The sequence below is a fragment of the Prevotella sp. oral taxon 313 genome, assembly GCF_003043935.1.
GTDB lineage: Bacteria > Bacteroidota > Bacteroidia > Bacteroidales > Bacteroidaceae > Prevotella > Prevotella jejuni.
The window spans coordinates 1-57,671 of sequence record NZ_PYXE01000002.1 but is presented as its reverse complement, the minus strand read 5'-3'; the positions used below and the strand labels follow the sequence as shown (position 1 = coordinate 57,671).

Below are 57,671 nucleotides of genomic sequence, written 5' to 3'. Positions count from 1 at the left end.
CAGAACATATTTCTGCCCTTCGAACTCAAGAGTGTGCCCTGCATTTGGACCTCCTTGGAAACGAGCCACTACATCGTAACGTGGTGTGAGCACGTCTACGACCTTACCTTTTCCTTCATCACCCCATTGGAGACCCAACAGGACGTCTACTTTACCTGTGTTCATTTACTTTTATGTGAGTTTTTAACTTGTTTCTGTGTTAGAAACTTGCTTCTCTGACGCGATAAGGTTGCTTGACAGCGTGAACATATACCATATATATATAATGAGAAGCCATCTCTGCGGAAACGATGAAATTTCGTATTCTTTATTGCATCTACTATCTCTGGAGAATCAACTTCGGTCACTGTACCGCATAGAGTACAAATTTGATGAATATGATCTTCATTGTTGTAGCAACCTTCATACTTGGTTTGTCCTATGAAACGATGTCTGACAACAAGGCGCAACTCTATGAAAAGACGCATTGCATTATAAAGTGTAGCACGCGAAACTCGAAAGTTCTTCTCTTCAAGTGCTACACCTAACTCGTCTAAGGAGAAATGCCCCTTCATATCATACACCGCATCGAGAATGGCATAACGTTCCGATGTCTTGCGATGATTGTTAGCTTCGAGATATTCATCCAGAATATCGCGAACTCTTTTTTTGACTATATCTCGAGTCACAACTTACTGATTAAATTCGCACAAAGTTACCATTTTAAAATGATATAACTACTATATTACAATAAAAAAAAGTTAAAATCAGGGTGTTTGAAAAATGGATGATATTACTTCTCACATGGCTTCTCCGAAGCTTATCAAGTCTTTTTGTTAACCTTTATACAATTACTTTATATCATCAACTTTATGAAGAGAATATGACGTAACACAATAAAAATATATTAGATTTAGTCTAAATCATAATTAATAATGATTTTTTCTTATTTCTTTACATGCTGATAAAAAAATAAGACCTATATTTGTGGACGAAACAAGATATAACTCTTATGACACTAAAAACCATATCTACCAAATTGAAACGTGTGATAGATAATTTTTTATCACGCATATCATATCGGCAAAAGATTACGTTATCCATTTTGTGCGGTGTGATAGTAGGCTTTACGGGGTTATTCTTCTATTTGCTACGTATGCATACTTATATAATAGGTGATGACCCGGCAGCATGTATTAATTGCCATATTATGTCACCTTATTATGCTACATGGTCGCACTCTGCACATGCTCGTAACGCCACATGTAACGATTGTCACGTACCTAATGACAATGTTGCTGCACACTATGCCTTCAAAGGAATGGATGGTATGAAGCACGTTGCTTATTTCGTTACTTTCAGTGAATCACAGAGTATTCAGGCTGAATCAGCATCGGCAGAAGTGATAATGGATAATTGTATTCGTTGTCATAAACAATTGAACCAAGAGTTTGTTAATACTGGCCGAATTGATTATATGGAAGCACAACGAGGTGAGGGTAAAGCCTGCTGGGATTGTCATCGTGACGTAGCCCACATGAAGATGAACTCTCTCTCCAGTACTCCAGGGGCTGAGTTCGTAGAACCGATGCCTCCATCTCCAGTACCAGAATGGTTACAAAATATATTAGGTAAGAAAAATAAAAACTAAAAACCAATAATTATGGCAAAGACATTAAAGAAATGGCAAGGCTGGTTGCTCTTCGGAGGAGCAATGGTTCTCGTGTTCATTCTTGGACTGCTCTGTTCTTCAATGCTTGAAAGAAGAGCTGAGGTTGTAAGTGTGTTCAACAACAGACGTACACCGATGACTGACTCCATTGTATCTCAGAATGAGAAATTTGCAGCTGATTTCCCACGTGAATATCAGACGTGGGCAATGACAGAAGACACAAGTTTCGTGAGTAAGTACAATTCTTCCCAGGAAGTAGATGTACTGGCTGAGAGACCCGAAATGGTTATCCTATGGGCTGGCTATTCTTTCTCAAGAGGGTATAATACACCACGTGGACACCGTCATTGTATTGATGACTTACGTAAGATTATGCGTACAGGAAGTCCAGGTGTTGATGGACAAGATGACATACAGCCAGGAACCTGTTGGACCTGCAAGGGTCCTGATGTTCCACGTCTAATGCGTGAGAAAGGAACTGATAAATTCTATGCTGCCAAGTGGAGCGACTGGGGACCAGAGGTCATGAACACCGTCGGTTGCTCAGACTGCCATGATGCAAGGACGATGGAACTTCGTCCCGCTCGTCCTGCTCTCTATGAGGCATGGGCTCGTGTCGGTAAAGACGTGAGAAAAGCCAGCCATCAGGAGATGCGTAGCCTGGTCTGCGCACAGTGCCACACGGAATATTACTTCGAGAAAGAGAATGGTAACTATCTACATTTCCCTCAAGAAAAGGGTATGACGTGTGAGGCAGCAGAAGAATACTACGATAGTATTGGCTTCTATGATTACATTAATCCACTATCAAAGGCGAAGATTTTAAAGGCACAGCACCCTGGTTATGAATTGTATTTACAGGGAATCCATGGACAGCGTGGTGTTTCATGTGCTGATTGTCACATGCCTTACATCTCTGAGGGTGGTGTGAAATATACAGATCACCATATTACAAGTCCATTAGCAAACATCAGTCGTACTTGCCAGACTTGTCACCGTCAAGATGCTGAAACACTTCGTCAGAATGTATATGAGCGTCAACAGAAGATTTATGACTTCCGTACTCATGTTGAAAGAGAACTTGCTGCAGCACATATTGAAGCTAAATTTGCATGGGAAAAGGGTGCAACTGAGGCTGAGATGGAGCCTGTTTTGAAAGATCTTCGTAAGGGTCAGTGGCGTTGGGATTATGCTGTAGCCAGCCACGGTGCTGCTTTCCATGCTCCACAAGAAGTAATGCGACTCCTTGGAAGTGCAATGGAATATGCAAAGGATGCACGCTTACAGATCGCACGTGTAGTTGCTCGTCACGGCTTTACAGGACAGATTCCTCTTCCTGACGTTTCTACTAAGGCTAAGGCACAGTCTTACATTGGCTTAGATATGACTAAGCTTAATGCACAAAAGAAGCAGTTCCTTGACACTATCGTTCCGAAATGGATAGAGCAGGCACGCAAGAATAAGCGGTTTATAACTAAACCGATGTAAACAAACTTACACACAGGATTCCTTCCCATTAGGGGAGGAATCTTGTTCAGTAAAATAGGAATACTCTATTTGAAGAATATTCTTGTATCCTAATATTTTATATATCAAAACGAAATCATTTATCTGCTCGTACTTCACAAACATAAAATAAAGTTTTCAAGACCTTATTAATAGTGGGGGAGAGCCTCTTTTACTATGTGGAATAAACCTTATACACTTAGAGAAGGTACAGCAATAGTCGTTGGTTTATTGGTTACAGGTGGATTATTACAGGTAACAATAGGTCCCTTAGAGTGGGGTATCTTTGCTTGGCCAGCCAACATTATTACATTATTCTTACTCGTACTGGCACTTATCATAGTCTATGCACTTCGTAAGCGGTCTTATTTCTGTCGTTTCATGTCAACCATGCAGGCTGCTATCCCAGCAATTGCTGCTGCAGCAATACTCACTCTCCTTATGGGACTTACCAAACAAGTAGCAGAAGGAAAGAGTCCTGTTGACCCGCTTGGACTGACAAAGATGCTCAATTTCTGGCCGTTTATCCTTGTTTACCTATGGATGACAGCCATTGTAGGAGAAGTCACATTAAATCAAATTGCTCATTTCTCTTGGCGTCGACTACCAACCTTAACGAGCCATGTGGGCTTATTTATTATCCTCACTTGCGGTACACTTGGTAGTGCTGATATGCTTCGAGTGAAGATGTTCTGCGAACAAGGACAGGTTGAGTGGCGTGGTCTTGATGCTTTTAGTGCTGTTCATCACCTCCCTGTAGCAATTCAATTAGATAAGTTCACTATTGATGAATATCCTCCGAAGCTGATGCTTATCGACAAGATGGGACTTCCGCTTCCAAAGGGAAAGCCAGAGAATATCCTTTTAGATAAGAATGTAAAGTCTTGTCAACTGTTAGATTGTAAGATTGAGGTTCTCAAGCGCATTGATAATGCTATGCCAGTTATGCTTAGTAAGATGGTTGGTAAGATACCTGGTGGTATGATGGGCAATATTCGTATGGACTCTTTAGGACAGGCACGTAATAAGGATGGCTATATAGCTTCGGATGCTACAGGTACAGCATGTGCGTTATATGTAAAGGTAACAATAGGTGTAAATGCTAATGGAAGCAGTGATTCTGGTTTAATTAAAGGTCAGCAACATACTGTAACTGGTTGGATCACTTGTGGAAGCTATCTTTTCCCTTATCAATCTTTGAAGCTTATTGATGGTAGTAGATTGGTTATGCCCAATCGTGAGCCACGTCGTTTTGCCTCTCTTGTAGACATCTATACACAAGATGGAAAGAATATTCATACCGAGATAGAAGTAAACAAGCCATTTACCATTAATGGATGGAAAATCTATCAACTTAGTTATAATGAGCAGATGGGCAAATGGAGTAATCTAAGTATCTTTGAATTAGTAACAGATCCTTGGATGCCAGTTGTTTATGTCGGTATATTCATGTTATTATTTGGTGCTGTAGGAATGTTTTTAACAGCAAGTCGTAAGAAGGAGGTTAAGCTATGATTTGGAATTATTTTATTATATTTGCAGTCGTATCAGTCATTCTGTGGGCTATAGGAGCATGGGGTGCATGGCGTAACCGAAGAACCTTAGCATTTGTTACAACAGGACTTGGTCTTGCAGTTTTCTTCTCCTATATTCTTATTATGTGGATAACACTGGAGCGTCCACCGCTCCGTACGATGGGAGAAACACGCTTATGGTATAGTTTCTTCCTACCATTAGCAGGTGTAATAGTCTTTAGTCGATGGCAGTATAAGTGGATATTGAGTTTCTCAACACTGCTTGCCACAGTTTTTGTATGTGTCAACCTCTTCAAACCAGAGATTCATTCCAAGACGCTCATGCCTGCTTTACAGAGTCCATGGTTTGCCCCTCATGTCATAGTCTACATGATGGCATACGCTCTCTTGGGTGCAGCAGTTGTCATGTCGGTCTATCTATTATTCTTTAAGAAAGGTTCAGACATAGACAAAGAGATGGAGATAACCGATAACCTCGCCTACGTTGGACTATCATTTATGACACTTGGCATGCTGATGGGAGCTTTGTGGGCCAAGGAGGCATGGGGACATTATTGGTCATGGGACCCCAAAGAGACATGGGCTGCCATCACTTGGCTTGCTTATTTGGTCTATGTACACTACCGCCAATACCATTCTCGCACTGTTCGTCCAGCTTTATGGATACTTATCATAGCTTTCTGTCTACTACAGATGTGCTGGTGGGGAATTAATTATCTTCCTTCTGCGCAAGGTGTCAGTGTCCATACATATAATCTAAGTTAGAGTTAGGTTTATTACCATTCATTTAGACTTAAAAAAATAACACTGTATCAAGAGTTGCAACATAACTTTTGATACAGTTTTTTTCGACTTATACGATAGTTGAAGAGATAAGATTTGTTTGAAAATAATGAGAATAACATTAATAAAAAACACAAAAAAAGTTTTTAGTAGAGTTGCTGTCATTTTAACATTTACAATTAACTATCTGAATATAAACAATTTACTCATTCGTAAAGTATGACAGATATGACAGCAAAATTATTTTGTCTTTTCTTCTGCCTATAAGAAATTAATGGTACAGCCGTGGTAAACAAACATACTATCAACCATCAAGCATCACACCTCTCTCTCCGAATATCATTCTTACAATCAGAACATTCTTTCTATCTACATTGTCAACTCCTTGCTCTATCACATTATTGAAATAAAAAAGAAAGTAGGGTTGCAAAAAATGAAAGATGTGCGTAAATGAAAAGAAGAAGATCATGTTATACCATATATTTAACCTCTTTATATCATGTAAAGAGAGTAATGAGTTATGAAACTTTCTCATGTTATAGCAAGTATTTATTCTCTTTATAACCTATCAACACCTATATGAAACTATATTTTTATCAAAAAGCTTTGTTCTTCCATATCTTTTTTATACTTTTGGCAGCTGAAAAAGCTAAAAAAAGATGAGACAAATCATTAATCACTTCACTGATGATGACCTGTACAAGTTAACGATGTGTTGTGCAGTCATTGACAATTACCCACGTGCACACGTATGTTATCAGTTCGTAGATCGTGATGATACGGTATATCCCAAAGGCTTCGCACAGGAAGTGGAGCACCAGATAGAATTACTGGAAACAGTCATTATAACCGATGAAGAGATAGATTTCCTAAGAAAGAAGTGTAATTATCTTCCCGAATGGTTTCTAACCTATCTCCGTGGCTTCCGCTTTTCACGCGATTGGGTCAAGGTTTGGCAAAATGAAGAAGGTCATCTTCATATTGAAATAGAAGGTTTATGGGCAGATACTATTCTGTTAGAGGTGAAGATACTTGCTATCATCTCTGAGTTATTCTACATGTTTAACAAGCAGGCACAGGAGTTTGATTATCAAGAACTTTATGACAACACTTACCATAAGACAGAGCGTTTACTTGAAGCAGGCTGTGTCTTTTCAGACTTCGGTACTCGCCGCCGTGCCAGTTTGGTAGCAGAAGAAACTGCTGTGAGAGCCATGAAGGATTGTTATGATAGTAAAGAGTGGAAGGGACGATTTGTCGGTACAAGTAATATTCACCTTGCAATGAAATACGATCTGACACCAGTCGGAACAATGGCACACGAGTTTATCTGTGCTATCGGTGGTATGTTTGGTCCTCAAATGGCCAATTACATGGCAATGGAGGCCTGGCGTCGGACTTATCGTGGAGCGTTAGGAACCTATTTGTATGACTCTTTTGGCTGGGACATCTTCTCTTACAATTTCTCAGAAGACTTTGCTAATCAATTCAAGGGACTACGCATAGACTCTGGTGACAATTTCGAACAATTAGAGAAAATCATAGCGAAATATAAGTCTTTTGGCATCGATGCACGTGACAAACAGGTGTTATTCTCAAACGCATTGGATACTGACAAAGCAATTGAGATACAGCATTATGCAGAGAATCGTGTGAAACCATCGTTTGGTATTGGTACTCATTTCACTAACGATTTCCCACATGTAAAACCAATGAACATCGTTATCAAACTTGTTGCAGTTAAGATAACTGAGCGGTGGCCATTCTATAATGACACTTGCAAAATATCTGAAGATAAAGGAAAGCATACAGGCAAACCAGAGGTTATACAGCGCTTTATGGAGGCTATTCACTATAAAGAATAAGGTGATTTATTCTTTACTAAAATAGTTGACAATAACTTTGTCAACTATTTTAGTATAGAATTGTACTATAGAACTTACCCAAGTAAGTTAGTTATCAGCTTCTCACGGCATAACACTCACAGACAGTGATAGACCTTTCTCCTAACATTCTCCTTTGGTATTATGTTTCATCACGCATCATTTTATAGGCAGAAATCTATGGTGCTAACGTTATGCAACATGCATATTGATAGCATAGCACCTTACAAGCTCTCGACGTAAACATATCAATTGAACGTTAGAAGAGAACAAAGTAATCCTAATCTATCAGTATTAATATGATGAGAAGATTCATTGTCTTAAATGTAAGACACGCTTCCTATCCCTTTAATCCAACATGATTCATTGGGTTTAGATGAATTAGCGTACAAATACAAACTCCCCCTACTGCCCATACAAGCAATAGGGGGAGCTATTTTTTAATACTTATAGGAAGTGTAAGCCACAAAGACGTTTAACTCTCAAAGAAGTATTATGCCCCTACGACTTATTTAGCAGACTCCTCAATACGTTTCAATCCCTTTTGATAATATACATAATAGAGTAATCCGGCTGTTGTTAAGCCAAATGGAAAAGCATACCAGATACCAATGAGCTGATAGTTCATAACCACTCCAAAGAGATAACCCAATGGCAATGAAACGATAAAGAAGGCAACGAAGGCTATCCATATCAATGGTTTCACAACGGCTATACCACGCATGGCATTCGCATAGTTACACTGCATTCCGTCTCCAAACTGATAGATCATAAATGGTATAATAGTCATAGAAACCATCGATACTACCTCAGAACTGTCAGTAAATAGTCCTCCGATACTATGACGGAAGATAAAGACAGGAATTGAAGTCAGCATGGCCAAGAAGAAGACAAGGTGTATTCCAGCTGTTGCCGTACGTTTCACAGCCGTATAATCTCGCTGTCCCATGAAGTTACTGATACGTACAGCTACAGCTGCAGCAAGACCATAATAAATCATATAACCCAATTGCGAAATCGTAAGCATAACCTGATGTGCTGCTAAGGCAGTTGTCCCAAACCAACCAACCATCAGACTTGACAAGCTGAAAGCGGCTGTCTCCATACCCATTTGTAGTGCAAGAGGTAAACCAAGTACGGTAACTTGCTTGAAATCAGTGCGATTGATACTCCCTTGACGCCATCCTTTTCTATATTCCTTATATCGCTTGCTAAAGAAGAAGATGCTAACCATGACGATAGCTATTACGATACGAGAAATCATAGTAGAAAGTCCTGCTCCAACCAAGCCCATCTCTTCCATCCCCAGATGGCCATAGATAAGAACCCAATTACCAAACACATTCATGATATTTCCCCCGATTAAAATCCACATAGCTACTCGCGTATCGGTAATACCATCAGTGAATTGTCGGAAGGTATTAAACCAACAGACAAAAGGAAGGGACACAAGCTGAATGACAAAGTAAGAGCGCATAAGGGGCAACAGCTCCTCTGGCTGTCCTAAATTACCAAGATTAATATACAATACCCACATAATAGCCGATAAAAACACAGCCATACAAGTGTTTGCGGCTACTGCACTTTTCATGAGTTCGCCAATACGATGCGTCTTCTCTTGACCATATAACGTACCGACGAGGGCTGTAATAGCGTATGTGAAACCCACAGCAAAGATAATGACCAGCGTAAACATATTATTGACAAATGCCGCTGCTGCCAATTCCTTTGTGCTATGATGTCCAATCATTAGCGTATCAGCAAAATTAAGAATAAGGTTTCCTAATTGTCCGATAATAATTGGAACACCTAAATAAGTAAGGTTTCGATAGTGTGTTTCGTACTTTGAAAATTGATATGACATACTATTTATTGCTATTATATTATCCTAAGTGCGCTGCAAAGGTACGAAAAATAACTGTATTTTCATGCGTTTTTCTTAAATTACTTACTCTTCTAATGATAATAACACGATATTGTTAATAGAATAGAACGTTATTTCCTGTATAAGTAAAACGTGTCTGTCCGATCCATGATAACCTCTATGTTAATGAGTGAACCACCCCGAATGTTAACTAACACGTAGATCATTCTAATTTATTATCATGAAGAGAAATGATTATTTACATGACAAGAAACATTTATCTTCATGAAAATAATTCGTAATAAACTGTTTTTAAGGATTATGTAAACTTTAGAGAGGAAGAAAAAATACAAACAAAAGGAGGGAACCAAACGGCTCCCTCTTAACAATAAAGTATGTGTATCAATGATTTACAAGTCGAACTTGTAGCCTAAAGTAATCTGGAATACGCTGTTCTTAGCGTCACTCCATTTTAGAGCCTTGCTTACACCCCAGTTATAACGAGCGTCAAGCTGGAAATTACTGTATTCGTAAGAAAGTCCAACAGGAATAGAAACGTCTACAGACTGTGCCTTGATAGGGTTGTCAACGGCATTAAGATTATTTTTTTTAATCTTATTGCTCACATTAAAACCAGGCTGGACACCCAATTTTACAGCAAGACCTTTAACAACATAAACGTTTGCCATGATAGGAACATTAATGTAATCAAGGCGGTTTGTAGCATCATTAGAATTACCGATATTACCTTTTGCACCCTGCATAGAGTAGAGTACGCCTGCACTTACAGAGATGATGTCACTTGCCTGATACTCACCTTCAACACCAGCTACAACTCCTACGCGAGGATCAGTGCCCTTGAATTCTGTGAGATTAGCAATACTAACACCAACTTTTGGCTGGAGGTTGAATGAACCAACTGCGTGCTGTGCGAATGTAGATACTGATGAAAGCATCAGTGCAGCTACAACTAAAATCTTTTTCATAACTCTTTGTTTTTTTGTTAAGTATATTCTTTTCTATAGTTATCCTTTATTTCACCTCTCTCCGTAGGCTTTTTAATTCCTTAAAAGAGACGTTCTATATTGAATACTCTTGTTTATTACGGGCGCAAAGTTAAACGAAACTGATGCAATCACAAAGGTTTTCGTGTTAAATAGTACTTATATCTTTCAAGGAGTAATAAATTACATAGAAAAAGGTGGGTTGAGAAGAAATTTCTTTTCAATCCACCTTATTATAAAGCTTACACTGTCCTTTATAATCTCTAAGGATTATCAAAGACTTAATACTTCTTCACCTCGCAGCTTAATGACTTGCCCTCAGAGAGTTCTTTCACACTGCTAAGGGTTGAGACTGCAATATTGTAGAGTGCTTCCTTGGTAAAGAAAGCTTGATGAGAAGTTAGTACTACATTTGGAACCATGAGCAAACGAGCCAAGACATCATCATCAATCATCTTGTCGCTCTTGTCCTCATAGAAGTATTCCTTCTCTTCTTCGTAGACATCAAGACCTGCTGAGCCCACCTGCTTAGTACGCAATCCCTCGATAAGATCCTCTGTATGGATAAGCTGACCACGGCCAGTATTGATAATCATCACGCCCTTCTTCATCTTAGAAATGCTCTCCTTATTAATTAGGAACTTAGTATCAGGTGTCAAAGGACAGTGAAGAGAGATAATATCACTGTTTGCATAAAGTTCATCAAGCTGTACAATCTTAACATCATATTGCTTAGCAAACTCCTGATCTGGGTAGAGGTCGTATGCCATAACATTCATTCCGAAGCCGTGCAAAATCTTAATAAGTTCCTTTGCAATACGGCCCATACCAACAACACCAGCTGTCTTACCATACATATCGAAGCCCAACAGACCGTGTAAGGTGAAGTTTCCTTCACGTGTACGGTTCACAGCACGATAAATCTTACGGTTAAGACTCAACATCAAGGCTACGGCATACTCTGCAACAGCATGTGGAGAGTAAGCAGGAACGTGTGTTACTTTAATACGACCCTCGGCAGCCTTGAGGTCAACATTATTGAAACCAGCACAGCGAAGAGCAACAAGTTTGACTCCATTGTTCACCAACTCGTCAATAACCTGTGCGTCACACTCTGCATTAACAAAGATACATACCACGTCAGCACCCTTTGCCAAAGGTACTGTACTTATACTAAGACGCTCTTGATAATAGCGAATATCGAAATTATAATCCTTGTTTACCTCGTTGAAAGACTCAATGTCATACGACTTTGCGTCGAAAAATGCTATCCTCATTGCTATTTACCTAATTTGAATTAATTATTATATGTACTATAAATAATCCCTTTCTTTTTGATTGTCAAGGGATTTCTTTATTCGTTTACGACCTCAGGTAATCTCTTATATCTAAGTTATTCAACTTAAATACTTAGTCCAGTGCAAAGGTACATATAATTTGTAATACTTGCAAATATTTACCTTTTATAGATCAAGGAGAATGGTCAACATTATTATAGACGAGGAGTTGATGAGATTCTAACGGTTGGCTTTTCTATTATGGCTTAATAGCTATGGTGGCAGTAGGCATCTTCTATAAAACAAAACTTTCATATTAATCCATTAATTTATCATTCTTTCTTAACTAATTAAGTGTGAAATGTTTATATTAACATTCTGGTAAGAATACAAGCACAGGACGGAAGGAATAATTGTTGCTTGTTTAGTGGCTCCATTCCTATCATTCTAAGCCTTATTACGCCTAAAGAGTAAAAAATCAGCTAATAAGATTGTTGTTTATAATTGGAAATCTTTATCTTTGCCTTGTGAACTGTTTATCATCAAACTAATCATCTTTCTATATGGTTAAGAAGTAATGCGATAGGATTAAACTGCATAGAAATGAAGCCAAACATAAACTGAATAAAAGAAATGAAGACCCTTAAATATTATCTCAAAGGAATACTCTGCATAGTCTTTTCACTACAAGCAACTATATTGAATGCGCAATTAACGGCAAAAATTATGCATATTCAAGACGGGATTGTACAAAGTTTTTATGCGTTACCTGACCACCACTCACAACAAAAGAACACTTATTGTCATTTAGGACGTACGATAACAGTGAACGGCAAGACATACCCTTTCTATGTAAAAGTAGAGGATAATGCCAGTATTCGGAGGTTTATAAATCCCAAGGACACGGCAGACTATAAACAATACATTAATGAAGACTTTGCATTAGATGCTCAGAAAGGCATTTATAAGTATGATTTAGGACTATCACCATTTGAATATACTTACGATAGAAACATCGTTTCATCATCAGGTTGTTGGTATTATTCGAAAAAAGATTATAAACAGCTCATTGCTTGTTATTACTTTTCTGGGGATGTGATTCTATATCATGTGGATGTAAAAAAACGGGATGTAGAGTCGCACTATTGGGTTAACAGAATGCTTCAACAGAAGACTTTTATAGTTATCAAAGAAGCAACAATGTTGAAGTATATTCCTTTGAAAATTACAGAGTCTATGGGTTTGAGGTACATACCTATCTTTTCTATATTTCGGGTCTTAGATGAGTGAAAGAAAGAAAACAGGGAATACCAACTTTTAAGCAATGCGTTTAGCTATTAGTTCAGTGTCCTTAAAGCAGCTTACGCAAAAGTTTAAGACAGTCATCTACTTACGAGTCAGCCATACACTCCCATGCGTTTCCAAGCAAGCAAAGCTATACTAAAATCTTATATTAGAAGTATAAAAATAGAAAAAACACATATAAGCCATTCTACAAGCATCAGACTAACCTCAAGACATGTTTTTTTATTGATTTTCAACAGCATTATTACAGAAAATTATGTAAATTTGCATTCATATTAAAGATATTCAACACACATAGAAACCGTGAATAATTCATCCACCATAAAGGGTTATGGCTATGCCAGCCTATCTGCAATAACATTCGGTACAATACCGCTTTTCTCCATTCCGGTAATGGAGTCAGGTATGTTACTGCCGTCAGTATTGATCTATCGATTTGCTTTTGGATGTCTCTTTATGATGGCTGTCCTCCTATGGCGTAGGCAGAATCTACATATACGATGGGGAGATGGGCTCCGTATTACGTTCCTTTCTATCCTTTATGCAGTGTCGGCAGTATGCCTTTTCAGCAGTTACGAATATATGCCAGGTGGTGTAGCAACAACGTTGTTATTCTCTTATCCTGTGTGGACAGAGATACTCCTCATCCTTTTCTTTAATGAGAAGCTCACAATTCGCATATCTTTAGCTATTTTACTTGCCATTGCTGGAGTGGCTTTTCTTGGTGGGATAGGGCATACAGATGGTATTAAATCGATGTGGGGCGTCACTCTTGCAATGTCGTCAGGACTGTTATATGCCATCTATATGGTACTTTTCCCCAACATGCGTATCAGTAAACTACCAGCCTTGAAGGTTAATTTCTATATCTTCTTTATGGCAATGTTGCTACTAATTCTTTATGCGACATTTACGACAGGAGGCGTACAGAGAATCACTACTGCCGACTCTTTCCTGTCATTGATACTATTGGGTTTAATCCCAACTACTATCAGTAATGTTACCTTAGTACGCTCTTTAACCTTGATTGACTCAGCCAGTGTGGCCATCTTAGGTGCTTTTGAACCATTGACAGCAATGACAATCGGTATTGCACTCATGGGCGAACCACTTACGACATCAGTCGTTATTGGTAGTGTACTCATCATAACCTCCGTAATACTCCTTATCACAAAGGGCAAAACCTTACCTAATCCTCTTAGAAAATTTGCCAATCATGAAGAATAAAAACATCCTTTGGCATATCCTTGCCATTGCCATCGTTGCCGTATGGGGCACGACCTTTGTTAACACAAAAGTACTTTATAACAGTGGGTTAACACCGTTGGAAATCTTCTTCCTACGCTTCGTCATTGCCTATATCTGTATATGGTTTATCTCGCCGCGCCAGCTCTTCTCTCGTACATGGCGTGATGAATTAATCATGGTTTTATTAGGTATTACGGGCGGATCAGTATTCTTTCTCGCAGAAAACTATGCCGTAGGACTAACTTATGTCAATAACGTTAGTTTCATTGTATGTACCGCTCCATTGCTCACCGTACTACTCGGTATAACCTTTGTAAAGAGCATCAAAGCAAGTTGGTCGCTGATTCTTGGTTCTTTGATAGCGTTATTAGGAGTAGCAACTGTCATCTTCAATGGTAGTTTCGTACTCCACCTAAATCCATGGGGCGACCTCCTCACCTTATTAGCATCGCTATGTTGGGCAGTTTACTCCTTGTTGATGAAGAAGATTTCACATAGTTATTCTGCAGTATTCATCACCCGTAAGATATTTTTCTATGGGCTTGTGACAGTACTGCCAGCCTTTCTCTTTGATCCATGGACGGCTACTACCTCTATGCTTCTTACGCCGAAAGTAATCCTAAACCTATTGTTCCTCGGTCTTGTAGCCTCTTTCCTCTGCTTTGTACTGTGGACATTAGTCATTGCGAAGATTGGTGCTATGACCTCATCAAACTATCTTTATCTTAACCCTATCACCACAGTAGCGGCCAGCGCTATCTTCCTCAATGAGCCAATGACGGCCATAGCGTATGTGGGAAGCGCATTGATTCTGATAGGTGTAGCTGTCTCGAATAAATAAGATAGGGGATTTCAGCTCATTAAGAAGACACTATCTCTCGTCAACTCGACCACAGATTAGAAATATCATGCACTGACATAAGAACAAAGTCTTTGAATAATTACTTAATCATAATATGAAGAAAATAGCATTAATCACTGGTGCAACCAGTGGAATTGGCAAAGCTTGTGCACGTAAGTTTGCACAGGGTGGATACGATGTCATCATTACTGGGCGTAGAGCCCAGCTCCTTGCAGACCTAAAGAAAGAGCTTGAAGCAATCGGAGTAAGGGTGCTCGCACTTGCCTTCGACGTATGTAATCGTAAAGCGGCTACTGCAGCTATCAAAAGTTTACCATTAGAATGGCAGCAGATTGATGTCTTGATTAATAATGCGGGCTTAGCACTTGGCTTAGAACCAGAGTATGAAGGGAGCTTTGAAGACTGGGACATGATGATTGATACAAATATTAAAGGACTCCTAACCATGACCCGTCTTGTCGTACCAAGGATGGTAGCTCGTGACTGTGGACACATTATTAACATCGGTTCTGTTGCTGGTGATGCTGCTTATGCTGGTGGTAATGTCTATTGTGGTACGAAAGCTGCGGTTAAGGCTATTACCGACGGACTTCGTATCGACCTTGCACACACCGCTGTACGAGTAACGAATGTGAAACCAGGATTGGTTGAGACCAACTTCTCTAACGTGCGTTTCCATGGTGATGATGCCCGAGCAGACAAGGTGTACGAAGGAGTTAAACCTCTTACAGGGGCTGACATTGCTGACGTAGTATTCTATGCTGCTTCCGCTCCTGCCCATGTTCAGATAGCTGAAGTGCTTGTCCTTGCAACCCATCAGGCAAGTGGAAGTGTGCTACATAGAGAGACTAAGATGTAACCACATTCTTCTTTAGCTCCTTGTTAGCTTACTTATATTATCTACACAGAGATTTTGTATCTGCTCGAAGATGAGATAAAAAGATACAATCATTATGAGGATGCAAGTTTATACGCCTATTGCAAATGTATAAAAGTAGACGTATAAACCTGTATTCTCATTGTTTTTATTAAGGACAGAAGAAACTTAAACTCTTGTCTAAAACATTCCTAATAATTCTCTATAGCATCAACAAGTGTATAAAAGTTTGTTTCTTAAAGTGAGAGATGTAATCTTCTACTAAATCTGACACCATCTCAATAGAGACATACTAAGAATGTCTCCACTTATGAGAGCCATTAGCAACATTGTAAAATATCTTTACATCATGTCAAGCTAAACGTCCTTATCTCAGAGATATACTATCCCTTAAGCCTTAGTTCATAACTTTCATTAAATCAAAAGGTTACAAATAGTAACAAAGAAGACGCCTTTCTTGCTTCAAGAAGGGCGTCTTCTATAGTCAAGAAGGGCATGTTCTCAAATGCAATTAGGCCTCTTCTTGCTTCTATAATGGCCTCTCTTCGAATAGAGAGGAGAATGATTATTGAAAAATCTTAACGTTTTGTGTCGTCATGTTTAGTATTCCATCTGCTTTTTATGAGTTACTTTATAAGGGCAACCTCACTAATCACGTCCTTTATCGGAAGGACCTTAACGACTCGTCTACAAAGTGTATTACATCCGAAAGTCTTTACTCCAACATAATTATTTACCCGTAGGTTTCTTCTCACGTGCAGTCTTTATTCTGTCTTGAATCATCTGATAGTGTGAGATAGCATGCTTACGTGCATTGATAATCTGGAACCTGTAGACAAAGCAAGTGGTTACAAAGTAAACAGCTGCTTGTATCCATAACGCACGAACTTCTGGTAATACGTCATCAATTGTTGCCCCCATTGATGCAATACGCAGATATCCTCGCACACCAAAGGTAGAGGGAATCAGCCAACTAACACCTTGCCAGGCGCCAGGAATACTACTTTGTGGCCATGATGCACCCGTAAGAAAGAGGAAGGGAATTGATGTAAAGACGACCAAAAGCATTACATTCTCTCGATAACGTACAAGACAAGAGATGGTCATACCGAAGAAGATTACTGCTAACAGGTATGGCAAAAGAAGCCAAAACAAGTCAGCAGGACGCGCAAGCATTGTAAAGTTGAAGAAATGGGGTACTGCCATTGTTACGTATGCAGCCATAACACAATAGATCATGAAATAGCAAGAGGACTTACCAAGTACTATCTTCATAATTCCATTATAGTGTTTACCAATAGGGACAAGGTCTTGAAAACGATTGTTTTCACGTGCTGTACCAGCAGAAAGACCAATACCAAGAAGCAAGGTCTGCTGTAGAATGAGGATTAACACACCTGGGAGGATTGCATTACCATATCCCCCTGTTGTATTAAAAATGGGTTCTGCGTCTACAACCATAGGTTCTGTACTTACCTCTTCATCTCTTTCTGTAAAAGACATGGACTGCTCCTTCTTCATGTCAGTACCCATCTCCATTGATACTGCCAGTGCTGTCTGATAGATAGCTTTATAGGTAAGCATTAAACTCATATCACAGTAGACTCCTACGTGAGCCTTTTCGCCACGGTGTAAAGTGAGATCAAAATCACTTGGGAAATAAAGTATGCCATGTACAACCTGCTTTCCAACTAATGCTTCGGCCTCTTGTAGGTTATTGCAATAGTAAGCAGCACGCACATCAGGAGACGCATCAAAGTCTTGAATGAACTCACGAGAAGAGGCAGAATGAGACAAGTCAACAATAGCCACAGGTACTTCACGCACCACCTCATTGTTATATATCCATGAGTAAAGCAGAGGGTAGGCTAAAGGAACAAGTAGGAAGAAGATTAAAACTCCTTCGTCTTTAATCGTACTCTTCATCTCCAACCACCATATATAACAAAGAGAAGAGAGGAAGCCCAGCGGTCCTGAGCTTGCTTTCCGTTTATTATTTGGCTTTGTAGTATTCTTTGTTTCTGACATAATTGACAATTTATTGAGTCTGTTTCTACGAAAGGTTATCTACGTAGTAATGAATAATTAATAGTGAAATGAACCATAATCACACTTTGTCTGTTGCCATATTTAGCATATAAATTTGCCTCTGCTGACTATTGATTAGTAAGACAAATACCGTCTTATGGTATATACACATACTCTATCATCGCTCGCTTAATATTCCTAACGACCAAAATAGGAAGGGATGCAAAGGCTACCAAGGCCACAACATTCACCCACGCATTAATTAAAGGATAACCATTGAAGATACAAATCTGATATATCATGTAGTAATGTCGCAGTGGGATAATCTGTGCCAAGGCCTCAATCATACCGTCCATAGCGAACAATGGGAAGGTAGCACCACAGGCAGAGAAGCCAACAACAGCCCAAAGAGAGCAGATACTCATTGACATTCGAAGGGAAGGCATTAAGCCGAAGACAAACACACCAAACCCTTGAGAGGATAAGACAGTAAGGATGGCAAGGAAAACAATCATGCTCAGTCCGCCTGGATGAGGGAAATTCAGATATCCATAGACATACCACTCATAACCTAAGAAGATGGTTAAGAAGATAAGTGTCTGTGGTAATAGCTTACCAGCAAGTGCAATAAGAATATTATTACCAGACATAGACATCCATTCTTTCGCCCGTCCAAACTTTAGTTCAGTACCAATAGAATAGACCGTGATGAGCAACATAAACAGGACTAATATACCTGGTATCATGATACAACTCAAGTAAACATTATAATTCATCCATGGATTACCAATCATGTGTACGTCAAGTCCTATCGGTTGTATGATTGTTTTAATCTCGTTAGGAGTCTTTCCAAGCATCTGTAACTTCGCTGCGCCGACAGCTGCTGAGGTCAGAGTAGTAACTGTTTTTAGGTCTTTAAACAACATACCACCTGCTACGAGTGTCACATTACTATAATAGAAAGACACTTCAGGTTGGCGTTGAGAAACAAGTTTAGCCGTTGTTCCTTCTGGAATATAGAGAAAACCATATATCTCATTACGCTGTATAGCCTTACGCGCTTCGGTTGCATTGTTATAATGTCCTACTACCTGAGTTCCTTGAAGACCATCCAACTGACGAATCATTGCACGTGTTACTGAAGTGTTGTCTTGGTCGACTACACCACATGGGAGCTTCTCTGGCTGTCCTGTACTCATCAAAGAAGTAAAGAAGAAGATGACAATAAGGGGGAAGACCACCATACAGCAGATGTAGATGGGGTTGTGTATCATCAATTCAACTTCACGAGCCCAGAGATTGATAAGTCTTCTTATATATATACCTAATTTCTTCATTATAATTAGTAAACTCTTGTAACTCCTTTTATAAAGGTATGTTAGAAGCGATGAATGGCTTTAATAGCCTTTGGAAGGATGGTCTTTATAATTATAAAACGTTATAGTCACTTGGCGAAATAAGTGTTTTGAATATGCGTGTCAAGCCTCAACGCCATTGCTATTTGTTAACAACTCAATGCGTGATGATTGTAAAAAATAGCATAGAAGAGGGTGGGAGAGGGGTGTTATTGCCATTATCTGATGATTAACCTCTAAGGAAGAAACTCTAAGGAAAGCACGAAACCTTCATTAAACTTATCTCCTTAGGTAGCTCACCTCCCCCGAGAGCGTAGAGAGCGAGCCTACTTCTTTAATATCAAAGACATACCAGGTTTTAACCCTTCAACCTTCTTTGTTGGTTTAGCCTTTACTTGGAATGTCTTTAAATCATATTGGCCATTAGTCTTTGTTGCCTTCCATACGGCGTAAGACCCCTTATCTTTTAAGGAGGTTACACGCAGTTCTATATTCTTATCAAGCGCAGGAACGTAGGCATTCAGTACAGTTCCAACCTTCATATCCTTAAGTTGATCCTCACGTACATTGAATGTTCCCCATATATCATCGACCATAGATATACTCATGATAGGACTACCTAAGCCGACAAGTTCGCCTACCTTTGGATAGATTGTCTCAACTTCTCCATCAGCAGTAGCACGCTGTACTGTCTCCTTTAACACTGATCGAACAACATCAACAGCAGAGCGGGCAGCCTGCGCCTGCTTTCTTGCAGCCTCTTTCGTCTCACGTTGAGCACCGTTCTTAGCAAGTTCCCACTGTGATTTAGCAACCTCTACACCAGCCTTCGTCGCTTCGTATGCTGCCATAGCCTCGTCTCGTTTCTGCGCACTCATTACTCCTTCATCATATAGACGTTGCATACGACCATAAGTCTTTTCGGCTATACCGTTCGCTGCTATAGCTTGCTGATAAACCTGATAAGCACTTTCAACGGTCTCACGACGTGTAGGACCTTCTGCCAAAGCACTCAATGCATCTGTTGCACCAGCCGCTGCTTCAGCCACTTTCTCCTGTGTACTTGCCTCTGGAATAGCCAATGTTGCAAGGACATCGCCCTTATGAACGACATCACCTTCCTTTACTTTGATGTCTGTGATACGTCCTGGGAACTTACAAGCTACACGGTATTCGCTTACTTCTACCTCTCCTTGGATGGTATCCTCTGTACGATCAATGGTGAAATAACCAATGACAGCTACGATGACTACCACAGATACAAAGCCCAGAACGGCTAAAAGTATGTTCTTATGTTGTGATTTTGCTGACATATTATTGTGGTTTGAATTTATATGTTACGTATTTATTCTACTTAATTTAACTTCTTGTATATGTGTTAATGACCTTTCAACTATCTCTTAAAGACCTGTCTCATGGTTTAAACACACTTTATAAGCCACCAAGAGCCTTTTGTAAACCAGCTTGAGCCAGCTTAACACTGATCTCAGCATCAATGATTGCCATACGTGAAGTCTGCCATGCAGTCTGCGCTGCCATAACTTCTGTTACCGTCATAACACCCTCTTTGAAACCCACATTTGCACATCTAAGGTTCTCTTCAGCGGCAGCCATATTCTTATGAGACGTCGCAAGTTGCTTATTAGCATCCTTAAGACGGAGTCTGTTCTGCTCTATCTCTAAGTCAATCTTCTTACGTACATCATCCATTTCTAACTGTGCTATACTTGTAGCAGTCCTACTTGCACGTATCTTATATTTGTTTTCTCCCCAAGTCCATACTGGTACTTGAACAGTTACACCAATGTTCCATAGGTCCGTGAAACGTTTCTGAAAGCCATTAAAAAGATTAGGATTTGATACAGAATAACCGGCTGTGAGAAGTATATGAGGGAGATAAAGCGAGCGAAGAAGTTTGGTATTCTGTTTGCTCATATCAACCGCATTCTGCAAAAGGCGTAGCTCTGGACGAGTCTCATTAAGTCTTGTACTGTCTGAAGCAGGGATGATGTAATTATCAAACTGGGTTGAAGGAGTAGGAGGGAGGTCGGCTTCTCTTTCATCAGACAATTGTATATCACCATTCAAATCAAGTCCACAAAGTTCGCATAAGGCCATCTTTGCCAATGAAACACCACTTTGTATACGAGCGATTTGCATATCAGCTGTGTTAACAGCTACCTCAACCTTCAATCCATCAGCTCGAGTAGCAACACCCTCACGTATCATCTTCTTGACATCTTCATTCAGCTTTTGTGCTAAGTTACGATAGCGAATAGCTAACGCTTCCTTCTTCTTCAAAGAGATAGCAAGCCAATATGCATTGTCGACTCCATAGAGTACTAACTGTCGTTTAAGGCTGATATTGTTCTGTGCAACCTGCTCACCAATAGCCGCCATATCGTTCGCTGCCTTGATAGCCCCACCCATATAAATAGGTTGATTGACTACAATTCCACCGGCATATACGTTCTTCGTGTTTGAACGGAATGCGTCATTAATACTTTGACCGATGTTATTACCGGCTTGAGTGAGTGGTGTAGAAACATTGCTTAAGAGCTGACCAAGCTGCTGAGCCACCTGTGGACTAAGAACACCTTGCTGTGCCAAAGAGGAAAGGTTTTGGCCTATCTGACCACCTAACTGCCCAAAGGTATTTGTTCCAAGATTGCTCAGAGTATTCTTCTGATCATCACTAAGGAGTGAAATCTCACGTGAAAAGTGCTGATAACCAGCAAGTGCATCTACACGTGGTAGATATTTAGTCTTAGCCGCCTTACGCGTGTTTTCTGCTACATCTACAGTCATGTTCGAGATTTTCAGTTGCCGATTGTTCTGCAAAGCCAACTCTCTACACTTTTGTAACGAGTACACCTCCTGTGCTTGAACACACAAAGATGACCCCAATAGCACTGCTATAGTAAATAACTTCATCATTATTAAATATCACTGAAAGTACTATCTGCAAAATTAGTGCTTTTAGATTGATATGCAAGAGAATTGCAGTTGTTATTCATTAAAATACAAAAATATGTCTATTTTTAGGGAGTTTTAGAACAACTTTAGAAATAATTGATTATCTTTGCACAATCCTTTTGTATAAAATACAAGTACGAAAACATTTCACACAGTGAACAAAAGCAGTTTCTTTTACCGTGTCTTTGACCTCTATTACGATGGTTTTCGACACATGACATTGGGCAAAACGTTGTGGACAGTTATCATTATCAAACTGGCTATCATGTTTCTTGTTTTAAAGATATTCTTCTTCCCGAACTTTCTTAAGGAGAATGCAAAGGCAGGAAAAGAAGGTGAATTCATCGAGCAACAGCTCATGAAGCGATGAGTTGCTTTACGTCACCACCTTAAAGAATCAAGTATATATATTTAATTTATAACATTATTACAAATAACAAAAAGCAATGGAAAACCTACTTTTAGCCATTGATCCAGGCACTGTTGACTGGTCACGTGCACAGTTTGCGCTGACAGCCATCTATCACTGGCTTTTCGTTCCCTTGACACTGGGCTTAGCTGTCGTAATGGGAATCATGGAGACTTGTTATTATCGCACTCGAAAGGAGTTTTGGCGTACTGCAGCTCGTTTCTGGCAGCGATTGTTTGGTATTAACTTTGCCATGGGTGTTGCCACTGGTATCATCCTTGAGTTCGAGTTCGGAACTAACTGGAGCAACTATTCTTGGTTCGTTGGTGACATCTTTGGAGCACCACTTGCCATCGAGGGAATCCTGGCTTTCTTTATGGAGTCAACCTTCGTTGCAGTGATGTTCTTCGGTTGGAACAAGGTTTCAGCTGGCTTCCACCTCGCTTCAACATGGCTTACTGGCTTAGGAGCAACTATCTCAGCATGGTGGATTCTCGTAGCAAACGCATGGATGCAATATCCTATCGGTTGTACATTCAATCCCGATACGATGCGCAACGAGATGACCTCGTTCCTCGACGTTGCATTGAGTCCATTCGCAATCGACAAGTTCACACACACTGTTACATCTTCTTGGGTATTAGGAGCAGCATTCACTGTTGCAGTAAGTTGCTGGTATCTGCTTCGTAAACGTCATATTGAACTTGCAAAAGCAAGTATCAAAGTGGGTGCAGCTGTTGGTCTTGTAGCCTCTCTTTTAGCAGGTTCTACAGGTCACAACTCTGCTTATATGGTAGCACAGTCACAGCCTATGAAGCTTGCAGCAATGGAAGCTCTCTATGAAGGAGGTAACGATCAGAGTTTAACAGCAGTAGCTTGGGTAAACCCATTCGACCAGCCTGACTATATGAAGCAGACCGAGCCACCTATGCGAATAGCGGTTCCTAACATGCTTTCTGTCCTTGCAACAAAGGATGCTCATGGTTATGTCCCTGGTGTAAAGGATATTATCCGTGGTTATAAGAAGGCTGACGGCACACAGGAACCATCTCTGAAGGAGAAGCAAGAACGTGGTCGTAATGCCATTCAAGCCCTCAAAGACTATCGTGCCGGTAAGAACAAAGAGGCTAACCTCAAGGTTCTTGAAAAGGACATGAAGTACTTTGGTTATGGATACATCAAAGATGCTACGCAGATTGTACCATTCATTCCTATTAATTTCTGGTCATTCCGCATCATGGTTGGGCTTGGATGCCTTTTCATCGCTGTGTTTGCACTGATGTTGTTCATCGTTTATAGAAAAGACATTACCCGTTTTGGCTGGTTGCAGAAGGTGGGTATTGCACTCATCCCATTGGCTTATATTGCCAGTGAGTGTGGCTGGCTTGTTGCCGAATTTGGCCGTCAGCCTTGGACCATCCAGGACATGCTTCCAACATGGGCAGCAGTGAGCGACCTCTCAAGTGGCGGTATCGCATTCACCTTCTTCCTCTTCCTTGTTCTCTTTACTGCAATGTTAGCAGTCGAAGTAAGTATTATGTGTAAGCAAATTAAGAAAGGACCAGAACTATGACATACGATTTTTTGCAACACTACTGGTGGTTCATTATCTCACTTTTAGGTGGACTGCTTGTCTTCCTACTTTTCGTACAGGGTGCAAACTCCATGATTTTCCAGTTAGGTAAGACTGAAGAAGAGCGTCGCATGCTCGTTAACTCAACAGGTCGTAAGTGGGAGTTCACCTTTACAACACTTGTAACATTCGGCGGAGCATTCTTTGCTTCATTCCCATTGTTCTATAGTACGAGTTTTGGTAGTGCTTATTGGGTATGGCTGTTGATACTGTTTACATTCATCATTCAGGCTGTCAGCTATGAGTTCCAGAACAAGGCAGGCAATCTCTTTGGCGTTCGTACCTTCCAGATCGGATTGATTATCAATGGTATTCTTGGTCCTTTGCTCTTAGGTGGAGCTGTTGCAACCTTCTTTACTGGTTCTAATTTCATCGTAGAGAAAGGTAACATTACTGACTTCATGCAGCCTGTTATCTCTCATTGGGCAAATGGTTCACGTGGACTTGACGTACTGCTCAATCCTTGGGTAGTTATCTTTGGTATTTCAGTAGTATTCCTTGCACGTATCCTCGGCACGCTCTATATTAATAATAATGTGGACGATGACATTATCCGTGGACGTGTTCGCAAGCAGTTGCTCGTTAACACCGTTCTCTTCTTACTGTTCTTCTTGCCTTTCCTGATTGTTACATTGGTTGGCGAGGGCTACGCAATAAACGAAGCTGGCGTTATCGTTATGGAGCCAATGAAGTATCTGAACAACTTATTAGCAATGTGGCCATTGGCTATCATTCTGCTTGTAGGTGTTGTTCTCTTGCTTTTTGGAATCGTTAAAACTGTTCTTAAGCCAGAGTATGTCCGTGGTATTTGGCCTGCAGGTATTGGTGTTGTATTGGTTGTTTTGGTCCTCTTCCTCATTGCAGGATGGAACAACACAGCTTACTATCCATCAACAGCCGAACTCCAAAGCTCATTGACACTTAAGAACAGCTCTTCAAGTGAGTTCACATTGAAGGCAATGTTCTATGTTAGCTTCCTTGTTCCATTCGTTTTGGCATACATAGTTTATGCTTGGCGAGCAATCGACAAGAAGGCTATTGACCGTAAGGAAATTGCTGAGGACGACCATGCTTACTAAGATATAGTACTCCTATTTTTTTCAGATAAATTCTAAAAGGGTGATAGAGGTATCCGATAACGGACTTCTATCGCCCTTTCTTCTTTCAGAGCATTAGCTTCCCAAGGTTTAGGTAGACAAAGGGTATACGAATAGCCATCCTTTAATACAGGTAAACATCTGTAACCGAATAAGAATACTCTCTGCATTGCTCTGTAAAAAAAAACACACACTACTACATTTATCTATATCTCCATAGATGAACCTCAGTAATCATTTCACACCTCGAAAAAGTCTTTAAGACAGTAAAATAATATTACAAAGCATAAAACAAAACAACCTTAACGCAGGAGTATATCTTTTATAACAACAAAGCTCATAACAGTCAATAAAACAGAATGTTATGAATAGCTATGAATAAGATGCTCTTCATGCCCCAAGAAGGGCGTCTTTAACACGCAAGAAGGGCATGTTCTTGAACGTAAAAAGGCCTCTTCTTGTCTCCTCACCGAGCTTTTCTCGAATAAAGAAAGAAACTATCACTGAAACATCTTTACAATTCACACTTACACATATAGTATTTTTACTCCTTTTATTAATAGTCTTGAAGAGATGCAACAATAATCTCATTCTCATCAGAGTATCAAATTTTTGCATCTGTATAGAGCTCATAGAAACTACTGTTTCTTCTCAATATCTTACTTTCATTAGCTTAATCAATCCATTTCTCGAAAGTTTCTAAAAGAACGAAGTTGATATTTTGATTTAGAAAAGAAGTTTTATATCTTTGCAGAAAACAACAACATGAATTCTAAGATATTGACATTGCTTTTATTTCTATCTCAATTTCTCTTCGGCAGTTGTTCGTCCGAAGTAAGCTATAATAGTCAGATAACAAAATATGATTATCGTAGCTTAGATGGGTGCCTAATCTATAATAGAGATGCTGATATGATACTTTTCGAGTCATTTAAGACGAAAGGTAGCGGTCTTGTGTTTGTTGACAAGACTCTAAAAATAGTAAAAAGGCCAAAAAACTATCCCTTACAAAATAAAGAGATTATGAAGTTTATTAAGACTTACAAAAGATTAAACTTATCATATTGTCGTGTAGATAATGGGAAGATAATAAGAGTAATTTCTAATGGCATTGACTATATAAAAATAAAGAAAGACTATCACGATAGCTTATATCTTTTTGAAGAACATAAACAAGAGTATAAGTATGTAGGCAATGATTGGTATGTAAAGAAGATGTAAATCATTAAAAATGAGCTAATTTAATGAATAATAGTACACTGTTTCTGCTAATAAATAATTCTATCAATACATAACATAATATACAACAGTATTGCTGTTATTTCATGTTCATCCAACACATCAAATGATATAGCAGCTGGTCCTTTATTGCATCTACTCACATTTCATCCGAAATTGTTTGAGTTCTCTATGATAATTGAAATCCATAACCACTCTTCCTCTGCGTACTGACAAAAAGAGATCTAACTTAAAACCAATTTTGCTGTCATTGCTATCAGTCAAAGTCAATACTTAACACGTTAGTTTACAGTACTGTTACGTGAAATGTTAAATGTGACAGCAACTTAAAACAAAACTTTTCTTGTATATTTTGCTATAATATTTCACTTGTTTGAAGACCTAAATCACGTCACCTATCAGAAGATTTTTATCTCGATGGAAGCATTACAAACAATGCTTTACTTCCCTTTATTATCTTCAATCTCACCAATCTTTCGCGTAGAATTGTCAGCTAATACGTCATTAACAATATTAGTCAACTGCTCTTTCAGTTCGTTGATAAATTGAGAGGCATCATACTTTTTAGCTTCAATATCACGGAGTTTCTTCTCCCAGATACCCGTCAATTCGGCTGATGTAAGAAGTTTCTCGTGAATCGTATCAATAAGTGCAATACCTGTCTCTGTAGCCTCTATATTCTTTCTTTTACGGCGGATATAGTGGCGTTTGAAGAGCGTCTCAATAATTCCTGCACGTGAAGAAGGTCGACCGATACCGTTCTCTTTCATGGCTGCACGCAGGGTTTCGTCCTCAACAAGCTTACCAGCCGTTTCCATTGCACGGAGTAAAGAGGCCTCAGTGTAGTGCTTTGGTGGAGTAGTAAGCTTTTCTGTTAGAGTAGGGGTGTGCGGTCCTGATTCGCCTTTCTTAAAGTTTGGTAGTAATGGTGAGCCAGTTGCTGCTCCTTCCTGTCCCTCATCCAATGGGGTAGAGGAAGTACCTGCTGACGTATCTATGCATACTCTCCAACCTAAATCCAAGATTTCTTTGCCAGAGACCTTAAACTCTATTTTGTCCACCTCACCTAATACAGTTGTCGTAGAGAACTTACAGTCGGGATAGAAAGCAGCAATAAAGCGGCGAGCAATGAGGTCATATACCTTCTGTTCAGCATCTGTCAGCCCTTGTGGTAGTACACCTGTCGGGATGATAGCATGGTGATCCGTCACTTTTGAGGAGTCAAAGACACGCTTTGTCTTAGGTAAAGGCTTGCCACCCAACGCCTTTACGATGTCAGCATAAGGCTTTTTACCAGCAAAGGCAGTCTGAAAGAGTCCGTTCATAATCTGTGGACACTTTGGGTAAATATCATCAGAAAGGAATTGTGTGTCAACACGTGGATAAGTAGTAAGCTTGCGTTCGTATAGAGTTTGGATTGTATTAAGTGTCATCTCAGCAGAGAAACCAAACTTACGATTACAATCTACCTGTAGAGAAGTGAGGTCATAAAGCTGTTTGGGCAGTTCAGAACCCTTCTTCTTAGTGACACTTGTAATCGTAAACGGCTTTCCCTCAATCGTAGAGAAAGCTTTTTGGCCCTCTTCCTTAGAGGTGAACTTACCCTTTGTAGCCGTAAACTGTGTGTCACGATAGACTGTAGCCAATACCCAATAAGGTTCTGGCTTAAAGTTATCTATCTCCTTCTGTCGTTGAACGATGAGTGCTAAGGTTGGTGTCTGAACTCGACCAATAGACAACACTTGCCCTCTACCATAGCTATTATTGCCATACTTTAACGTATAAAGGCGTGTTGCGTTCATTCCCAAAAGCCAATCACCGATAGCACGAGATAAGCCAGCTAAGTAGAGGGGTTGATATTGCGCTTCGTCTCTGAGGTTGGCAAATCCCTCACGAATAGCATCGTCCGTCATAGACGAAATCCAAAGTCGTCTTACAGGACACTTTACTCCCGCTTTCTGCATAACCCATCGTTGGATTAACTCACCTTCCTGACCAGCATCACCACAATTGATAATCTCGTCAGCAGCCTGAAAAAGACCTTTTATAACATCGAATTGTTTTTTTATTCCTTCGTCTTCAATCAGCTTAATACCAAAGCGTGAAGGAATCATGGGCAGAGACCCAAGGCTCCAATACTTCCAGTTACGGGTATAGTCATGTGGTTCCTTTAGCTCACAAAGGTGGCCAAAGGTCCATGTTACTTGATATCCATTGCCCTCCATATACCCGTTACGTGTGCTATTCGCACCAAGGATACGGGCAATATCTTTAGCTACACTTGGTTTCTCGGCTATGCAAACTTTCATGCTTTATACTATATCAAATCTCTTCCTATACCTTACACTCCTTCTTTTCACCTTTGCAAAGGTAAGAAAAATATTCGATAGGAGATCTAAACTGTTTTTCATACCTATCTTTTTTTGCGTTTTTCTTTTTCTATCTAAGTTATTTTATCTAAATTTGTAGCAAAGAAACGAACAAGAAAAGATAAAATTATGAGAGTTGGACTCTTTATCCCATGCTACGTCGATGCACTCTACCCACATGTAGGCGTAGCAACCTATAAGCTTTTGAAAAAGCTTAAAGTAGATGTAGTCTATCCCGAACGCCAGACATGTTGTGGTCAGCCTATGGCAAACGGTGGTTTCCAGCGTATGTCTGATCATCTCGCTGAGCGTTTTGAGGATAAGTTTAAGGATTTTGATTATGTAGTTATACCAAGTGTATCTTGTGCTGCTTTTGTGCGTGTTAATTATCCACAGATACTCGACCATGAGTGTCAGACCCCTAAGAAGACAGTGGAGTTAGTAGAGTTCTTACATGATGTTTTGAAGGTAAAGGAACTCCCTGGAAGTTTTCCTCATGTCGTATCAGTTCATAACTCTTGCCATGGTGTACGTGAGTTAACACTTAGTACGCCTTCAGAGTTTCAAGAGAAACCTACTAATAAGATAGTTGAGTTATTAAAACTAAAGGAAGGTATTACCGTAAAAGAACCTGATCGTAAGGACGAGTGCTGTGGTTTTGGTGGTATGTTTGCTGTCGAAGAGGCTTATGTTAGCACGGCTATGGGTACCGATAAGGTGAAACGTCACATGGATACAGGTGCTGAGATTATTACAGGTTCGGATAGTTCATGCTTAATGCACATACAGGGCATAGCAGCAAAGAACCATTATCCAATCAAGTTCATGCACGTAGCTGAGATCTTGGCTGCAGGTTTATGATATATATAAAAGGTTTATAGAAGGACAACAAAGTTATGTCAACATATCATTCAAAAAGAGCAAAAGAGTTTCTGAAGAACCCTAAGAAGGTTGAACGACACGACCGCACATTCTGGTCATTACGTCAGAAACGAGATGCTGCTGCGGCTCAGCTACCAGAATGGGAGGACTTACGCGAGCATGCAAGTCGTATTAAAGAACACACCGCAACCCATTTAGCAGACTATTTAGAGCAATTCACCAATAGTCTGGAGCGTAATGGTGTTATTGTTCATTTTGCTAAAGATGCACAGGAGTTCAACGAAATGGTTTATGGGATACTTGAGTCTCATAAAGTAAAGAAGCTCGTTAAGTCTAAATCTATGCTTACCGAGGAGTGTGAGATGAATCCTTATCTTATTAAGAGAGGTATAAATGTAGTTGAGTCCGACCTTGGTGAGCGTATTCTCCAACTCATGCATCTGAAACCAGCACATATTGTTATGCCAGCTATTCACCTGACTCGTGATGAGATAGGGGAGATGTTTGAAGAAAAGGGAATATCAAAGGAGAAAGGCAATCACGACCCAGCCTATCTCACTCGTTGTGCACGTGAGAACCTTCGAGGTGATTTTATGGATGCAGAAGCAGGATTGACGGGTTGTAACTTCGGTGTTGCTGCAACAGGAGATTGTGTTGTTTGCACCAATGAAGGTAATGCTGATATGTCAACTTCAATACCAAAGCTACACATCGTTGCTATGGGTATTGAGAAAGTGATTCCTGATTATGACTCTTTAGCAGTGTTCCAACGCTTATTGGCACGTAGCGGTACGGGACAACCATCAACTGCCTTTACCTCTCAATTCCGTAAGGCTCGACCAGGAGGTGAGATGCATGTAATCTTAGTTGACAATGGTCGTAGTGACATGATTGCTAATAAAGAACATTGGATGACACTGAAATGTATTCGATGTGGTGCATGTATGAATACTTGTCCTGTCTATCGTCGTTCTGGAGGTTATTCATATAGTTACTTTATTCCTGGTCCTATTGGAGTTGACCTTGGTATGCTAAAGAATCCAAAACAGCACAGTGGTAATGTGTCAGCATGCTCATTATGTCTGAGTTGTGACTGCGTTTGTCCTGCAAAGGTAACCCCTGGAAGTCAGATTTATCGCTGGCGTCAGAGCCTTGAAACGTATGGAACAGAGAACAAAGAGAAGAAGGTGATGGCAGAAGGTATGAAAGTTGTTTACGAAAACTATCATATTTATGATGCTTTACTTCGTAATTCATCAGTTGCCAATCACATACCAGAATCGCTAATGGATATAAAGCTTAATCCATGGAGCATTGGTCATACAATGCCAAAGTTTGCGAAAAAGCCTTTCCATGTCATATTTAAGCACGCAATGGAGGAAATGAAACATGAATAAAGAAGAACTATTTAATAAATTGCGTCGCAATACTAAACAACATTTTGATATGCCTGAGAAAATGATGGAAGGTATTAAATATCAAGATGTAGTACAGCAGTTCATTGAGATGAGCCACACTGTTGGTTGTGAAGTTATTGAAGCAAAGGCTGATGATGATATCAATAAATTAATACAAAAGGCTTATCCAGATGCAAAAGTATTAGCTTCTAACGTAGAAGGGATAAAGGCAGACCTTAATCCTGATACTGTTGCCAAGGCACAAGACCTAAACGGAACGGATGTCGGCATTATCCAAGGCGATATTGCTGTGGCTGAGAATGGATGTGTATGGGTACCACAAACGATGAAAGAAAGGGTCGTTTGTTTTATCTCAGAGAATCTTGTTATTCTCGTACAACGTGATAAAATAGTCAATAACATGCACGAAGCTTACAAGAAAATTCACATGACTGATTATGGTTATGGCTGCTTTATATCAGGTCCGAGCAAGACTGCAGATATCGAACAAGCGCTTGTTATGGGTGCACAAGCAGCCAGAGGTGTTACTGTCATCATAATGTGATAAACGTTAATTTTGTCAAAAAGAGAAATATAACGAGTCGTTAGGGGATGATTACGACTTTTTTTATTAACTTTGCAAGGAGAAAAGAAAGTTAAAAATATAACTGATTTTTAATAAACACATAAGTTATGAAGATTGAAAAAGTACATGCTCGCGAGATTATGGACTCACGTGGCAATCCTACAGTTGAAGTAGAGGTAACTCTTGAAAATGGTGTAATGGGTCGTGCAAGCGTTCCATCTGGTGCATCTACCGGTGAGAATGAGGCTCTTGAGCTTCGTGATGGTGACAAGAACCGTTTCTTGGGTAAGGGTGTCCTCAAGGCAGTTGAGAACGTAAATAACGTTATCGCTCCTGCATTGAAGGGTGACTGCGTGCTGAACCAGCGTGCAATCGACTATAAGATGATTGAACTTGATGGTACTCCTACAAAGAGTAAGCTCGGTGCTAACGCTATTCTTGGCGTATCTTTGGCAGTAGCTCAGACAGCTGCTAAGGCTTTGAATATTCCTTTGTATCGTTACATCGGTGGTGCTAATACTTACGTATTGCCAGTACCTATGATGAACATCATCAATGGTGGTGCTCACTCTGATGCACCTATCGCTTTCCAGGAGTTCATGATTCGTCCTGTTGGCGCTCCTTCTGAGAAGGAAGGTATCCGCATGGGTGCTGAGGTATTCCACGCTCTTGCTAAGCTTTTGAAGAAGCGCGGTCTCTCTACTGCAGTAGGTGATGAGGGTGGTTTCGCTCCTAAGTTCGATGGTATTGAGGATGCACTTGACTCAATCATTCAGGCTATTAAGGACGCAGGTTATGAGCCAGGCAAGGATGTTAAGATTGCTATGGACTGTGCTGCTTCTGAGTTCGCTGTATGCGAAGATGGTAAGTGGTTCTATGACTATCGTCAGTTGAAGAATGGTATGCCAAAGGATCCTAATGGTAAGAAGCTTAGCGCTGATGAGCAGATTGCTTATCTCGAGCACCTTATCACAAAGTATCCTATCGACTCTATTGAGGATGGTCTTGATGAGAACGACTGGGAGAACTGGGTTAAGTTGACATCTACTATCGGTGACCGTTGCCAGCTCGTTGGTGATGACCTGTTCGTAACTAACGTTAAGTTCCTCGAGAAGGGTATCAAGATGGGTGCTGCTAACTCTATCCTCATTAAGGTTAACCAGATTGGTTCATTGACAGAGACTCTTGAGGCTATCGAAATGGCTCATCGTCATGGTTACACAACTGTAACATCACACCGTTCTGGTGAGACAGAGGATACAACTATCGCTGACATCGCTGTTGCAACAAACTCTGGCCAGATTAAGACTGGTTCTATGTCACGTACAGACCGTATGGCTAAGTACAACCAGCTCATCCGCATTGAGGAAGAACTCGGTCGTTGCGCTAAGTATGGCTATACTAAGTTGAAGTAATTTATTTGGTCAATAATACTTGACTGAGTAAAAGAAATATGCAAAGAGGTAATTGTCTTTCAAAGGCAGTTACCTCTTTCTTTTATTATAATAATGTTCCATAGGGCATTTAACTCACGTCAGTCATTAACTTTATCAGCTTTCAAATCTTCTCTTTCAGTTACTTTCATTGATGTTACATCTCATTATAAACGAATAAAAAAACTATCTGTACTCTTTATTTATCATAATGACCATTATTTTAAGAGAGGCCTTTTTAAGAAGAAATGAACATTCAACTAAGATTATATAGTGTCTCTTAAATCGTTATTAATCATGCTCTTAGAACTTAATTATCTACTAAATTAAATAAAAGATAAATATTTAATAGCATATTCTTGGTGATGTAAATTATAACATATAATTTTGCTATCTGATTATTATTATGCCTTATAAAGCTTCATCATTAGTATATAACAATCTTAAAAAAGTAACTATATAGCTAAAATACAATATAACCTCCAGCTATAATAACAAAATACTTACAAACGAAAAGACGATAAATGAAAAAAGAAAATCAGTTACATTAGCTTATGCATACTATAATATAAAGGAAAACAAAGACTTTTCGTCTGAAGAGAACGAATAAAGGCTTGCTAAGTTAAGTATATTTGGTCTTATATCAAATTTCATACTATACTTGAAATAACTTACCCTACCATTAAATATCACATACCTTGATAGAGCAAAAAAAAGAAAATCGGAACTGTAACAGTCCCGATTTCATTGTTCTATATTAGTAGAATCGTCTCTTTTATGAAGCTAAGATGATATATCCATCTTATGCATATTATAAAAGACTAAACTATATTTCTGCAAAGTCAATAATTCTAATCAATATTATAGTTATGTAAATCAACAAACTTACCACGCTGGCGACGCTCTTCTATCATGCGCTCCAACTTTGCTCTACGGTGTGGAGCAATCCATTTTCTTGCAAAGATATTAGGAATAGCAACGCCCAAAGCTATACAAAATAACACCAATGAGCCATTAATAGCAAAGGACATAGCGCTTGTAACTTCCCCAACAACACCCTGCAACTCCATGAAGCCATAAAGTGCACGATACATTAATACTCCTGGAACGATAGGAATAACAGCTGGAATCGTAATACACTGGTGTGGAGTGTGGAAAATATGAACAGCCTTAATATTAATTAGTGATATCAATGCAGACCCACATAAAGAACCAACAACAAGTCCCAAACCTAAGCCAACATTTCCTGATTCAGGGGTAAGATATACAAAGTTACGAGTACAGACACATATTACACCACCAACTGCAATCCAAGGCATCAAACGATATGGAATGTTATAAATCGTCGCAAACCCCACTGCAGAGATTGCTGCAGCTATTGCATAAACTGAGAAAGAATGGTGAGGTACTGTTGGAAGGGTCTTTACAAAACCATCAAAACAGCCACATTTTATTGCCAACATAATACCAAATGCCATTGAAACAACAATGAGCAATGTGTTTGTGGCTCGAACTAAACCAGTATTTATATGATTGTCTAACAAGTCATTAACAGCATTTATCAAAGGAACTCCAGGTACAATATATAGTGCACAAGCTAAGAGAGGGTGCCAAGGAGTCTCAGAATGAAGATAAGGGCGGATAAATTCAGGGAGTGCCATCTGAACTGAAGGAGAAGAAAGAAAAGACGATAACCAGGCTAAAATCGTACTTACAAAAGCAGCAATAGCAAAATTAGCATACAAATTAGAACCAGAATGATTCAAAAACATACGTAAGCGATTACCTAAAATAGCAGCTATAGAAGCATAGAAGAATGCTGTCCAGTCACAACCAAACTGTATACAGAATCCACCACAGGCAAGACCAGCACCAATAGCAATAACCCATTCGGTGTAATAATGTCTACCATGAGCAATCTTCTCAAGTTCTTCCTCATATTTCTCTATTGAGTAATCTTCCTGAATAGCACGCCATGAAAGTTTAGAAACCTCCTGAATAGCAAGTAGATTAATTACATGTTTGTCACAACGTTGCATCTTAGAAAAGCTGTGAGCTTCGTCACTTATGTTCACCTGCAACATATAATAATCAACATTAATGTGCAGGTTCTCCTTAGGAAGACCCAAATATGCAGCAGTACGTTCCATGTTGCGTTTCACACGACTCGTATCTGCAGAACTTTCCATTAATATCTGTCCTGTACGAAGGAGCAAATCAAGTTTCTTACGAAGGATTCTCTTGGAACTATCAGTCTGTTTTCCGTCCATATAAAACAATCTATTTACTTAACTTAAAATCGTTTGCAAAGGTACAATATATTATTTGCATATTAGTATTACATCAAAGAAATCTATATCTTAAAATGTTAGTTTTATCAGGAAAAAGTAAAGAAACAGTAATTCAAATTATGAGATACTCTCCCTACATATCAAAGCTTGAACATCGTTTTATGGATATTTTCCTTTGCTATAACAGGTTTTATAGCCTCTGAAAAAGGAATCTCTGAAGGCGTAACACATTCTACTTGAGAGAAGCCTGCACTGAGTAAAGAAGAAACATCTACTACCCTACCCGCTATGAGTACAACAGGAATATTTTTGCGAAGCCCATGTTCTAAGACTTTTACAGGTAGTTTCCCCATTAGTGTTTGAGCATCAGCACTCCCCTCCCCTGTTATGATTAAATCAACTTTATCTATGATAGCATCGAAGTGGATAGTTTCAAAAAGTATATCAACCCCCGACTGTATTTTTGCATTCATGAATTGAAGGAAGGCATAACCTAATCCACCAGCAGCTCCAGCACCTTTGTCAAAAGCATGATCTACACCTAATTGCACAGAGGCCATATGTGAAAAAGTACGAGCTCGACGATCCAAGTAGCCTATCATCTCAGTCGTTGCGCCCTTTTGTGGACCAAAGACAGCTGCCGCTCCATGCTCTCCATAGAGCGGATTACTAACGTCTGAAGCTAAAGTAACATCTAAATTATGTGAAAAATTATCACGCCAGCTAATTCCTAAAATATCCTTTAAGGCAGTTAACATCCCAAGTCCACAGTCACTTGTAGCAGACCCTCCAAGACCAATAATAAACTTCTTATACCCTTTCTGTAGTGCGTCAGCTAAAAGCTCACCAACTCCATAAGTTGTTGCACGTAATGGGTTAAGTTCTTGATAATTAATTAGGTTGATACCACAAGACAATGCTGTTTCAATGATTATAGTATTATCAGAACGAACAGCATAGCTCGCACGAATAGGGCGCATGAGTGCATCATGACATTCGACAAAGACCCTTTCACAGTCAGACAACTGTAAAAATACTTCTAACATACCATCTCCACCATCGGTAACAGGAACCTTGATAACCTCTATCCCCTGCCATCGCTCATTGAGGCCATGTTCGGCAGCCTCCTCCGCTTCCAATGAGGATAAGCAGCCCTTAAAACTATCAATTGCTAAAATAATACGCTTCATAATGCCTACAAAGTTATTAAGAATTCATTAATAATTTGGAGTTTACATCTATTATATATATCTTTGCAAGTAAATACTGATTAGATACCTTATATATGAAACAATTTTTCAAGTTCGTCTTTGCTTCTTTTTTCGGAATGATGTTGTTTAGCATCGTTACAGGTTTCTTTGCTCTTTGTGGCATTGTTGGCATGATTACGTCACAAGATGCCACAAAAGAACCAGAAGAAAACTCTGTACTGGTATTGAACCTTTCAGGACAACTATCCGAAAGAAGTGATAATAATTTTCTTAGTCAGCTACAAGGTACTCAAGTAAATAGTCTGGGACTTGACAATATGATTGAAGGGATCAAAAAAGCAAAAGACAATGATAATATCAAAGGAATATACATCGAGGCTGGTGCCTTTGCTGCTGATTCATACGCATCAATGCAAGCTCTTCGCAATGCACTGTTAGATTTCAAGAAAAGCAGGAAGTGGATTATCGCATACGCAGATACTTACACACAAGGAACATACTATCTTTCGTCTGTTGCAGATAAAGTTTATCTTAATCCACAAGGTCAGATTGATTGGCATGGACTTGCTTCTGAGCCCGTGTTTATCAAAGATCTTTTGGCAAAGTTTGGTGTTAAGATGCAGGTTGTTAAGGTGGGTGCCTACAAGAGTGCTACTGAAATGTTCACAGGTGACAAGATGAGCGATGCCAACCGCGAGCAAACATCAGCTTATCTAAATAGTATTTGGGGCAATATCACAAAAGAGGTTGGTGCAAGCAGAGGATTATCTGTAGCACAGTTAAACGCCTATGCTGATAGTATGATTACCTTTGCAGATCCACAAGAATATGTTAAACTTAAACTTGTTGATGGCCTATTATATACTGACCAAATAAAGACTGTTGTCAAGAAACAGTTAGGGATTGATTCTGACGACGATATCGAACAGGTTACAATCGCTGACATGGTGAATACGGAAGCGAAGAACCAAGGTGATGAAAACAACAAAGTGGCTGTTTATTACGCTTATGGCGACATTGTAGATGGTGCCGTAGGAGGTCTTTTCTCACAAGGTCACCAGATTGATGCCCAAGTAGTTTGTAAAGACTTAGCGGATTTAGCGAAAGATAAAGACGTAAAAGCTGTTGTCATACGTATCAATTCTGGTGGTGGTTCGGCTTACGCATCAGAACAGATATGGCACCAGATTATGGAAATGAAGAAGTTAAAACCAGTTGTTGTAAGCATGGGAGGAATGGCTGCGTCAGGTGGTTATTATATGTCGGCACCAGCAAACTGGATCGTCGCTGAGCCTACAACAATCACTGGCTCAATAGGTATCTTTGGTATGTTCCCCGACGTAAGCAATCTCTTTAGGGAGAAATTGGGACTGAAATTTGATGAGGTAAAGACCAACAAGTATGCTGATTTTGGCACACGTGCACGTCCTTTCACAGAAGAAGAGATGTCATATCTCAGCCAGTATGTGAACAGAGGTTATAAACTCTTCCGTCATCGTGTTGCAGAAGGACGCAAGATGACAGATAATCAAGTGGAGAAAATTGCACAGGGACACGTATTCACAGGACAAGATGCGCAGAAGATTGGACTCGTTGATCAACTTGGTGGATTAGATGTTGCAGTTGCAAAAGCTGCTCAACTTGCTAAACTACCAAACTACAGGACATCAGCATATCCAGAGGCTGACGACGTCTTGGACCAGATACTAAAGCAGGTAAAACCTGACACCTATCTGAGCGATGAACTACGTGCAAACTTAGGCGACTATTATGAGCCATTTACACTTTTGAAGACAATTAATCAACAAAGTGCTATTCAGGCTCGTCTGCCTTTTTATCCTAACATCCATTAATTAGATATGGAAGGAGATCACATCAAAATAAACAAATGGCTCATACCGCTTAGCTGGCTCTATGGATTGGCAGTCGGTCTGCGCAACGAGCTATTTGAGTTGAATATTCTTAAGACACGACGATTTGGCATCCCTGTTATATCTGTCGGGAACATCACTGTTGGGGGCTCTGGAAAGACCCCTCATGTAGAGTATCTTATCCGATTATTGAAAGATAAGATGAAGGTAGCTGTACTTTCTCGTGGATATAAACGTAAAAGTCGTGGTTATGTTTTGGCTGACGAGAACACACCCATGCGTGAGATTGGAGACGAACCCTATCAGATGAAGACGAAGTTTCCTGACATTCGCGTTGCAGTAGACAAGAATCGTTGTGAAGGAATAGACAGGTTAACATCAGATGAAGAGACAAAAGATGTTGATGTTATTCTATTAGATGATGCTTTTCAACATCGTTATGTACAACCTGGAATTAATATTCTATTAGTTGATTATCATCGATTAATCATCTATGACAAGCTTCTTCCTGCTGGTCGACTTCGTGAGCCATTGTCAGGAAAAAATCGCGCAGACATAGTGATTATCACTAAATGTCCTAAAAGTCTTAATCCTATAGACTATCGTGTGTTGAGTAAAGCAATGGAGCTTTACCCTTTTCAACAGCTTTATTTCACTACTTTAGATTATTGTGATTTAGAGCCTATCTTCAATAAGACACGAAACATACCACTTACAGAGATAAGAGGAAAGAATATTTTGCTGCTTGCAGGTATCATGTCGCCTAAACAGTTAGAGTTAGATTTAAACTCTTTTACGGGTAACAATGCACTGACTACCCTCTCTTTCCCCGACCATCACGCATTTACAACAAAGGATATAAACCGAATAAATGAGACCTTTGCAAAAATGCCTGAGCCTAAGTTGATTGTCACAACAGAGAAAGATAAGGCACGACTAATCGATGTTGATAAATTATCAGAAGAAGTAAAAGCGAACATATATGCGCTCCCGATTAAAGTAAGCTTTATGCTTGATAAGGGAGAGACATTTAATCAAAAAATCATATCTTATGTACGAAAAAATTCAAGAAACAGCATCTTGGCTAAAAGAGAGGATGACCACAAGTCCAAAGACAGCCATCATTCTGGGCACAGGCCTCGGACAATTAGCTTCAGAGATAACTGATAGTTATGCCTTCTCATATCAAGATATACCTAATTTCCCTGTATCTACTGTAGAAGGTCACGCTGGAAAACTTATATTCGGTAAGCTTGGAGATAAAGATATCATGGCCATGGAGGGTCGTTTCCATTTCTATGAAGGATATAATATGAAGGATGTAACCTTCCCCATCCGTGTTATGCACGAATTAGGTATTGAGACGTTATTTGTTTCTAACGCTTCTGGCGGTATGAATCCTTCGTTTAAGATTGGCGATTTAATGATTATTACCGATCATATTAATATGTTTCCAGAGCACCCACTACGTGGACGAAATTTTCCTACAGGTCCTCGTTTTCCTGATATGCACGAGGCTTACGACCATAAACTTGTAGAACTTGCAGATACTATTGCTAAAGAAAAGAATATCAGAGTTATGCATGGAGTGTATATGGGAGTACAGGGTCCTACCTTCGAGACACCTGCAGAATATCGTATGTACCATAAGATGGGGGGTGATGCAGTAGGAATGAGCACTGTGCCAGAGGTTATCGTTGCTCGACACAGTGGCATAAAGGTATTTGGTATCAGTGTGATTACCGACCTTGGCGGCTTTGATGTACCAGTAAAGGTCAGCCACGAAGAAGTTCAGGAGGCTGCTAATGCAGCACAACCACGTATGACAGAAATCATGCGTGAAATGATTAAGCGCTCATAGCACATATCTAATAAGACTATATCAAGACGTTCTTTAATCTATAAGCAAATAGATAAAGAACGTCTTAGACTTTTTATCACAAAGCAATTAACATAATCAATGGAAATAAAAGAACTTGGTGAGTTTGGACTTATCGACCGTCTTACAAAAAATATTCAACCAATTAATAACTCTACCATTATGGGAGTGGGTGACGATGCAGCTGTTTTGAATTATTCAAACAAAGAAACACTCGTCTCCTCACAAATGTTCATGGAAGGAGTACAGTTTGACTTGACTTACATCGACATGGAGCATCTTGCTTATAAGGTGGCTATGATTGCGATGAGTAATATCTTTGCAATGAATGGGCAACCACGTCAAATCATCGTGTCTTTAGGCTTGGGAAAGCGATTTAAGGTGGAAGACATCGAGCAGTTCTATGCAGGACTGAACAAAGCTTGTACCAAATGGAATGTAGACATCGTAGGAGGTGATACCACATCTTCGTACACAGGACTTGCTATCAACATAACTTGTATTGGTGAAGCAGCTAAAGAAGATATCACTTATCGCAGTGGTGCAAATGAGACCGACCTTATCTGTGTGACAGGCGACCTTGGTTCTGCTTATATGGGACTACAAATTCTCGAACGAGAGAAATCTGTTTACTATCAGCAAGTGCAAGAGTATAATAATAAGGTGAAGGAAGCTCAAAACAATAAAGACGAGAGGCGACTCGAAGCACTACGCCAAGAACGTGCAGCCATTGAAGATTTTCAACCTGACTTTGCTGGGAAAGAATATCTTATCGACCGCCAGTTGAAGCCAGAAGCACGTGGCGATATTCTCAACCAACTACGAGAAGCAGGAATACATCCAACAGCCATGATTGATATCTCTGACGGATTGGCAAGCGAACTGAAACATATTTGCGAAAAGAGTCACTGTGGTTGTAGAGTTTATGAGAAGAATATCCCTATTGATTATCAAACTGCAGCAACCTGCGAAGAATTTAATATGAACCTTACAACAGCTGCATTAAATGGTGGAGAAGACTACGAACTTCTTTTTACAGTACCAATTGGCGACCATGAGAAGATTGATAAGATGGAGAATATCAGACAGATAGGTTATATAACAAAGGAGAACTTGGGTTCATTCCTTATCGCTCGAGATGGAAATGAATTCGAGTTAAAGGCGCAAGGATGGCCTATTACAAAGGAATAACCAACTTGTTAAAGGATGTAAATATCGGCAATTTTCTTTATAAAAGTTTGGAGGAATAAAATAAAAGTACTACCTTTGCATCGCAATTAAGAAATAGCAACACTGCTTCTTAAAACAAAGCAAGATATAGATGGTGCCATAGCTCAGTTGGTAGAGCAAAGGACTGAAAATCCTTGTGTCCCCGGTTCGATTCCTGGTGGTACCACTCCTCCTTTCATCAGGGCGGTTCTCGTAAGAGGCCGCTCTTTTTTTATTGTCCTAAATTGCTTTTTTTCAAACACTTACCATCCGCCATTAACGAACAATTACCCCTAAATCATTATCATCGAAACAATAGAATAACGGAGTATTGACAATCAATAACGCATGTAGTGATAATAAACACACAAATTCTCAAATAGCCGTTAGCCTCTTCTTCAGCCTTCAAATATAAAAGACTTACTCTACAAGAGAATTATAAAAACAGTATCAGAAAAAACAATCTTTCGAAGTAATGAGCGATAAAGTTGACTTTCACTATATAAACTAATATTGATTTTCTCTGTAAAAGAGTAAAAGCACACTACCAATCCTCTCCTTATAGCCTTCTATCAAAGGACAAGGCTCATCCTCAAACTATCTTTGAATAGAAAAAACAATAATTATTATCCTCTCCTCCTAAGCAAGATTTATTAGATGTAATGTTATTTTACGAGATGCCAAAACCAACTCATACTTTATAGGAAAGCAATCTTTATTTCCAAACAGCTACAACTATAAGGTTTCTACACATCTTATCATTCTATCATTTATTCTCCTCCATTGCTAATAAAAAGTCACGACATATTTTCATGAACTTAGTTACGAACAAGAGTAAAATTCCTCGTTATAATCAAACTGACAACTAACTTGAAATCAATTAGTTAAAAGCTACAAAGGAGAAGGTGCCTAATTAGGCTCAAGAAGGGCGTTAACAATACCCAAGAGGAGCATTTTCTTGAACCTTAAAGGGCATGTTCTTAAACCACAAAGGATAACTACTTAGTTGGAAGAGTACGAAAAAGACTTTACAATAATACCAGGTGTAGTTTTATAACGATGATACTAATCCTACCCTCTCCCCTACCCAACCCTATAGTTTTTACAACTTAACCCATGTTATACGGATAGTCTTTATCTATGAACGTGACGTTCATTGCCATGCCCATTAAAACCAGCCTAACTTTAGAATCATCACCTTGTTATGCCTTTACTTATTTCTCTAATAACATAGCCATTATTCTTTATTGCACTCGCACAAATCTCTCTATAAACCTTTTGATAACTCCATCGCAATCGAATGTAACCAACAAGTCCATCTTCTGTACATCGTTAATAACACAATTCAGCCAAAATTAGATTTGCTGTCACATCTGTCACACGCAATCAACGTCTAACTTACTAATACACAGTAGGTTTACATGAAATGTTAAATGTGACAGCAAAATGAATTTAAACTTTTCTTGTAAAATAGAGTGTTATATCGTCATGACCTTAGTAGACATTACCATACCATTGTCATGGTAGTACTCAAAATAATAATAAATAGTAAAGCAAAGTGAAATAAATAAAGCCATTTATTTGTATCTTAGCATGATAAGGCTGCTTCTAAGCTACTTGAAAAGTAAAATCAACCCAGCTTACTCATTGTTATAAGCTAATACGTCAAGAGCGGAAACACTTCCCCTACTCCCATATTTTTGCTGCAAGCTTTACAAACTCAACCTTACCCTCTATGTAATCAGCAAAATATTCAAGGGCAGGAACACCGTCAGGCAGATTACACGACCCACAACCGCCACATGAGGGTGCCTTACAGTGGAAACGTTCTTGGATGAATTCAATCCTTTCTTCGCGATCAGAAAAATCTATTTGTGGTGCTAACATTGTTATTCTAATTAATTGATGAGAGTTAATCCATATTTATTTACAAACAGAAAAAACTATACAAAGAACCTTATCGATAATAACCTTATTTGTTAAATACTATGATTAAATAAGCAAACATTACAATAACACGTCCTTCAACTGCGTAAAGAACTCTAATTTCAACAAATGAGGATGTTCGTACTCCTCTATCACCTCATGTTGCCAAGTTGTATGAAAAGGTATATGAGCAGCCCACCCCCCAAGTTTTAGTACAGGCTCTATATCCGAACGGAAAGAATTTCCAACCATCAGTAGCTGCCCTACACCAATCGAAAAACGTTCGCACAACTGATGATAAGACTTCTCCGTCTTATCTGAAACAACTACAATATCCTCAAAATATGGGGCCAAACCCGAACGATGAAATTTATTCTCTTGATCAAGTAATTCACCTTTAGTAAATACTACTAAATGATATTTATCTAATTCACGCAACACCTTCAAAGTTTCAACGACTCCTTTCATAGGCTTAGCTGGCAATTGAAGAAGGCCTTTTCCTAATGCTAAGATTCGTTTAACTTCCTCTGCTTTTAGTTTCCCATCACTTATCTCTATTGCATTCTCCAGCAATGACAATATAAAAGCCTTACTACCATACCCTAAAAGAGGCATGTTAGCCGTCTCAACAGCAAAGAGAGCTTTTGAGATCTCATCTGCATAAGAATAGGAGTTTAGTATCTCGCAATATTCTCTCTCCACTGCCTCAAAGTAAGTTTGACACTCCCATAGTGTGTCATCAGCATCAAAGGCTATCAATGATATATCTTTCATAACTTTCTTGTTTCGAACTGCAAAATTACATTATTTATATATACTACAACCATAAAAACCATATAAAATACACTATAAAGACAAGAGACTGAACAAAAATAAGCGTAAATCATGCTGATTTCCTATATAATGATACGACAATAGAGGTCAACTTATGAAAAACGAATAACCATCCTAATAAAATTAAAAGAGCTCATTCATAAAAAAAATATTTCGTCAGATAAAATCATCGCCAACCCTTTTGTACGTCTACAATACGGACGAAAAAACATCAAAAATTAGTAATTTCTCCAATATTTTTTAGTCGAATAATCTTTTGTCGATTGAATACTTTTAATTAAATTTGCAGCACAAAGTTTATCAAAACGGGAAACTTTTGAAAGTTGAAAACATAAAAAGTTTTCCAAAACTGACAACTTCTAAAGAATAAATTGGTATCAAACTTATATTTTTTTGAGGATAAATACATATAAAATAATAAACGTCTAAAAACTAAAATAGCAATGGAAATAAAGAACTTCACAATCACTAAACGTGATGGTTCAAAGGAAAGATTCTCCCTCGACAAAATCATGAACGCCATACTCAAGGCTTTTGAAAGTGTTAACGTACCAACTGATTTAGGTGTATTATCTAAGATTATCTCTAATCTTGATATTCAAAATGACATCAAGGTAGAAGACATCCAAAACCAGGTCGAATTGGCATTGATGAAAGAAGGATATTACAATGTAGCAAAGAGCTTCATTGTTTATCGTCAGCAACATACAGAAGACCGCGAAACACTGGAGAAGATGAAGTTCCTCTCAGACTATTGCATTGCCACCAACGCTGCCACTGGTTCAAAGTTTGACGCCAATGCTAATGTCGAACACAAAAACATTGCAACACTTATTGGCGAACTTCCAAAGCAAGGTTTCATCCGTCTCAATCGAAGACTACTCGTTGATCGTATCAAGAAGATGTATGGTAAGGACTTAGCTGATGAATATATCAATCTCCTAACCCACCACTTTATATATAAGAACGATGAGACTAACCTTGCCAACTATTGTGCTTCTATCACAATGTATCCATGGCTTATTGGTGGTACAACCTCTATCGGAGGAAATTCTACAGCCCCTACAAATCTAAAAAGTTTCTGCGGTGGATTTATAAACATGGTCTTCATGGTCTCATCTATGCTTGCAGGTGCCTGTGCGACACCAGAGTTTTTGATGTATATGAACTACTTTATCCAGAAAGAATATGGTAAAGACTATTGGGAACATGCCGATGAGGTAGTTGACTTGAGCGTCAGAAAACGTACGATAGACAAGGTTATTACAGACTACTTTGAACAGATAGTCTACTCCTTGAACCAACCTACGGGAGCACGTAACTATCAAGCAGTTTTCTGGAATATCTCTTATTATGATCGTCCTTACTTTGAATCACTCTTCGGGAACTTCTATTTCCCTGATGGTTCACAACCAGACTGGGAGAGTTTGTCATGGTTACAAAAGCGATTCATGACTTGGTTCAATCAAGAGCGTCTAAAGACTGTTCTCACCTTCCCTGTAGAAACAATGGCTTTGTTAGCAGAGAATGGTGATTGTAAGGATAAGGAATGGGGTGACTTTGCCGCTAAGATGTATTCTGAGGGACATAGTTTCTTCACATATATGAGTGATAATGCTGACTCACTCAGTTCATGCTGCCGTCTGCGTAATGAGATTCAAGATAACGGCTTCTCCTATACACTCGGTGCTGGTGGTGTCTCAACTGGATCAAAGAGTGTATTGACAATCAACCTCAATCGCTGTATTCAGTATGCAGTCAACAACAACCTTGATTACAAGGAGTATCTGACGCATATTATCGAGTTGTGCCATAAGGTACAATTAGCATACAACGAAAACCTCAAGGAGTTACTGCGTAATCACATGCTCCCACTCTTTGATGCTGGATACATCAACATTGATCGCCAGTATCTCACCATTGGTATCAATGGTCTTGTAGAAGCAGCAGAATTCATGGGACTTGACATCACACCGAATGAGGACTATAAGAAGTTTGTACAGACAGTACTTGGATTGATAGAAACACAGAATAAGGCTTTCCGTACAAAGGAAGCTATGTTCAACTGCGAGATGATTCCTGCAGAGAATGTAGGTGTAAAGCATGCTAAATGGGACTCCGAAGATGGCTATTTCGTTCCGCGTAACTGCTATAACAGCTATTTCTATCGTGTAGAAGACAATTCACTGACGATTCTTGACAAGTTCAAACTGCACGGAGCACCATATATTGAACATCTAACTGGTGGTTCTGCACTTCACATGAACCTCGAAGAGCATCTTTCTGAACCACAGTATCGCCAGTTGTTGCGTGTCGCTGCACAAGAAGGTTGCAACTACTTCACATTCAATATTCCTAACACTATCTGCAATGACTGCGGTCATATCGACAAACGTTATATGCACGAATGTCCACATTGCCATTCTAAGAATGTTGATTATCTCACTCGCATCATTGGGTACATGAAACGTGTTAGTAACTTCTCTGTACCTCGCCAAGAGGAAGCACACCGCCGTTTCTATGCAGGAGAAGATAAATATACAGTTAATACAACAAATGAGAAGTTATGTAAAGAAACGGTTACTGAAACCAAGAACGCATAACAGACATTATTGTAAAAGCGTTTTAACTTACTAATAGGGTTGACAGACTTCACGTCTAACACCTTAAAATTATTTACGGACACACGCTTATGTGTGTCCGTATTTGTTTGTATTCCTCTTCATAGATTTCATGCTGCAACATTCAAAAATAAATCCAAGTATCCACAAAACCACTTATTTGACACACAACACTATTATAAAAAAGTTCACCCTACTACCAATAAAGTAACTAATCTTTTATTTTGGTGTCCTCGGATTTGGAGCATTACTCTTGAAACCTAAAAAGAGCTATTCCACATTTATAATCATCAATTTTACTGAGGTCCATCCAATCTGCTTCAGATTCATGCAACGAATGGAATGTAAGTACACATGACTCTCTGTCTATGGTTAATATAATTTCATATCCACATTTTATTTCTTTAAGTATATTCTCCAGTCTATCTGCAAAAATAAAAGCATTTGATACAATATCCTTACGGCAAAAATCCTCAATGTGGACATTATTGAGAAAACATTCATACGCCGTCATATCATCAAACATATCTAATGTTATATGTGGATTATTGACATAAAAACGTTTAAAGAAAACACATTGTCCATTAACAGTGATTCCTTCTTTTAAAAGATTCGCAAGTCCTTTGGACAGCTTATTTGAAATAGGCTGTCTTTTCAGAAGGAACATCATTTTTTTATTAAATACTATCATCTTCAAATATATTTTTGTCCTTGTTTTATGGTACTTTGGGCATCTTTGTTCTCGAGTCATTAGTGTCCCGTTAAAATCGGGATATTAATGATATATTATATTTTCCATTATCGTTTGTAATTCCGTAACACACAACAAAGTGATTCTGGGTCCAATATAAAATACAAGGAAACATACCTTCCTCTACTATTTTTTCAAAGAAAAGAGAAAGCCCCATAGTTTCAAAACCAATATATTGGACACACTCATCTATACCTCGCATAGTTACCCCATATCGAGATATATGACAATGCTTTCTCAACATCTCTGCAGAATAAGCAATACCATAAATTTGAGCAATCATACGCAATGAAGCTGGACCACAGTCCGAAGCATCAAGCTGTTTAAAATGAGGAAAACGAGGAGGCATTATAAATATATATGTGCTGTTAGGCTAATGGATAATGGGCGAAGATAATACTCTGAATAGTAGTTCTCCATATCTCCAATAGAGCGAGATCTATAACTGCGGATATTCGTGAGATTATCACCGTTGAGGTTGAATTCCACCTTCTTTGACAGCTTAAATTGCAGACTACTACCCATGAAAAGATAGTCTTTACGTTCTGAGGTCAAGCTGCTATTATGTGTATGACTGGCGTGGAGACTCAAGAATAGACGCGAAGAGCACAAGCGGAGGCTCAATTCAGCACGCTGACTTAGTTCGTCGAAGGTGAATGTATGTTGAGGACTCGTCGAACATTGTCGCTGCCATGTGGCTCTATAATCCAAGCGATATCCACTCGCAATATCGAAAGCCAGTGTACCTTGAAGGGCATAGCCTGTGGTGCGATAAGTGGTGAGTACCGATTGGCGCAACATTTCACTCTTCCCCCATGAGCGCGTAGCCGAGAGTTCTATTTGTAGTGTATGCCAATCAATGTCCTTGCGTCCATAAGCCGTCAGCATGTAACGATTACTATGATTGGGCATATATACTGCCTCGACAATCGTATGCGCCTGCGCATCAATGGTAGTTCCGTAGGCGATGTCACTCCACGAACGCTGCCAATTGCCCTCCAAATGGGCAAACACACTTGTGAAGATGTCTTTGAATGCCACTTTGAAATAAGCGCCTGCATCGTAACTGTTGTCGAGTGTAGCACGATAGCGCGAAAGGCTGCGATAGTTTTGCATCACGTTGGCTGTGAGAAGTTTTCTCCAAGGAGTCTCGCTGGCTGAATAGTGAGCATTAGCGTTGAGCGTAAAGTTATCAGTGGCTTTCCAATGTAAAGAAAACGAAGGTTGCAAATATAAATGCAAGCGGTGAGCATCCGTTTCCTCGCCCTCAATAGCAGCGTTGTGGAGGGCGGTGTAGGTCAAAGCTACGGGTACACTGAGCTTGGATTGGAAAGCACCACTCGTGTATTGTGCCACAGGTCCCAAATCTACACTGGCATGCATGTGATTCATATCTCCATTAGGAGCCACAGGTGTATTGGGATGAGTGAGTGCAGAAGTGAGTATAGTATAGCTGGTATTCAAATTTCCCGAGGAGGAAAGTGTCCATTTGCTAGAACGAAGGCCGCGCAACAATCTAAAACTATTGATTGTGGAGATAGCAGTGATTTCTATGTCTTGATGAGCAGCCCTCTCGCCAGCAATGATAAGGGTTTGTGGTGTCTTTGAAACTCGATTAGTAGAGGTCCACTCAAAACCTCCTCCCTTTGCCGTACGGTACACCCAATGGGTGCAATTGGTCACTCCCAACGAACGATAGTGCAAGGTTTGTGAAATGGAGGAATCTCCGATAGTTTCGTTCAACATCGAGGGTTGGTACTGATGGGCGGAAAGAATATCTCCTCGCCCCTCATTCCACCGTCCCCAGAGCGAGAACGTATTCTTGAGATAGCGCTGCTGAAAGTTCATCTCGTAGATGAATTGTACATTCGCCGAATGAGTGTGCGTGCGATCGGCTATATCTTCCATCAGCAACTGCTTCACACCATTCGGCAAGAAGTAAGTAGTTTGTGAGAAAGAGTGCCCTCTCGAGAAGTTATGACTGTAATTGAAGTTGTAGTTTATCGTAATGCTGTCGGAGAGCTTTGCCAAATTGTTGAGATTGATGCTATGGCGATAGCCAAACAAACTATTGCCTATTGGCGATGAGGAGTGTTCCACAAGTGAAACCATACGTGAGTTTCCCTCTGAGGAGAAACCATAATGGTCAGTGCCAATCTCTATGGAACGTCCCAGATTGTCACCACTATAACGCAACATATGCTGCTTGCCCTTACCGAAGTACATAGTCTGGAGCATAGCCTCCCACAATGTTTGATCGTGATTGTGTCCAGCACCTAAATTGGCAGATTTGCTCCATATCCCCTTGGCTTTATCTTTAAGTTTTAGATTGATCGCTGCACGCTCGGAGGGAGTTTGATCCTTTCGCGAACGAATATGTTCGTGATTTTCTAATACCTGTACTGTGGCGACATCTTCGGCTTTGATACCCTGTGTGGCAAGATTATAACGTCCCTGCAACATGTCAAGGTTTTCAATGTAGAAATGGTTGATAGGGTTGCCTTGATATTTAATCACTCCATTGTCCTCAATGGTGATGCCAGGCAGTTTCTGCAGCACATCACCTATGGAACGGTCTTTTCCACGCGTGTAGGCAGAAACGAGATAGTTGAGCGTATCGCGATTCCCCCACAGTTTTTGCGACTTAACCACGATTTCACGCAGTATTCTGTTTTCTTCCTTGACATGGAAGTCAAATGTTTGCGAATGCGCTTTTATACGAGTCGTTTTCCGTTTGATATTAAAGCCTGAGATACTAAGGAGCACTTCGCTGAGTTGAGTCGTAGCCTTTAGGGTGTAGAAACCTTGTTTGTCAGTTGTCGTATAGGCAACAATACTGGAGTCCGTTGGCTGAAGCAGAGTCACAAGAGCTCCTACGACCTTTTCAGTACCGCAACGAGCCTGTCCATTCACACTTATTGTCTGTGTCTGAGCATTCACAGCACTGAGGGGGGCAACTAAGAGAAGTAAAAAGTACCAAAAACGAGTCATATAATGATCAGAAATCTAAGGGTTGAAATTTAGCAGGTTTCATCTCAATCGGTGTCCCTCCTAATACAACCAATCCCTCTATCACTGCCATACTTTCTATTTCTGTAGGCTTAATGTAATACGATGGATTAGAAACGTAGTTCGGATTCCCAAAGATGCGATTGCGTAACTTAACAAATTTGGCACGTGCAGACTTTATACTACTTTCTGGCACAGTGTAAGTAATAGCTTCTTTCACGTTTTCTACCTTACTACATTCAAAACGATGAATACTGTCGGCTGACATCGCACGGACAATCAGACCAGGCAGACCTCCTAATCGCCATGGACCAAAACGAGTGGGCAGTTTTTCGGTAAACCATGCCATCCACTCCCTTCCTCCATACGTTCCAGTTGCTTTCTGACAAGGTAGTCCGCAAATGGTATCGCGTTCGGTTAGTAACGTCCATTTTATCTCGACCATCTTTTCCGTGGTCAAATAGTGATAAGGTGGAATGGTCTCGACAGATGTTATATTTCCCTCAGGATAGTTCTGCCAAGTCGTGGGCACATAGAGTAGTTGCTCACTCCTGTCATTTTCTCCATCGTGGCGCTTCTGTCCCATAGTGCACGCCATATCTTGAGCTACTTGCAGGGTAAGCCCATAGTTCACTATATGATTTTCTCCCTTATTGTCAGAAGTCCGGCAAGTATAATCATAATGGGCAACTAAAAAAGTAGAAGCGATGCTATCTTTGACTTGTCCATAGAGCATCACAGAAAAACTCCAAGACATCAAACAGAATGTAATTTTACGTAACATTGTTAGGATTGTTGTTAAAGTTGAACTTATTGTTACACCATACTCATACGAGCATGGTGCAACAAACTAAAATTAGGCGATGTAGCAATAACCCCCTGTGAATGATCCAATAGATCCATAGGCACAGGAGCCTTGATACCCTTCGTAATCACATGATCCAGAGCATGAACTTTGTGAAGAGTTGAATGAGCAGGTCTTGTCGTTAGCACCACCTACAATTTCAATCATCATCTCATTGTTGAGTGGCTTACAAGATGAAGGCAAGGTGAAATTTTTTAACTTCTTCATTTTTATTTCAGATTAAAGGTTTACTAATAACACTAAAGTTTCCCACCCTAATAAATAAGATAGAAAAAACAGTTTGTCGAATTTTCTTTGTAAATTAGTAATCGCTAAACGACTGATTTTAAAGACAAGACAACAAAACTATTATGGAAGCAAAAATAAAGAAAATAAGCGAGTTATCCAAACTTTTGAATGTTAAAACACGAATGAGTGATGATTTATTTCATCTTTTTGATAAGTTTGGCATTGGTCACTTGTTATCTTGCCTGTCATTGGAGAAACGCTTGGGGTGACGCCCCAACACCTTATGGATACAATCAGCGGTAATAACAAAGCGATGTCCAAAATCCTCGTAATGGCTGAAGCATTGGGAAAACGGGATGAAGTATATGGACACACAGCATAACTTCAGTTAGTCATGTGTTAAAAGTCAATGGATATAGGGGAACGACTGGCAAAGGGGAATGAGAAAAGACAATGTTTTAAGGGGGTGGGAAACTTTAGTTATTTATTACCAAGCCATATTCTTTGACTTAATTACAAACATCAAAAATATAGGATACTTAGTCAAACATAATTTTCTCCATTTTCTTTTTTATATTAATAGGACATTTATCATAAGGTAGAATCCGTTTGCGATATACATATCCAAGGTATGCACTACCATTTTTAGAGTAGGCCCTATACCAATCTCCGTCTAAAACAGGCGTATACAAAAAAATATCATTTTTCAATATTTTACCTTTAACCCTATACTTTTTAGAAGGCCCCTCTCTAACGTAAGTAAAGCCGTCAGAGTCATTAATAATCGCTGGAAATTTCATATAATCATCTCTATCTACAAGACTGAGCCCATTTCCATCATATATAGAATTAATATCAGAATATTTAAAGCTACGAGGTGATTCTGTATTCACCATAAAATATAGTACTTTATTCCCTAAATTAACTTCTACAACAGAGTCAAGGGGGTTGCCATAGCTAAATATACACGCTTTTTTTATCGCATCAAAAATTATTCGCTCATTCTTTCCTTGGTAAAGGGAGCTAATAGAATAATTACAGTCTCCTATCCCAATGTAATCTTTATTATGATACGTACTAAGAACTTTATAAAGATCATATAAACAATCCTTAGCTGAGTGCTGCGCATACATAGAAAAGAAACACATGAATGATAAGAGGGTTATCGTTATATATCTTTTCATAATCAAATATTTTACTTATATGTACTTAACAAAAGTTTCCCACCCTAATAAATAGAAAAATAACAGTTTGTCGAATTTTCTTTGTAAATTAGTAATCGCTAAACAACTGATTTTAAAAACAAGACAACACAACTATTATGGAAGCAAAAATAAAGAAAAAAAGTGGGTTATCCAAACTCTTGAGTGTTAAAACTCGGATGAGTGATGATTTATTTCATCTTTTTGATAAGTTTGGCATTGGTCACTTGCTATCTCGCCTGTCATTGGAGAAACGCTTGGGGTGACACCCCAACACCTTATGGATACAATCAGCGGTAATAACAAAGCGATGTACAAAATCTTTGTAATGGCTGAAGCATTGGAAAAATGGGATGAGGTATATAGACACACTGCATAACCTCAGTTAGTCATGTGTTAAAAGTCAATGGAAATAGGGGAACGATAGGCAAAGGGGAATGAGAAAAACCTGTGTTTGAAGGGGTGGGAAACTTTAGTTACTCATGTATTCCTCCCCATTCATTTTATAATTCATTTTCCTTTGTTTTTGGTATTGCAAAAGGTAAGGAATCTATCCCAGCCTTTATACCTAATCTTTTACACGTTGATAACCAGATGATTATTGCAATAATTCCCGATTTGGAGCATTAACGAAGCATTATCTTTCAAGTATTCTTCGTTTTGCATTTTCAAGTACCTCGAGAAATTCATCCAACATAAATGATTTTTTTTCATCAAGACAAAATTCAATCACAAATTTTTCTGTTTCTTTGTTGACTTCGGCAACCATTTTGTTTTCATACCAGATTTCCGCCACAAGATTGTCTCTATCAGGAACACTTGACAGTTCTATATTAAATTTACTCATATTTTTATTCTAAAAATCCTATAAATATTTTGCCACCACCACTAAATCTTGCACATTGCCCTCCTGGAATTCTATATCCAATACATCTCCAAATCTAACATGATGCCTTACAGTATTGATAGCATTAGATTTAGTTACTAAAGTTTCCCACCCTAATTATTTTGCCTGTTTTCAAATTTACCTTTCTTGTCAATTTGATTTCGGACTGTATTACAAACTCCTCAATTTTATTTTTAGATTAATATTCTCCAAAATATTCGTCTTTTTGACAACTTATAATGTGGGCACAATCTCTCTATCTTCGTATATAGTCACATTATCTCTAATTTTTTTCGGCCAATATAGCAAATTCTTCAAAACTATAACACTCTTCTTCTTTCTTCAAAAGAAAACTTCGCGAGTAATCCACAAAACTTTTGTAAAAACCACACTAATGATTTTTACCCCATTTACATTATATATAGAATAATCCCAATCTTTCTGTTGCACTAACTTCTTCATCTTAAAATCTCTTTAACACTGTAATCAATATCTTTTATCATACCTTCCGTTTTAATAATAGCTTCTGTTGGTAAGGCAGTATTTCCAGACACTTGCAGCATATATTTAACATCGAACTATCTCTGGAAATCTTCTATTTCATTTATCAAAGTGCTATAGCATCTCAACTGAGTAAATTCTTTTTTTTGTTTTATCCTTTCATAGAGATTACTATAACTAAAGTTTCCCACCCTAATAAATAGATAGAAAAATAACAGTTTGTCGAATTTTCTTTGTAAATTAGTAATTGCTAAACAACTGATATTAAAGACAAGACAACAAAACTATTATGGAAGCAAAAATAAAGAAAATAAGTGAGTTATCCAAACGTTTGAGTGTTAAAACTTGAATGAATGATGATTTATTTTATCTTTTTGGCATCGGTCACCTGTTATCTCGTCTTTCATTGGAGAAACAGGACGGGGTCTCGGCTTCGCAAGCAACTTGTTAACTTGTCCACTCGTTCACTTGTCCACTTACCATGTTACTTTATCTTTGATACAAGCAACTTGTTCACTTATCTACTCGTTGACTTGTCCACTTACCATGTTACCAATTGAAGTATCGAAATCACATGATAAAGATAAAAATAGAAATGTAGACCCCCAGAATTTGTTTTTAACAAAAAGATTAAGTAAATTCGCACTTGGTACTTGAATCTACCGTTAAGTTCAATAGGGTAAAATAAGTTAATAAAATGACTATAAAGGAGATTGAATATTTGAAGAGTGGTAGTTATGTATATATATATGACAGATGGCTGAAACTTAGCTGTAATGATGAGTATAGGATAGTTTATACTAATGATCCATTTTTTTTAAGTCTGGGCTTTAAGAAATCTGGTGATTATTATAAATTATATCTCTCACGTGAATCTGTTTACGAATTCACAGCTATTCGCAAATATATTTATTGCATATTTTGTGGAGGGAAGTATACTCCAAATGAAGTTGTGAAAAACGGTAAGATTATTTTATTCCCTGATATAGACACCCAAATACACATCTTAGGTTTTCGAGATAAAGGAGAGCATTATATTGAAATTCCTTATGATAAATTCATAAGCGAAGTAACTGATGTTTGGGAAGAACGTACCCCCATTGAGGGTTTTAAATTTGATGTAGAGCCAATTGTTTATCTTAAGAAAGATGGTATTTGGTTGGTAGAGGAGTAAAACAAGGACATTAAGTTGCATCTTTCAAAAAATAGTTGTGGGGGCATAAGATTCAAATCAAAAGATATTCCTGAAAATATTGTTATCCCCAAAGGTGGTACTTTTGATGATTAGGATTATCCTTTCACTTCACATAGTTTTACAGCTGGAATAAAAGGAAGAATAGAGGTGCCAGAATTTACAATACCAAGAGATCTTGGAGTTTTTATTGAAGATGGAACTGAAATTTGGAAGATAACACGTGATGGTAAGCAAACTTTATATGCAGTATTCGAAAATAAAACTTTTAAAATAGTTGATCAATGAAAATAAAAGCACCAAGTAGAAGGCGCATTCTTTTTGAAGGAGAAGAAATGTTCTTAACAGAATATTGTGATGATAGCAATATGTGGTTTTGGAAAATAATAGGAGAGAAGCCTTTTTTAATAGAAAAGGGCTTTAAGGAACAAGGGACTTTATACACCCTATCATTTCCTCAAGAAAGGAAATATCCTTATTCCGCCTATGAAAGTCGCATGTATTGCATTTACTTGGGGTACAAGTATGAAGTTGAGAATATATGGCATGGATTATTCATACTATCCCCAACGAACGTAAAACGAGAAGACACCTTAAGCTAAATGACCATGATGATAGCCGAATAGAAGTTCCTTATGAGGAATTCATAGCTTCATCTCCAATTATTTGGGAAGAGCGAAAGTCTATTTCTGATTTTGTTTTTGATGTAGAACCATTAGTTTATCTGTTCAAAGATAATTCATATATTGAAGAGAATCTGCATGGTGCATGGTATAAGAGAAACATCAAATAAAGCGCGAATGAATAACAGTAATCCGATTTAAATATGAAGATACCTCACAGATACTTGTCATCCCTACTTCAGAAGATATGAATTATCCATTTACAGCACATGGTTTTACAGCTGGAATAAAAGGAAGAATTGGGGTGCCAGAATTTACGATGAAAAAAGGTTCTAAAATATCCATTAAAGATGGAACTGAAATTTGGAAAATCACACGTGATGGTAGACAAACTTTATATGCAGTATTCGAAAATAAAACTTTTAAAATAGTTGATCAATGAAAATAAAAGCACCAAGTGGAAGTCGCATTCTTTTTGAAGAAAAAGATATGTTCTTAACAGAATATTGTGATGATAACGATATCTGGTTTTGGAAAATAATAGGAGAGAATCCTTTTTTAATAGAAAGGGGCTTTAAAGAGCAAGGAGGTTTATACACCCTATCGTTTCCTCAAAAAAGGAAATATCCTTATTCTGCCTATGAAAGTCGCATGTATTGCATTTACTTGGGGTACAAGTATGATGTTGAGAATATATGGAATGAATTATTCATACTATATCCAAATGAACGTAAAACGAGAAGATACTTAAAGTTAAATGATCGTGATGATAGTCGAATAGAAGTTCCTTATGAGGAATTCATCGCTTCTTCCCCAATTATTTGGGAAGAGCGAAAGCCTATCTCTGATTTTGTTTTTGATGTAGAACCATTAGTTTATCTGTTCAAAGATAATTCATATATTGAAGAGAATCTGCATGGTGCATGGTATAAGAGAAACATCAAATAAAGTGCGAATGAATAACAGTAATCTGATTTAAATAAGAAGATACCTCACAGATACTTGTCATCCCTATTTCAGAAGATATGGATTTACCTCTGGTAACAATGGTAGATTAGGAATACCTGAATGAAATTTGTTACAAAGGATAGATTTTGAAGATGGTGCTGAACTTTGGGGAGTTTTTCAATGATGGAAGAGAAACGCTGCGAGCAGTGTATAAAGATGGAAAGTTTAATACAATAAAATAATTTTGTTATATGGTTTTAAAGGATGTTAGTTATTTAAAGAGGGACAATTATATATATATGGGCATTGGTTGAATATGGAATTAAGCCAGGAGTTTGATACCCCCTATTGGAAGATTTTTACTAAAAACGATTTCTTTTTAAAATTAGGGTTTAGGAAAGAAGGTAATTATTATAAGCTATACA

49 protein-coding genes, 1 tRNA gene and 1 pseudogene (1 of these 51 running past the window's edge) are annotated in these 57,671 nt (G+C 38.8%); 30 read left to right on the top strand and 21 right to left on the bottom strand.

Annotation, left to right across the window (positions count from 1 at the left end; genetic code table 11):
• Window positions 1-165 carry the 5' end (the start) of an adenylosuccinate synthase gene (locus tag AXF23_RS14365; protein ID WP_107625949.1) on the bottom strand. 1,110 nt of this gene lie to the left of the window's left edge, so only the first 165 of its 1,275 coding nucleotides appear in the window; its start codon is at window positions 163-165; its stop codon lies off the left edge, out of view.
• On the bottom strand, window positions 162-668 hold the full coding sequence (locus AXF23_RS14360; protein WP_009011153.1) for a Fur family transcriptional regulator: 507 nt from the start codon (window positions 666-668) through the stop codon (window positions 162-164). The genes AXF23_RS14365 and AXF23_RS14360 overlap by 4 nt, the downstream gene beginning before the upstream one ends.
• A gap of 323 nt (window positions 669-991) precedes the next feature.
• On the opposite strand from AXF23_RS14360, the gene nrfH reads away from it, so the two are divergent.
• The 5 genes from nrfH (at window position 992) to pncB (ending at window position 7,340) form a co-directional block, all read left to right on the top strand.
• A complete protein-coding gene (gene nrfH, locus AXF23_RS14355; RefSeq protein WP_107625948.1) occupies window positions 992-1,630 on the top strand; it encodes a cytochrome c nitrite reductase small subunit in 639 nt (212 codons plus the stop codon).
• Window positions 1,631-1,642: 12 nt separating this feature from the next.
• Entirely contained in the window at window positions 1,643-3,139 is a 1,497-nt protein-coding gene (nrfA, locus tag AXF23_RS14350; RefSeq protein WP_004361116.1) for an ammonia-forming cytochrome c nitrite reductase, read from the top strand.
• 195 nt (window positions 3,140-3,334) lie between these two features.
• On the top strand, window positions 3,335-4,672 hold the full coding sequence (locus tag AXF23_RS14345; protein ID WP_107625947.1) for a cytochrome c biogenesis ResB family protein: 1,338 nt from the start codon (window positions 3,335-3,337) through the stop codon (window positions 4,670-4,672).
• Complete coding sequence (ccsA, locus tag AXF23_RS14340; RefSeq protein WP_107625946.1) at window positions 4,669-5,457, top strand: cytochrome c biogenesis protein CcsA; 789 nt, start codon at window positions 4,669-4,671, stop codon at window positions 5,455-5,457. Before AXF23_RS14345 ends, ccsA begins: the two co-directional genes overlap by 4 nt.
• 677 nt (window positions 5,458-6,134) lie before the next feature.
• A complete protein-coding gene (gene pncB / locus AXF23_RS14330; protein ID WP_107625944.1) occupies window positions 6,135-7,340 on the top strand; it encodes a nicotinate phosphoribosyltransferase in 1,206 nt (401 codons plus the stop codon).
• Window positions 7,341-7,866: 526 nt separating this feature from the next.
• Here the strand turns inward: pncB and AXF23_RS14325 are convergent.
• The 3 genes from AXF23_RS14325 to AXF23_RS14315 all read right to left on the bottom strand — a co-directional run bounded on the left by AXF23_RS14325 (window position 7,867) and on the right by AXF23_RS14315 (window position 11,503).
• Window positions 7,867-9,222, bottom strand: a complete 1,356-nt coding sequence (locus AXF23_RS14325; RefSeq protein ID WP_107625943.1) for an MATE family efflux transporter — start codon at window positions 9,220-9,222, stop codon at window positions 7,867-7,869.
• Between the two features lie 410 nt (window positions 9,223-9,632).
• On the bottom strand, window positions 9,633-10,208 hold the full coding sequence (locus AXF23_RS14320) for a porin family protein (RefSeq protein ID WP_107625942.1): 576 nt from the start codon (window positions 10,206-10,208) through the stop codon (window positions 9,633-9,635).
• A 299-nt stretch (window positions 10,209-10,507) separates the two neighbouring features.
• On the bottom strand, window positions 10,508-11,503 hold the full coding sequence (locus tag AXF23_RS14315; protein ID WP_199222214.1) for a 2-hydroxyacid dehydrogenase: 996 nt from the start codon (window positions 11,501-11,503) through the stop codon (window positions 10,508-10,510).
• A gap of 633 nt (window positions 11,504-12,136) precedes the next feature.
• Between AXF23_RS14315 and AXF23_RS14310 the strand changes: the two genes are divergently transcribed.
• The 4 genes from AXF23_RS14310 (at window position 12,137) to AXF23_RS14295 (ending at window position 15,777) form a co-directional block, all read left to right on the top strand.
• A complete protein-coding gene (locus tag AXF23_RS14310; protein WP_107625940.1) occupies window positions 12,137-12,793 on the top strand; it encodes a hypothetical protein in 657 nt (218 codons plus the stop codon).
• Window positions 12,794-13,111: 318 nt separating this feature from the next.
• Entirely contained in the window at window positions 13,112-14,035 is a 924-nt protein-coding gene (locus AXF23_RS14305) for a DMT family transporter (protein WP_009011139.1), read from the top strand.
• A complete protein-coding gene (locus AXF23_RS14300) occupies window positions 14,025-14,897 on the top strand; it encodes a DMT family transporter (protein ID WP_370445517.1) in 873 nt (290 codons plus the stop codon). The genes AXF23_RS14305 and AXF23_RS14300 overlap by 11 nt, the downstream gene beginning before the upstream one ends.
• A gap of 115 nt (window positions 14,898-15,012) precedes the next feature.
• Window positions 15,013-15,777: an SDR family oxidoreductase gene (locus AXF23_RS14295; protein ID WP_107625938.1), complete on the top strand. Its 765-nt coding sequence runs from the start codon at window positions 15,013-15,015 to the stop codon at window positions 15,775-15,777.
• Between the two features lie 747 nt (window positions 15,778-16,524).
• Here the strand turns inward: AXF23_RS14295 and AXF23_RS14290 are convergent.
• From AXF23_RS14290 to AXF23_RS14275, 4 genes are all read right to left on the bottom strand, one after another.
• The gene (locus AXF23_RS14290; protein ID WP_107625937.1) at window positions 16,525-17,823 is read right to left on the bottom strand and encodes an ABC transporter permease; all 1,299 of its coding nucleotides are present in this window, start codon (window positions 17,821-17,823) and stop codon (window positions 16,525-16,527) included.
• Between the two features lie 155 nt (window positions 17,824-17,978).
• Window positions 17,979-19,160, bottom strand: a complete 1,182-nt coding sequence (locus AXF23_RS14285; protein ID WP_107625936.1) for an ABC transporter permease — start codon at window positions 19,158-19,160, stop codon at window positions 17,979-17,981.
• A 344-nt stretch (window positions 19,161-19,504) separates the two neighbouring features.
• A complete protein-coding gene (locus AXF23_RS14280) occupies window positions 19,505-20,491 on the bottom strand; it encodes an HlyD family secretion protein (protein WP_107625935.1) in 987 nt (328 codons plus the stop codon).
• A 118-nt stretch (window positions 20,492-20,609) separates the two neighbouring features.
• Window positions 20,610-22,115 (bottom strand): TolC family protein, encoded by a 1,506-nt coding sequence (locus AXF23_RS14275; RefSeq protein WP_107625934.1) that lies wholly within the window; start codon window positions 22,113-22,115, stop codon window positions 20,610-20,612.
• Between the two features lie 193 nt (window positions 22,116-22,308).
• Between AXF23_RS14275 and AXF23_RS14270 the strand changes: the two genes are divergently transcribed.
• The 4 genes from AXF23_RS14270 (at window position 22,309) to AXF23_RS14250 (ending at window position 26,514) form a co-directional block, all read left to right on the top strand.
• Window positions 22,309-22,524 (top strand): DUF4492 domain-containing protein, encoded by a 216-nt coding sequence (locus AXF23_RS14270; protein ID WP_089366400.1) that lies wholly within the window; start codon window positions 22,309-22,311, stop codon window positions 22,522-22,524.
• Between the two features lie 76 nt (window positions 22,525-22,600).
• Window positions 22,601-24,136 (top strand): cytochrome ubiquinol oxidase subunit I, encoded by a 1,536-nt coding sequence (locus tag AXF23_RS14265; RefSeq protein WP_089366399.1) that lies wholly within the window; start codon window positions 22,601-22,603, stop codon window positions 24,134-24,136.
• On the top strand, window positions 24,133-25,275 hold the full coding sequence (locus AXF23_RS14260; protein ID WP_107625933.1) for a cytochrome d ubiquinol oxidase subunit II: 1,143 nt from the start codon (window positions 24,133-24,135) through the stop codon (window positions 25,273-25,275). Before AXF23_RS14265 ends, AXF23_RS14260 begins: the two co-directional genes overlap by 4 nt.
• Window positions 25,276-26,058: 783 nt before the next feature.
• Window positions 26,059-26,514, top strand: coding sequence for a hypothetical protein (locus tag AXF23_RS14250; RefSeq protein WP_107625931.1), 456 nt, complete (start codon window positions 26,059-26,061; stop codon window positions 26,512-26,514).
• A 458-nt stretch (window positions 26,515-26,972) separates the two neighbouring features.
• Here the strand turns inward: AXF23_RS14250 and AXF23_RS14245 are convergent, their stop codons facing one another.
• Entirely contained in the window at window positions 26,973-28,841 is a 1,869-nt protein-coding gene (locus AXF23_RS14245; protein WP_107625930.1) for a DNA topoisomerase 3, read from the bottom strand.
• A 189-nt stretch (window positions 28,842-29,030) separates the two neighbouring features.
• On the opposite strand from AXF23_RS14245, the gene AXF23_RS14240 reads away from it, so the two are divergent.
• The 4 genes from AXF23_RS14240 (at window position 29,031) to eno (ending at window position 33,181) form a co-directional block, all read left to right on the top strand.
• A complete protein-coding gene (locus tag AXF23_RS14240) occupies window positions 29,031-29,762 on the top strand; it encodes a (Fe-S)-binding protein (protein ID WP_107625929.1) in 732 nt (243 codons plus the stop codon).
• A gap of 35 nt (window positions 29,763-29,797) precedes the next feature.
• Window positions 29,798-31,180, top strand: coding sequence for a lactate utilization protein B (locus AXF23_RS14235; RefSeq protein ID WP_089366393.1), 1,383 nt, complete (start codon window positions 29,798-29,800; stop codon window positions 31,178-31,180).
• Window positions 31,173-31,745, top strand: a complete 573-nt coding sequence (locus AXF23_RS14230; RefSeq protein WP_107625928.1) for a LutC/YkgG family protein — start codon at window positions 31,173-31,175, stop codon at window positions 31,743-31,745. The genes AXF23_RS14235 and AXF23_RS14230 overlap by 8 nt, the downstream gene beginning before the upstream one ends.
• Before the next feature lie 128 nt (window positions 31,746-31,873).
• On the top strand, window positions 31,874-33,181 hold the full coding sequence (eno, locus tag AXF23_RS14225; protein ID WP_009011123.1) for a phosphopyruvate hydratase: 1,308 nt from the start codon (window positions 31,874-31,876) through the stop codon (window positions 33,179-33,181).
• Between the two features lie 869 nt (window positions 33,182-34,050).
• On the opposite strand, the gene AXF23_RS14220 is transcribed toward eno, so the two are convergent.
• Entirely contained in the window at window positions 34,051-35,469 is a 1,419-nt protein-coding gene (locus AXF23_RS14220; RefSeq protein ID WP_107625927.1) for a threonine/serine exporter family protein, read from the bottom strand.
• A 161-nt stretch (window positions 35,470-35,630) separates the two neighbouring features.
• Complete coding sequence (locus AXF23_RS14215; protein ID WP_107625926.1) at window positions 35,631-36,680, bottom strand: glycerate kinase family protein; 1,050 nt, start codon at window positions 36,678-36,680, stop codon at window positions 35,631-35,633.
• 95 nt (window positions 36,681-36,775) lie between these two features.
• Here AXF23_RS14215 and sppA point away from each other — a divergent pair, with 95 nt between their 5' ends.
• The 5 genes from sppA (at window position 36,776) to AXF23_RS14190 (ending at window position 41,847) form a co-directional block, all read left to right on the top strand.
• Window positions 36,776-38,554, top strand: a complete 1,779-nt coding sequence (sppA, locus tag AXF23_RS14210; protein WP_107625925.1) for a signal peptide peptidase SppA — start codon at window positions 36,776-36,778, stop codon at window positions 38,552-38,554.
• Between the two features lie 6 nt (window positions 38,555-38,560).
• Window positions 38,561-39,739, top strand: a complete 1,179-nt coding sequence (gene lpxK, locus AXF23_RS14205) for a tetraacyldisaccharide 4'-kinase (RefSeq protein ID WP_107625924.1) — start codon at window positions 38,561-38,563, stop codon at window positions 39,737-39,739.
• The gene (locus AXF23_RS14200; RefSeq protein WP_233251339.1) at window positions 39,669-40,433 is read left to right on the top strand and encodes a purine-nucleoside phosphorylase; all 765 of its coding nucleotides are present in this window, start codon (window positions 39,669-39,671) and stop codon (window positions 40,431-40,433) included. Before lpxK ends, AXF23_RS14200 begins: the two co-directional genes overlap by 71 nt.
• Window positions 40,434-40,532: 99 nt before the next feature.
• Window positions 40,533-41,642 (top strand): thiamine-phosphate kinase, encoded by a 1,110-nt coding sequence (locus AXF23_RS14195; protein ID WP_107625922.1) that lies wholly within the window; start codon window positions 40,533-40,535, stop codon window positions 41,640-41,642.
• A gap of 132 nt (window positions 41,643-41,774) precedes the next feature.
• Window positions 41,775-41,847 (top strand) — tRNA-Phe (locus tag AXF23_RS14190).
• Window positions 41,848-43,346: 1,499 nt separating this feature from the next.
• Here AXF23_RS14190 and AXF23_RS14185 read toward each other — a convergent pair.
• Both AXF23_RS14185 and AXF23_RS14180 read right to left on the bottom strand, forming a co-directional pair.
• Window positions 43,347-43,547 carry a hypothetical protein gene (locus tag AXF23_RS14185; RefSeq protein ID WP_107625921.1) on the bottom strand — a complete coding sequence of 67 codons (201 nt, stop codon included), beginning with the start codon at window positions 43,545-43,547 and terminating at the stop codon, window positions 43,347-43,349.
• A gap of 120 nt (window positions 43,548-43,667) precedes the next feature.
• Window positions 43,668-44,360, bottom strand: a complete 693-nt coding sequence (locus AXF23_RS14180; RefSeq protein WP_107625920.1) for an HAD family hydrolase — start codon at window positions 44,358-44,360, stop codon at window positions 43,668-43,670.
• Between the two features lie 503 nt (window positions 44,361-44,863).
• Here AXF23_RS14180 and nrdD point away from each other — a divergent pair.
• Window positions 44,864-47,023 (top strand): anaerobic ribonucleoside-triphosphate reductase, encoded by a 2,160-nt coding sequence (gene nrdD / locus AXF23_RS14175; protein WP_107625919.1) that lies wholly within the window; start codon window positions 44,864-44,866, stop codon window positions 47,021-47,023.
• Between the two features lie 265 nt (window positions 47,024-47,288).
• Here nrdD and AXF23_RS14170 read toward each other — a convergent pair whose 3' ends face one another.
• From AXF23_RS14170 to AXF23_RS14150, 5 genes are all read right to left on the bottom strand, one after another.
• The gene (locus tag AXF23_RS14170; protein ID WP_107625918.1) at window positions 47,289-47,732 is read right to left on the bottom strand and encodes a hypothetical protein; all 444 of its coding nucleotides are present in this window, start codon (window positions 47,730-47,732) and stop codon (window positions 47,289-47,291) included.
• 70 nt (window positions 47,733-47,802) lie between these two features.
• Complete coding sequence (locus AXF23_RS16650) at window positions 47,803-48,141, bottom strand: cysteine peptidase family C39 domain-containing protein (RefSeq protein WP_107625917.1); 339 nt, start codon at window positions 48,139-48,141, stop codon at window positions 47,803-47,805.
• Window positions 48,141-50,732, bottom strand: coding sequence for a hypothetical protein (locus AXF23_RS14160; protein WP_233251338.1), 2,592 nt, complete (start codon window positions 50,730-50,732; stop codon window positions 48,141-48,143). Before AXF23_RS14160 ends, AXF23_RS16650 begins: the two co-directional genes overlap by 1 nt.
• A gap of 58 nt (window positions 50,733-50,790) precedes the next feature.
• Window positions 50,791-51,585 carry a GLPGLI family protein gene (locus AXF23_RS14155; protein WP_107625915.1) on the bottom strand — a complete coding sequence of 265 codons (795 nt, stop codon included), beginning with the start codon at window positions 51,583-51,585 and terminating at the stop codon, window positions 50,791-50,793.
• Window positions 51,586-51,657: 72 nt separating this feature from the next.
• Window positions 51,658-51,873, bottom strand: coding sequence for a hypothetical protein (locus AXF23_RS14150; RefSeq protein ID WP_107625914.1), 216 nt, complete (start codon window positions 51,871-51,873; stop codon window positions 51,658-51,660).
• A 143-nt stretch (window positions 51,874-52,016) separates the two neighbouring features.
• Between AXF23_RS14150 and AXF23_RS14145 the strand changes: the two genes are divergently transcribed.
• The gene (locus tag AXF23_RS14145; RefSeq protein ID WP_304598331.1) at window positions 52,017-52,163 is read left to right on the top strand and encodes a hypothetical protein; all 147 of its coding nucleotides are present in this window, start codon (window positions 52,017-52,019) and stop codon (window positions 52,161-52,163) included.
• A gap of 270 nt (window positions 52,164-52,433) precedes the next feature.
• Here the strand turns inward: AXF23_RS14145 and AXF23_RS14135 are convergent, their stop codons facing one another.
• Window positions 52,434-53,078, bottom strand: coding sequence for an SH3 domain-containing protein (locus AXF23_RS14135; RefSeq protein ID WP_107625913.1), 645 nt, complete (start codon window positions 53,076-53,078; stop codon window positions 52,434-52,436).
• Between the two features lie 137 nt (window positions 53,079-53,215).
• On the opposite strand from AXF23_RS14135, the gene AXF23_RS14130 reads away from it, so the two are divergent.
• The gene (locus AXF23_RS14130; protein WP_304598330.1) at window positions 53,216-53,362 is read left to right on the top strand and encodes a hypothetical protein; all 147 of its coding nucleotides are present in this window, start codon (window positions 53,216-53,218) and stop codon (window positions 53,360-53,362) included.
• Between the two features lie 371 nt (window positions 53,363-53,733).
• On the opposite strand, the gene AXF23_RS14125 is transcribed toward AXF23_RS14130, so the two are convergent.
• Window positions 53,734-53,943 carry a hypothetical protein gene (locus AXF23_RS14125; protein ID WP_107625912.1) on the bottom strand — a complete coding sequence of 70 codons (210 nt, stop codon included), beginning with the start codon at window positions 53,941-53,943 and terminating at the stop codon, window positions 53,734-53,736.
• Between the two features lie 829 nt (window positions 53,944-54,772).
• Here AXF23_RS14125 and AXF23_RS14120 point away from each other — a divergent pair.
• The 5 genes and pseudogenes from AXF23_RS14120 to AXF23_RS14100 form a co-directional block, all read left to right on the top strand.
• Window positions 54,773-54,922 (top strand): annotated as a pseudogene (locus AXF23_RS14120) (IS4 family transposase); the annotation flags it as partial.
• A gap of 258 nt (window positions 54,923-55,180) precedes the next feature.
• Window positions 55,181-55,657, top strand: coding sequence for a hypothetical protein (locus AXF23_RS14115; RefSeq protein ID WP_107625911.1), 477 nt, complete (start codon window positions 55,181-55,183; stop codon window positions 55,655-55,657).
• A 302-nt stretch (window positions 55,658-55,959) separates the two neighbouring features.
• On the top strand, window positions 55,960-56,277 hold the full coding sequence (locus AXF23_RS16425) for a hypothetical protein (protein WP_233251337.1): 318 nt from the start codon (window positions 55,960-55,962) through the stop codon (window positions 56,275-56,277).
• Between the two features lie 268 nt (window positions 56,278-56,545).
• Window positions 56,546-56,740, top strand: a complete 195-nt coding sequence (locus tag AXF23_RS14105; protein ID WP_107625910.1) for a transposase — start codon at window positions 56,546-56,548, stop codon at window positions 56,738-56,740.
• Window positions 56,737-57,246 carry a hypothetical protein gene (locus tag AXF23_RS14100; protein WP_107625909.1) on the top strand — a complete coding sequence of 170 codons (510 nt, stop codon included), beginning with the start codon at window positions 56,737-56,739 and terminating at the stop codon, window positions 57,244-57,246. The genes AXF23_RS14105 and AXF23_RS14100 overlap by 4 nt, the downstream gene beginning before the upstream one ends.
• The last annotated feature ends 425 nt before the right edge of the window (window positions 57,247-57,671 follow it).

Coding starts and splice junctions, on each gene's coding strand:
- nrfH (WP_107625948.1), top strand. CDS start 992: ATGACACTAAAAACCATATCTACCAAATTGAAACGTGTGATAGATAAT.
- nrfA (WP_004361116.1), top strand. CDS start 1,643: ATGGCAAAGACATTAAAGAAATGGCAAGGCTGGTTGCTCTTCGGAGGA.
- AXF23_RS14345 (WP_107625947.1), top strand. CDS start 3,335: ATGTGGAATAAACCTTATACACTTAGAGAAGGTACAGCAATAGTCGTT.
- ccsA (WP_107625946.1), top strand. CDS start 4,669: ATGATTTGGAATTATTTTATTATATTTGCAGTCGTATCAGTCATTCTG.
- pncB (WP_107625944.1), top strand. CDS start 6,135: ATGAGACAAATCATTAATCACTTCACTGATGATGACCTGTACAAGTTA.
- AXF23_RS14325 (WP_107625943.1), bottom strand. CDS start 9,222: ATGTCATATCAATTTTCAAAGTACGAAACACACTATCGAAACCTTACT.
- AXF23_RS14320 (WP_107625942.1), bottom strand. CDS start 10,208: ATGAAAAAGATTTTAGTTGTAGCTGCACTGATGCTTTCATCAGTATCT.
- AXF23_RS14315 (WP_199222214.1), bottom strand. CDS start 11,503: ATGAGGATAGCATTTTTCGACGCAAAGTCGTATGACATTGAGTCTTTC.
- AXF23_RS14310 (WP_107625940.1), top strand. CDS start 12,137: ATGAAGACCCTTAAATATTATCTCAAAGGAATACTCTGCATAGTCTTT.
- AXF23_RS14300 (WP_370445517.1), top strand. CDS start 14,025: ATGAAGAATAAAAACATCCTTTGGCATATCCTTGCCATTGCCATCGTT.
- AXF23_RS14295 (WP_107625938.1), top strand. CDS start 15,013: ATGAAGAAAATAGCATTAATCACTGGTGCAACCAGTGGAATTGGCAAA.
- AXF23_RS14290 (WP_107625937.1), bottom strand. CDS start 17,823: ATGTCAGAAACAAAGAATACTACAAAGCCAAATAATAAACGGAAAGCA.
- AXF23_RS14285 (WP_107625936.1), bottom strand. CDS start 19,160: ATGAAGAAATTAGGTATATATATAAGAAGACTTATCAATCTCTGGGCT.
- AXF23_RS14280 (WP_107625935.1), bottom strand. CDS start 20,491: ATGTCAGCAAAATCACAACATAAGAACATACTTTTAGCCGTTCTGGGC.
- AXF23_RS14275 (WP_107625934.1), bottom strand. CDS start 22,115: ATGATGAAGTTATTTACTATAGCAGTGCTATTGGGGTCATCTTTGTGT.
- AXF23_RS14265 (WP_089366399.1), top strand. CDS start 22,601: ATGGAAAACCTACTTTTAGCCATTGATCCAGGCACTGTTGACTGGTCA.
- AXF23_RS14260 (WP_107625933.1), top strand. CDS start 24,133: ATGACATACGATTTTTTGCAACACTACTGGTGGTTCATTATCTCACTT.
- AXF23_RS14250 (WP_107625931.1), top strand. CDS start 26,059: ATGAATTCTAAGATATTGACATTGCTTTTATTTCTATCTCAATTTCTC.
- AXF23_RS14245 (WP_107625930.1), bottom strand. CDS start 28,841: ATGAAAGTTTGCATAGCCGAGAAACCAAGTGTAGCTAAAGATATTGCC.
- AXF23_RS14240 (WP_107625929.1), top strand. CDS start 29,031: ATGAGAGTTGGACTCTTTATCCCATGCTACGTCGATGCACTCTACCCA.
- AXF23_RS14235 (WP_089366393.1), top strand. CDS start 29,798: ATGTCAACATATCATTCAAAAAGAGCAAAAGAGTTTCTGAAGAACCCT.
- AXF23_RS14230 (WP_107625928.1), top strand. CDS start 31,173: ATGAATAAAGAAGAACTATTTAATAAATTGCGTCGCAATACTAAACAA.
- eno (WP_009011123.1), top strand. CDS start 31,874: ATGAAGATTGAAAAAGTACATGCTCGCGAGATTATGGACTCACGTGGC.
- AXF23_RS14220 (WP_107625927.1), bottom strand. CDS start 35,469: ATGGACGGAAAACAGACTGATAGTTCCAAGAGAATCCTTCGTAAGAAA.
- AXF23_RS14215 (WP_107625926.1), bottom strand. CDS start 36,680: ATGAAGCGTATTATTTTAGCAATTGATAGTTTTAAGGGCTGCTTATCC.
- sppA (WP_107625925.1), top strand. CDS start 36,776: ATGAAACAATTTTTCAAGTTCGTCTTTGCTTCTTTTTTCGGAATGATG.
- lpxK (WP_107625924.1), top strand. CDS start 38,561: ATGGAAGGAGATCACATCAAAATAAACAAATGGCTCATACCGCTTAGC.
- AXF23_RS14200 (WP_233251339.1), top strand. CDS start 39,669: ATGACCACAAGTCCAAAGACAGCCATCATTCTGGGCACAGGCCTCGGA.
- AXF23_RS14195 (WP_107625922.1), top strand. CDS start 40,533: ATGGAAATAAAAGAACTTGGTGAGTTTGGACTTATCGACCGTCTTACA.
- AXF23_RS14185 (WP_107625921.1), bottom strand. CDS start 43,547: ATGTTAGCACCACAAATAGATTTTTCTGATCGCGAAGAAAGGATTGAA.
- AXF23_RS14180 (WP_107625920.1), bottom strand. CDS start 44,360: ATGAAAGATATATCATTGATAGCCTTTGATGCTGATGACACACTATGG.
- nrdD (WP_107625919.1), top strand. CDS start 44,864: ATGGAAATAAAGAACTTCACAATCACTAAACGTGATGGTTCAAAGGAA.
- AXF23_RS14170 (WP_107625918.1), bottom strand. CDS start 47,732: ATGATAGTATTTAATAAAAAAATGATGTTCCTTCTGAAAAGACAGCCT.
- AXF23_RS16650 (WP_107625917.1), bottom strand. CDS start 48,141: ATGCCTCCTCGTTTTCCTCATTTTAAACAGCTTGATGCTTCGGACTGT.
- AXF23_RS14155 (WP_107625915.1), bottom strand. CDS start 51,585: ATGTTACGTAAAATTACATTCTGTTTGATGTCTTGGAGTTTTTCTGTG.
- AXF23_RS14150 (WP_107625914.1), bottom strand. CDS start 51,873: ATGAAGAAGTTAAAAAATTTCACCTTGCCTTCATCTTGTAAGCCACTC.
- AXF23_RS14145 (WP_304598331.1), top strand. CDS start 52,017: ATGGAAGCAAAAATAAAGAAAATAAGCGAGTTATCCAAACTTTTGAAT.
- AXF23_RS14135 (WP_107625913.1), bottom strand. CDS start 53,078: ATGAAAAGATATATAACGATAACCCTCTTATCATTCATGTGTTTCTTT.
- AXF23_RS14130 (WP_304598330.1), top strand. CDS start 53,216: ATGGAAGCAAAAATAAAGAAAAAAAGTGGGTTATCCAAACTCTTGAGT.
- AXF23_RS14125 (WP_107625912.1), bottom strand. CDS start 53,943: ATGAGTAAATTTAATATAGAACTGTCAAGTGTTCCTGATAGAGACAAT.
- AXF23_RS14115 (WP_107625911.1), top strand. CDS start 55,181: ATGACTATAAAGGAGATTGAATATTTGAAGAGTGGTAGTTATGTATAT.
- AXF23_RS16425 (WP_233251337.1), top strand. CDS start 55,960: ATGAAAATAAAAGCACCAAGTAGAAGGCGCATTCTTTTTGAAGGAGAA.
- AXF23_RS14105 (WP_107625910.1), top strand. CDS start 56,546: ATGAATTATCCATTTACAGCACATGGTTTTACAGCTGGAATAAAAGGA.
- AXF23_RS14100 (WP_107625909.1), top strand. CDS start 56,737: ATGAAAATAAAAGCACCAAGTGGAAGTCGCATTCTTTTTGAAGAAAAA.